The 57,671-nt window shown below is 66.8% G+C and carries 45 protein-coding genes (2 of these 45 only partly in view); 20 read left to right on the top strand and 25 right to left on the bottom strand.

Going from position 1 to position 57,671, the window contains the following annotated elements:
- The 7 genes from asnB to AC5QAB_RS00455 all read left to right on the top strand — a co-directional run.
- On the top strand, positions 1-1,395 hold the 3' portion of the coding sequence (gene asnB / locus AC5QAB_RS00485; protein ID WP_046431608.1) for an asparagine synthase (glutamine-hydrolyzing). The gene continues 549 nt to the left of window position 1, outside the view; the window shows 1,395 of its 1,944 coding nt (coding positions 550-1,944); its start codon lies beyond the left edge, outside the window; the stop codon is at positions 1,393-1,395.
- 66 nt (positions 1,396-1,461) lie between these two features.
- Positions 1,462-2,022: an NADPH-dependent FMN reductase gene (locus AC5QAB_RS00480; protein WP_014647710.1), complete on the top strand. Its 561-nt coding sequence runs from the start codon at positions 1,462-1,464 to the stop codon at positions 2,020-2,022.
- 297 nt (positions 2,023-2,319) lie between these two features.
- Positions 2,320-3,750, top strand: a complete 1,431-nt coding sequence (locus AC5QAB_RS00475; RefSeq protein ID WP_014647708.1) for a replicative DNA helicase — start codon at positions 2,320-2,322, stop codon at positions 3,748-3,750.
- A 173-nt stretch (positions 3,751-3,923) separates the two neighbouring features.
- Positions 3,924-6,167, top strand: coding sequence for a TonB-dependent receptor domain-containing protein (locus AC5QAB_RS00470; RefSeq protein ID WP_197562034.1), 2,244 nt, complete (start codon positions 3,924-3,926; stop codon positions 6,165-6,167).
- Positions 6,167-7,759, top strand: coding sequence for an alkaline phosphatase D family protein (locus AC5QAB_RS00465; RefSeq protein ID WP_197562033.1), 1,593 nt, complete (start codon positions 6,167-6,169; stop codon positions 7,757-7,759). The genes AC5QAB_RS00470 and AC5QAB_RS00465 overlap by 1 nt, the downstream gene beginning before the upstream one ends.
- Before the next feature lie 220 nt (positions 7,760-7,979).
- A complete protein-coding gene (locus AC5QAB_RS00460) occupies positions 7,980-8,192 on the top strand; it encodes a hypothetical protein (RefSeq protein WP_032958903.1) in 213 nt (70 codons plus the stop codon).
- Positions 8,189-8,437 (top strand): hypothetical protein, encoded by a 249-nt coding sequence (locus AC5QAB_RS00455; RefSeq protein ID WP_032958904.1) that lies wholly within the window; start codon positions 8,189-8,191, stop codon positions 8,435-8,437. The genes AC5QAB_RS00460 and AC5QAB_RS00455 overlap by 4 nt, the downstream gene beginning before the upstream one ends.
- A 148-nt stretch (positions 8,438-8,585) precedes the next feature.
- Here the strand turns inward: AC5QAB_RS00455 and lpdA are convergent, their stop codons facing one another.
- From lpdA to purB, 6 genes are all read right to left on the bottom strand, one after another.
- Positions 8,586-10,022: a dihydrolipoyl dehydrogenase gene (lpdA, locus tag AC5QAB_RS00450; RefSeq protein WP_014647703.1), complete on the bottom strand. Its 1,437-nt coding sequence runs from the start codon at positions 10,020-10,022 to the stop codon at positions 8,586-8,588.
- A 63-nt stretch (positions 10,023-10,085) separates the two neighbouring features.
- Entirely contained in the window at positions 10,086-11,300 is a 1,215-nt protein-coding gene (gene sucB / locus AC5QAB_RS00445) for a dihydrolipoyllysine-residue succinyltransferase (protein ID WP_164109493.1), read from the bottom strand.
- A gap of 40 nt (positions 11,301-11,340) precedes the next feature.
- Positions 11,341-14,172 (bottom strand): 2-oxoglutarate dehydrogenase E1 component, encoded by a 2,832-nt coding sequence (locus AC5QAB_RS00440; RefSeq protein ID WP_014647701.1) that lies wholly within the window; start codon positions 14,170-14,172, stop codon positions 11,341-11,343.
- 186 nt (positions 14,173-14,358) lie between these two features.
- Positions 14,359-15,255: a GNAT family N-acetyltransferase gene (locus AC5QAB_RS00435; RefSeq protein ID WP_495233098.1), complete on the bottom strand. Its 897-nt coding sequence runs from the start codon at positions 15,253-15,255 to the stop codon at positions 14,359-14,361.
- Between the two features lie 9 nt (positions 15,256-15,264).
- Complete coding sequence (locus AC5QAB_RS00430) at positions 15,265-16,677, bottom strand: JmjC domain-containing protein (protein ID WP_495233097.1); 1,413 nt, start codon at positions 16,675-16,677, stop codon at positions 15,265-15,267.
- 671 nt (positions 16,678-17,348) lie between these two features.
- Positions 17,349-18,716 (bottom strand): adenylosuccinate lyase, encoded by a 1,368-nt coding sequence (gene purB / locus AC5QAB_RS00425; protein ID WP_495233096.1) that lies wholly within the window; start codon positions 18,714-18,716, stop codon positions 17,349-17,351.
- A gap of 293 nt (positions 18,717-19,009) precedes the next feature.
- On the opposite strand from purB, the gene AC5QAB_RS00420 reads away from it, so the two are divergent.
- On the top strand, positions 19,010-20,449 hold the full coding sequence (locus AC5QAB_RS00420) for an aspartate ammonia-lyase (protein ID WP_197561550.1): 1,440 nt from the start codon (positions 19,010-19,012) through the stop codon (positions 20,447-20,449).
- Between the two features lie 105 nt (positions 20,450-20,554).
- On the opposite strand, the gene AC5QAB_RS00415 is transcribed toward AC5QAB_RS00420, so the two are convergent.
- The 6 genes from AC5QAB_RS00415 to AC5QAB_RS00390 form a co-directional block, all read right to left on the bottom strand.
- Positions 20,555-20,980: a hypothetical protein gene (locus AC5QAB_RS00415; RefSeq protein ID WP_014647695.1), complete on the bottom strand. Its 426-nt coding sequence runs from the start codon at positions 20,978-20,980 to the stop codon at positions 20,555-20,557.
- Between the two features lie 106 nt (positions 20,981-21,086).
- Positions 21,087-21,692, bottom strand: coding sequence for a hypothetical protein (locus AC5QAB_RS00410; protein ID WP_197561551.1), 606 nt, complete (start codon positions 21,690-21,692; stop codon positions 21,087-21,089).
- Between the two features lie 30 nt (positions 21,693-21,722).
- The gene (locus tag AC5QAB_RS00405; RefSeq protein ID WP_197561552.1) at positions 21,723-22,610 is read right to left on the bottom strand and encodes a DUF4097 family beta strand repeat-containing protein; all 888 of its coding nucleotides are present in this window, start codon (positions 22,608-22,610) and stop codon (positions 21,723-21,725) included.
- Positions 22,611-22,635: 25 nt separating this feature from the next.
- The gene (locus tag AC5QAB_RS00400; protein ID WP_197561553.1) at positions 22,636-23,664 is read right to left on the bottom strand and encodes an ABC-2 transporter permease; all 1,029 of its coding nucleotides are present in this window, start codon (positions 23,662-23,664) and stop codon (positions 22,636-22,638) included.
- On the bottom strand, positions 23,661-24,536 hold the full coding sequence (locus AC5QAB_RS00395) for an ABC transporter ATP-binding protein (RefSeq protein ID WP_014647691.1): 876 nt from the start codon (positions 24,534-24,536) through the stop codon (positions 23,661-23,663). Before AC5QAB_RS00395 ends, AC5QAB_RS00400 begins: the two co-directional genes overlap by 4 nt.
- Entirely contained in the window at positions 24,536-24,895 is a 360-nt protein-coding gene (locus AC5QAB_RS00390) for a GntR family transcriptional regulator (RefSeq protein ID WP_005410261.1), read from the bottom strand. Before AC5QAB_RS00390 ends, AC5QAB_RS00395 begins: the two co-directional genes overlap by 1 nt.
- Positions 24,896-25,499: 604 nt before the next feature.
- Between AC5QAB_RS00390 and AC5QAB_RS00385 the strand changes: the two genes are divergently transcribed.
- The 6 genes from AC5QAB_RS00385 (at position 25,500) to AC5QAB_RS00360 (ending at position 31,581) form a co-directional block, all read left to right on the top strand.
- Complete coding sequence (locus AC5QAB_RS00385) at positions 25,500-26,087, top strand: glutathione peroxidase (RefSeq protein ID WP_100450317.1); 588 nt, start codon at positions 25,500-25,502, stop codon at positions 26,085-26,087.
- A gap of 96 nt (positions 26,088-26,183) precedes the next feature.
- Positions 26,184-27,161, top strand: coding sequence for an FKBP-type peptidyl-prolyl cis-trans isomerase (locus AC5QAB_RS00380; protein WP_032962085.1), 978 nt, complete (start codon positions 26,184-26,186; stop codon positions 27,159-27,161).
- A 23-nt stretch (positions 27,162-27,184) separates the two neighbouring features.
- Positions 27,185-28,534, top strand: coding sequence for a UDP-glucose dehydrogenase family protein (locus AC5QAB_RS00375; protein WP_032962083.1), 1,350 nt, complete (start codon positions 27,185-27,187; stop codon positions 28,532-28,534).
- On the top strand, positions 28,527-28,769 hold the full coding sequence (locus tag AC5QAB_RS00370; protein ID WP_005410256.1) for a SlyX family protein: 243 nt from the start codon (positions 28,527-28,529) through the stop codon (positions 28,767-28,769). Before AC5QAB_RS00375 ends, AC5QAB_RS00370 begins: the two co-directional genes overlap by 8 nt.
- Positions 28,770-28,779: 10 nt before the next feature.
- Complete coding sequence (locus AC5QAB_RS00365; protein ID WP_049408561.1) at positions 28,780-29,460, top strand: DUF2058 domain-containing protein; 681 nt, start codon at positions 28,780-28,782, stop codon at positions 29,458-29,460.
- Positions 29,461-29,508: 48 nt separating this feature from the next.
- Positions 29,509-31,581, top strand: coding sequence for an acyltransferase family protein (locus AC5QAB_RS00360; RefSeq protein ID WP_197561554.1), 2,073 nt, complete (start codon positions 29,509-29,511; stop codon positions 31,579-31,581).
- Positions 31,582-31,593: 12 nt separating this feature from the next.
- Here AC5QAB_RS00360 and AC5QAB_RS00355 read toward each other — a convergent pair whose 3' ends face one another.
- From AC5QAB_RS00355 to AC5QAB_RS00340, 4 genes are all read right to left on the bottom strand, one after another.
- Entirely contained in the window at positions 31,594-32,778 is a 1,185-nt protein-coding gene (locus AC5QAB_RS00355) for an MFS transporter (protein WP_495233095.1), read from the bottom strand.
- Between the two features lie 86 nt (positions 32,779-32,864).
- Entirely contained in the window at positions 32,865-35,549 is a 2,685-nt protein-coding gene (gene metH / locus AC5QAB_RS00350; RefSeq protein ID WP_495233094.1) for a methionine synthase, read from the bottom strand.
- A 57-nt stretch (positions 35,550-35,606) separates the two neighbouring features.
- On the bottom strand, positions 35,607-36,698 hold the full coding sequence (locus AC5QAB_RS00345) for a homocysteine S-methyltransferase family protein (protein ID WP_014647681.1): 1,092 nt from the start codon (positions 36,696-36,698) through the stop codon (positions 35,607-35,609).
- 13 nt (positions 36,699-36,711) lie between these two features.
- Positions 36,712-37,641, bottom strand: coding sequence for an ArsR/SmtB family transcription factor (locus AC5QAB_RS00340; RefSeq protein ID WP_014037755.1), 930 nt, complete (start codon positions 37,639-37,641; stop codon positions 36,712-36,714).
- A gap of 153 nt (positions 37,642-37,794) precedes the next feature.
- Between AC5QAB_RS00340 and AC5QAB_RS00335 the strand changes: the two genes are divergently transcribed.
- Both AC5QAB_RS00335 and AC5QAB_RS00330 read left to right on the top strand, forming a co-directional pair.
- Positions 37,795-38,943 (top strand): acyl-CoA dehydrogenase family protein, encoded by a 1,149-nt coding sequence (locus AC5QAB_RS00335; RefSeq protein ID WP_049408570.1) that lies wholly within the window; start codon positions 37,795-37,797, stop codon positions 38,941-38,943.
- A gap of 130 nt (positions 38,944-39,073) precedes the next feature.
- Positions 39,074-39,361, top strand: a complete 288-nt coding sequence (locus AC5QAB_RS00330) for a hypothetical protein (RefSeq protein ID WP_046431564.1) — start codon at positions 39,074-39,076, stop codon at positions 39,359-39,361.
- A 151-nt stretch (positions 39,362-39,512) separates the two neighbouring features.
- Here AC5QAB_RS00330 and AC5QAB_RS00325 read toward each other — a convergent pair whose 3' ends face one another.
- From AC5QAB_RS00325 to AC5QAB_RS00315, 3 genes are read right to left on the bottom strand one after another with little or no spacing between them, the layout of a single operon-like run.
- Positions 39,513-42,686 (bottom strand): multidrug efflux RND transporter permease subunit, encoded by a 3,174-nt coding sequence (locus AC5QAB_RS00325; RefSeq protein ID WP_495233093.1) that lies wholly within the window; start codon positions 42,684-42,686, stop codon positions 39,513-39,515.
- Positions 42,687-42,701: 15 nt separating this feature from the next.
- Positions 42,702-43,970, bottom strand: a complete 1,269-nt coding sequence (locus tag AC5QAB_RS00320; RefSeq protein WP_032962064.1) for an efflux RND transporter periplasmic adaptor subunit — start codon at positions 43,968-43,970, stop codon at positions 42,702-42,704.
- On the bottom strand, positions 43,970-44,626 hold the full coding sequence (locus tag AC5QAB_RS00315; protein WP_046431559.1) for a TetR/AcrR family transcriptional regulator: 657 nt from the start codon (positions 44,624-44,626) through the stop codon (positions 43,970-43,972). The genes AC5QAB_RS00320 and AC5QAB_RS00315 overlap by 1 nt, the downstream gene beginning before the upstream one ends.
- A 250-nt stretch (positions 44,627-44,876) precedes the next feature.
- Here AC5QAB_RS00315 and AC5QAB_RS00310 point away from each other — a divergent pair, with 250 nt between their 5' ends.
- From AC5QAB_RS00310 to AC5QAB_RS00295, 4 genes are all read left to right on the top strand, one after another.
- The gene (locus AC5QAB_RS00310; RefSeq protein WP_495233092.1) at positions 44,877-49,853 is read left to right on the top strand and encodes an NAD-glutamate dehydrogenase; all 4,977 of its coding nucleotides are present in this window, start codon (positions 44,877-44,879) and stop codon (positions 49,851-49,853) included.
- Between the two features lie 281 nt (positions 49,854-50,134).
- Positions 50,135-50,908, top strand: coding sequence for an NAD kinase (locus tag AC5QAB_RS00305; protein ID WP_032962058.1), 774 nt, complete (start codon positions 50,135-50,137; stop codon positions 50,906-50,908).
- Positions 50,909-50,955: 47 nt separating this feature from the next.
- A complete protein-coding gene (locus AC5QAB_RS00300; protein WP_005410242.1) occupies positions 50,956-51,900 on the top strand; it encodes a 5'-nucleotidase in 945 nt (314 codons plus the stop codon).
- A gap of 51 nt (positions 51,901-51,951) precedes the next feature.
- Positions 51,952-52,194, top strand: a complete 243-nt coding sequence (locus AC5QAB_RS00295; protein ID WP_495233091.1) for a hypothetical protein — start codon at positions 51,952-51,954, stop codon at positions 52,192-52,194.
- 42 nt (positions 52,195-52,236) lie between these two features.
- Here the strand turns inward: AC5QAB_RS00295 and AC5QAB_RS00290 are convergent, their stop codons facing one another.
- The 6 genes in view from AC5QAB_RS00290 to kynU are tightly spaced (at most 42 nt apart) and all read right to left on the bottom strand, a layout consistent with a single transcriptional unit that may run on beyond the window.
- Positions 52,237-52,788: a DUF2939 domain-containing protein gene (locus tag AC5QAB_RS00290; protein WP_014647672.1), complete on the bottom strand. Its 552-nt coding sequence runs from the start codon at positions 52,786-52,788 to the stop codon at positions 52,237-52,239.
- A gap of 42 nt (positions 52,789-52,830) precedes the next feature.
- Positions 52,831-53,811: an aldo/keto reductase gene (locus tag AC5QAB_RS00285; protein ID WP_075076593.1), complete on the bottom strand. Its 981-nt coding sequence runs from the start codon at positions 53,809-53,811 to the stop codon at positions 52,831-52,833.
- Entirely contained in the window at positions 53,811-54,497 is a 687-nt protein-coding gene (locus AC5QAB_RS00280; RefSeq protein WP_032962055.1) for a DUF2461 domain-containing protein, read from the bottom strand. The genes AC5QAB_RS00285 and AC5QAB_RS00280 overlap by 1 nt, the downstream gene beginning before the upstream one ends.
- Positions 54,494-55,933, bottom strand: a complete 1,440-nt coding sequence (gene sbcB, locus AC5QAB_RS00275; RefSeq protein WP_197561574.1) for an exodeoxyribonuclease I — start codon at positions 55,931-55,933, stop codon at positions 54,494-54,496. Before sbcB ends, AC5QAB_RS00280 begins: the two co-directional genes overlap by 4 nt.
- Positions 55,933-57,300, bottom strand: a complete 1,368-nt coding sequence (locus tag AC5QAB_RS00270) for an FAD-dependent oxidoreductase (RefSeq protein WP_197561573.1) — start codon at positions 57,298-57,300, stop codon at positions 55,933-55,935. Before AC5QAB_RS00270 ends, sbcB begins: the two co-directional genes overlap by 1 nt.
- Before the next feature lie 31 nt (positions 57,301-57,331).
- On the bottom strand, positions 57,332-57,671 hold the final stretch of the coding sequence (gene kynU, locus AC5QAB_RS00265; protein WP_100450312.1) for a kynureninase. 935 nt of this gene lie beyond the right edge of the window; the window shows 340 of its 1,275 coding nt (coding positions 936-1,275); its start codon lies off the right edge, out of view; the stop codon is at positions 57,332-57,334.

Below are 57,671 nucleotides of genomic sequence, written 5' to 3'. Positions count from 1 at the left end.
GATGCGCTTACCTTGCTGCTGCGGCTGGATTACATCCCGGCGCCGCACAGCATCCACCAGCGCTGCTACAAGCTGATGCCGGGCCGGGTGTTGCGCCTGGACGCGGCGGCCGTCGCTGCCGGCGCATCCGCGCATCGTCCGGAACAGGCACAGCGGCCGTACTGGGATGCGCGCGCGCGCATGCAGGCGGCGCTGGCCGCACCCTTCCAGGGCCGCATCGAGGATGCCGAGGAACAGCTGGACACGCTGCTGCGCGACGCGGTGGCGCTACGCATGGTGGCCGACGTGCCGGTCGGCGTATTCCTGTCTGGTGGCACCGATTCCTCACTGGTGGCGTCGCTGATGCAGGCCCAGAGCGGGCAGCCGGTGCACAGCTTCAGCATCGGCTTCACCGATTCGGGACATGACGAGGCGCCGCTGGCCCGGGAGCTGGCGGCCCACCTGGGCTGTGACCATACCGAGTTGTACGTCAGCGGCGCCGACGCGCTGGCGGTGGTGCCGCAGTTGCCGGCGATGTTCGATGAGCCTTTTGCCGACGCGTCGCAGGTGCCGACCGCGCTGGTCGCCCGGCTGGCGCGGCAGGGCGTGACCGTGGCGCTGTCTGGTGACGGTGGCGATGAGCTGTTCTTCGGCTATACCCGGTATGTACGCGCGCTGCGCAACTGGCAGATGCTCGGCCGCGTGCCGGGGCCGCTGCGGCGCTGGATGGGCGCGCGTGCGCAGCAGCAGGGCGAAGCCTCGCGCACCGGTGGCCTGGCCGCGCTACTGGCCGAGACCGGTGCGCGTGGCATCGGCGACGTCTACCGCAACCGCATCTCGCGCTGGCGCGACCCGGCCGCGGCGGTGACCGGCGCGCGGGCCGCCGGCAGCTTCTACGACCTGGCCGATCCGCTGCACGGCGCGGGTACGCCGGCCGACGCGATGATGCTGGCCGATTTCGTGACCTACCTGCCGGACGATCTGTTGTGCAAGGTCGACCGCACCTCGATGGCGGTCAGCCTGGAGGCGCGCGCACCGCTGCTGGACTGGCGGGTGGCCGAGTTCGCCTGGTCGCTGCCGTTGGGCTTCAAGCGCAGCGAGACCACCAGCAAGGTGCTGCTCAAGCGCGTGCTGGGCCGTTACGTGCCGCATTCGATGGTGCACCGTCCCAAGCGCGGTTTCGGCGCGCCGGTCAGTGACTGGCTGAAAGGCGACCTGCGGCCCTGGGCCGAGGACCTGCTGCAGCCGGCGCGGCTGGAGCGTGAGGGCGTGCTGTCGGCGGCGGCGGTGCAGCCGCTGTGGCAGCAGTTCCTGGGAGGGCAGCGCAAGTGGCATACCCATCTGTGGAACGTGCTGATGTTCCAGGCCTGGCAGGCGCATTGGCGGCAGGTGCGCGCAGGCATTGTGGGCGGCTGATCTTCACCGGCCTGCACGGGCCCGGCGACTAGGCTGGGCCTCCCGCACCATGAGGAGTATGTCCCGATGTCCGTCCCCACCATCGCCGTGTTCGTCGGCAGCCTGCGCAAGGACTCGTGCAACCGCAAGCTGGCCCATGCGCTGGAGAAGATCGCCGGTGATCGCGCACGCTTCCAGTACGTGCAGATCGGCGACCTGCCGTTGTATGACCAGGACTTCGACGCGCAGTACCCGGCGCAGGGTACCCGGCTGAAGGACCAGGTGCGCGCCGCCGACGCGGTGCTGTTCGTCACCCCCGAATACAACCGGTCGGTGCCGGGCGTGCTCAAGAACGCCATCGATATCGGCTCGCGTCCCTACGGTGACAGTGCGTTTGCCGGCAAGCCGGCGGCGGTGATCGGCGCCTCCATCGGGCAGATCGGTACCGCCGTGGCCCAGCAGCACCTGCGCAACACCCTGGCCTTCCTGGACATGCATGTGCTTGGGCAGCCCGAGGCGTTCATCCACTTCAAGGAGGGCCTGATCGATGCCGACGGCACGATCCACAACGAGGGCACGCAGAAGTTCCTGCAGGGCTACGTGGACCGCTTCCTGGCGCTGATCGCGGTGCACGTCAAGGGCGATTGACGCCTGCGGGGTCGGAGTTCCCTGCGTCGCAGAGGGATCCGACCCCAACCACGCCCGGGGTCGGATCCTGACGCGCAGCGACGGGCTCCGACCCGTGGCGCCTGATCTGCGATAATGCTCCGCTCGGGTGCCGCAATGGCGCCTGTCGCAGGCAGTGCGACGCCCCCACGCCAGTCTGGCCAGGCGCCGGCGGATATCCCCCGTTTCTCCACGGCTTATCCACAGGCTTGTCCATGGTCGCCGGGGTCGGCGCATGCCTACACTCGTCTGGCCCACTTTTGCAGGAAACACCGCAGCATGTCCGCTCGTCCCGGCTTCCGTTCCAACCGCAGAGAGCGCGGTGATGGCTTCGATCGCGATCGCGACGAGTCGCGCATCGACCAGTTGCGGGTACCGCCGCATTCGGTGGAAGCCGAGCAGGCGGTGCTGGGGGGGCTGATGCTGGCGCCCGAAGCGTATGACCGGGTCAATGACCAGCTGACCGAAGGCGACTTCTACCGTCGCGACCACCAGATGATCTATCGGGCGATCCGCGAGCTGTCCGAGCGCGAGCGTCCGTTCGATGCGGTGACCCTGGGCGAGTGGTTCGAGTCGCAGGGCAAGATGGAACTGGTGGGCGACGGTGCCTACCTGATCGAACTGGCCAGTACCACGCCGTCGGCTGCCAACATCGTGGCCTACGCCGAGATCGTGCGTGACAAGGCAGTGTTGCGCCAGCTGATCCAAGTGGGCACCGACATCGTCAACGACGGTTTCCAGCCCGAAGGCCGCGACAGCAGCGAGCTGCTGGCCTCGGCGGAAAAGAGCGTGTTCGCCATTGCCGAACAGGGCGCACGTGGTCGCACCGATTTCGTGGCCATGCCCGGTGCGCTGAAGGATGCATTCGAGGAGCTGCGCAACCGCTTCGAGAACGGCGGCAACATCACCGGCCTGCCGACCGGGTACACCGATTTCGATGCGATGACCGCCGGCCTGCAGCCGACCGATCTGATCATCCTCGCGGCGCGCCCGGCCATGGGCAAGACCACCTTCGCGCTGAACATCGCCGAGTACGCGGCGATCAAGTCGAAGAAGGGCGTGGCGGTGTTCTCGATGGAAATGTCGGCATCGCAGCTGGCGATGCGCCTGATTTCCTCCAATGGCCGCATCAACGCGCAGCGCCTGCGTACCGGCCAGCTGGAAGACGAGGACTGGAGCCGCGTCACCAGCGCGATCAAGATGCTGAAGGAAACCAAGATCTTCATCGACGATACGCCGGGCGTGTCGCCGGAAGTGCTGCGCTCCAAGTGCCGCCGCCTCAAGCGCGAGCATGACCTCGGCCTGATCGTGATCGACTACCTGCAGCTGATGAGCGTGCCCGGCAACAGCGAAAACCGCGCGACCGAAATCTCGGAGATCTCGCGTTCGTTGAAGGGCCTGGCCAAGGAATTGAATGTGCCGGTGATCGCGCTGTCACAGCTCAACCGCTCGCTGGAAACGCGTACCGACAAGCGCCCGGTGATGGCCGACCTTCGCGAGTCGGGCGCAATCGAGCAGGACGCGGACATGATCGTGTTCATCTACCGCGACGACTACTACAACAAGGAAAACTCGCCGGACAAGGGCCTGGCCGAGATCATCATCGGCAAGCACCGTGGTGGTCCGACCGGCTCGTGCAAGCTGAAGTTCTTCGGCGAGTACACCCGCTTCGACAACCTGGCCCACGATTCGGTCGGCTCGTTCGAATAACGGCCATGCCGGCCGCTGGCCGGCAATCGCCTTCCGGGCGGTAAACCATTCGGAACGCAAGGATTCCGCATGTGGCGTGTAAATGACATGTAACGCGCCGCTTCTACGATTCCGCCGCTGCTGCCCTTCGACGCCGCCCTTCGGCGTCCAGCGTGCCCAAGGAATCCACCTCCATGTCGTCCCACGCTTCGCATCGCCGCAATCTGCTGGCCCTGCTGGTCTGTGCTTCGCTGCCGTCGCTCGCTGCCGCTGAACCCGCCCCCGCCCCCGACGCGCCGTCGGCGACCACCCTCGATTCGATCTCGGTGATCGGCCGCGGCGAAGCCCGCCAGGTGCAGCGCGTGACCGCCGAGGACATGAAGATCCTGCCGCCCGGTGCGAACCCCCTGAAGCTGCTGGCCAGCAAGCCGGGCGTTCACTTCGAGTCGGCCGATGCCACCGGCGCCTACGAATGGTCCACCACCATCAGCCTGCGTGGCTTCAACCAGAGCCGCCTGGGCTACACGCTCGATGGCATCCCGCTGGGCAACATGGCCTATGGCAACAGCAACGGCCTGCACATCAGCCGTGCCGTGATCAGCGAGAACCTGGGCGGAGCCGAAGTGTCCACCGGCATCGGCGCGCTGGGTACGCCGTCCACCAGCAACCTCGGTGGCGTGTTCCAGTTCTATTCGATCGATCCGTCCACCGAGTACGGCGTGGTGCTGGCGCAGGGCTTCGGCAGCGACAGCGCGCGGCGCAGCTATGCGCGCCTGGAGACCGGTGAGCACCAGGGCTTTGCGGCCTATCTGTCCGGCGTGTACTCCGAAGGCGACAAGTGGAAGGGCAAGGGCTCGCAGGAGCTGAAACAGTTCAACGGCAAGGCCACCTACAATTTCGGAACGGACAGCAGGATCACCGCGCTGTTCAACGCCTCGCGCCGCGTCGAGGCGGACTACCAGGACCTGTCGCTGGAGATGATCGATCGCCTTGGCTGGGACTGGGACAACTACGCGCCGGACTGGGATCGTGCCGTCGCCGCCGCGCGCGGCAGGTTCACGGGCGGCGTCAACAGCCCCTGGGATGCGTACTACTCCGGCCACGGCCTGCGCAACGATGACCTGTCCAGCATCGCCGGCGATTTCGGCCTGAACGAGTCGATGCGGCTGAAGGTCAACGTCTACAACCACAGCAACCGTGGCCAGGGCCACTGGTTCAGCCCGTCCAATCCGTCCAACCCGGGCACCGGTCGCGAGATTCCGATTTCGATCCGCACCACCGAGTACGCGATCGACCGTACCGGCGTGACCTCGGCATTCATCTGGAACGTGGGCGGCCACGACCTGGAAGCCGGCCTCTGGTACGAGGACAACGGCCACAGCGTGCAGCGCAACTTCTACTACATCGACGGCCCGGTCACCGACGACTTCTTCCTGCGCAACCCGGACCAGCGCGTGTGGCACCAGCGCCACACCACCATTACCCGCCAGTTCTACGTGCAGGACCGCTTCCGCCTGTTCGATGACCGCCTGACCATCGACGTCGGCGCCAAGTCACCGCACACCCGCACCCGCGTGCGCACGCCGCTGGGCAGCTATGCCAGCAACAGCAGCCTGACCTCGAAGAAGGGCCTGCTGCCTCAGGCGGGTTTCAACTTCAAGCTCAACGAAGGCAACGAGATCTTCGGTTCGTTCGCAAAGAACGTCGCCGCCTATGCGCTGGGCGTGGGCAGCCCGTTCAACGTGCCGCAGGCGGCGTTCGATGCCAGCGCGCAGGACCTGAAGCCGGAACAGTCGCGCACCCTCGAGCTGGGCTGGCGCGGCTACGGCCAGGGCTATGAAGCCTCGGTTGCGGTGTACGACGTCAAGTTCGACAACCGCCTGCTGGCGATCGCCCAGTGCGTGGGCATCCTCGGCTGCCCGGCGCTGTTCTCCAACGTCGGTTCGGTGACCAGCCGCGGCGCCGAGGCGACCCTGCAGCTGAAGCCGATGCAGGACCTGGCCTGGTCCAACGCGCTGTCCTGGAATGACAGCACCTACGACAACGACTACGTGAACAATGGCGTGGTGCCGACCCGCGGCAAGAAGACCGTCGACACCCCCGAATGGATGTTCGCCAGCACCCTGGCCTGGACCCCGGGCCCGTGGGACATGCGCCTGTCGGCCAACCACGTCGGCAAGCGCTACGTGACCTATACCAACGACGAGTCGGTGCCGAGCTACTGGCTGGTCAATGCCTCCGTGGCCTATGACTTCGGCGCGCTGGGCCCGGCGCAGAACCTGACCGTGGCGCTGAACCTGACCAACCTGACGGACAAGCGCTACCTGTCCTCGATCAACACCAACGGCACCTACGCCGCCGACCCGACCCGCAGCCTGGCGACCATGCAGGTCGGCGCGCCGCGGCAGGTGATGGCCACCGCCACCGTGCGCTTCTGATGCGCGGGCCTGTGGATCCGGAACGCCGTCGTCGCCTGCTGCGCATGGCGTGGCGGGGCACGGGGGCGGCGATCGCGCTGGCGGCGATGCCGGGGCTGGCCACGGCCGGCCCACGGCCGCGGCTGGGGCGTGATCCGTTCACCCTTGGTGTCGCCGCCGGTGATCCGGATCCACAGGGGGCCGTGTTGTGGACGCGGCTGGCGCCGGACCCGCTCAACGGCGGCGGCATGCCGTCGCGGGCGGTGCCGGTGCGCTGGTTCGTGGCCGAAGACGCCGGCATGCGCCGGCTGGTACAGCGGGGCGTCGCTGCTGCGGTGCCGGAGCTGGCCCATTCGGTGCACGTGGAGGTCAATGGCCTGCGCCCGGGCCGCGACTACTACTACCGCTTCGCCTGCGATGGCGATGAGGAAAGCGCGGTCGGCCACTTCCGCACCGCGTCGCTACCGGACACGCAGCTGCAGCAGCTGCGGCTGGCCCTGTGCACCTGCCAGGCCTGGAACAGTGGCTACTACCCGGTGCTGCGTGATATCGCACGGAGCGATGTCGACCTCGTGCTGCATGCCGGCGACTACCTGTACGAATACAGCCCGCTGCAGAACGTGCGTGGCACCATGCTGGACGCGGCGCGTTTCAGTGGCGAGACGGTGAGCCTGGAGCGCTACCGTGACCAGTACGCGCTGTACAAGCTCGACCCGGATCTGCAGGCGGCCCATGCCGCACACGCCTTCGCGGTGATCTGGGACGATCACGAGGTGCAGAACGACTACTCGGGCATCCATCCGGAGAAGCCCGGCGTGTCGATCGAGGACTTCATCGTTCGCCGCGCGGCGGCCTACCGCGCGTTCTACGAACACCTGCCGATGCGCAGCTCGCCTGCGGGCAATGGCGGCCTGCGCGTGCACCGGCGCCTGCGTTACGGCGATCTGGCACAGCTGACCCTGCTCGACTGCCGCCAGTTCCGCCCGGCCAATCCCTGCGGTGTGGGCGAGTCACCGCGCTGCGAAGCGGCGCTGGATCCACGCATGAGCATGCTCGGCACGGGGCAGGAAGCGTGGTTCACGCAGTCGATGGCCGCCGCGCAGGGCACGCGCTGGAACGTGGTGGTGCAGCAGCTGCTGATGTCGCAGCTGCGGCTGGACGGCGGCACGCCACGCGAGCGCTTCTGGAACGACGCGTGGGATGGCTATCCCGCCGCACGCAGGCGTCTGCTGCAGGCGATGCAGGCGGGCGGGCAGGGCAATGCCATCGTGCTGGGCGGCGACTGGCATTCCACCTTCGTCAACGACCTGAAGCTGGATTTCGACGCGGCCAGCGCGCCGGTCGTGGCCACCGAATTCATCGCCCCGGCGATCAGCAGTGGCGGCGACGACACGCCGTACGGGCCGTACTACGGGCCATCGATTCCGCAGAACCCGCATATCCGCTATTTCGACGGCGACCGCCGCGGCTGGTGGAAGCTGCAGCTGAACCGGCAGACCGTGGATGCCGAGCTGCGCTTCGCCGACAGCGTGCTGCGCCCGGATGCCGCAGTGCGTACCGCGGCGCGATTCCAGGTGACCCATGGCCGCCCGGGCGCGGTGCAGCTCCTGTAGAGCCGAGCCCACGCTCGGCTGCTCTCTGCCTCCGGTGGGTGCGGACCGTTGGTCCGCACATTCCCATGAGCAGCCGAGCGTAGGCTCGGCTCTACAACGACGGCCCTGCACCGGATTTCATCGCCCCCAGCCCGGGTTTCGTCGCAAACCGTTTGCCGGCGGCGAGGGCGGGGCGCCAAGGTGTCCGCAGGCGGCAGGGTGCCGCCCCAAGGAGACCGTGATGAAGACCCTGTTCGCGCTCGGTGTGTGGTGCCTGCTGTTCGTGCTGTGCTGGCCGCTGGCGATCCTCGCCCTGATCGCCTGGCCGCTCGTGTGGCTGCTGAGCCTGCCGTTCCGCCTGGTCGGCATCACCTTCTCGGCGTTGTTCGCCTTCCTGCGAGCGCTGTTCATGCTGCCGGCGCGGTTGCTTGGCGGCCGGGCGGTTCCCGCATGAGGAGGGTGCTGCTGGCCGGTCTGGTCCTGTTGCCAGGCCCGGTGCTGGCCGCACCCCCGGCACCCCCGTCGGCGTGGCTGGAGCGCGAGCAGAGCGCTGCGGCTGACGAAGCCAATGCAGCGGCGGTCCCTGCGCCGAAAGCCGAGGCGCGCTGCCGGGTGGTCAAGCAATGGAAGGCCGGCGATACGGTGGTACAGCACAGGGTCTGTGAGGATCCACCGAAGAAGCCGGCTGGAAAGGTGTAGCGCCGAGCCCATGCTCGGCGGCCTTTGCAGGGCAGCCGAGCGTGGGCTCGGCGCTACAGGGAAACGGGCAACAAAAAACCCCGCCGGGGCGGGGTTTTTCGTCTGCAGGTGAGTGCCGACCAACGGTCGGCACCTACCATGATGCCGATCAGTTCGCCTTGTGGATGGCGCGCTTGCTGACCGCCATCGCCGCGTCGTGGACCACTTCCGACAGCGACGGGTGGGCGTGGCAGATGCGGGCCAGGTCATCGGCCGAACCGCTGAACTCCATGGTCAGCACGCCTTCGTGCACCAGCTCGGAGACGTTGGCGCCGACCAGGTGCATGCCGAGGATGCGATCGGTTTCGGCATGGGCCAGGATCTTCACGAAGCCTGCCGGCTCGATCATCGCCACGGCACGGCCGTTGGCGGCGAACGGGAAGCTGCCGGCCTTGTACGGAATGCCTTCGGCCTTCAGCTGCGCTTCGGTCTTGCCGACCCAGGCCAGTTCCGGTTCGGTGTAGATGACCCACGGGATGGTGTCGAAGTTGACGTGGCCCGGCAGGCCGGCGATCAGCTCTGCCACCGCGATGCCTTCCTCGAAGCCCTTGTGCGCCAGCATCGGGCCGCGCACGCAGTCGCCGACTGCCCACACACCGTTGACGCCGGTGTGGCAGTGCGCATCGACTTCGATCTGGCCGCGCTCGTTGATCTTGACGCCGGTGCCTTCGGCCAGCAGGCCCTTGGTGGCGGCGCGACGGCCAACGGCCACCAGCAGCTTGTCCACGGTCAGGGTCTTTTCGCCTTCCGCGTCGGTGTAGGTGACGATGACTTCCTTCTTCTTGCCCTTGCCGGTGATCTCGGTCTTGGAGACCTTGGCATTGAGCTTGATGTCCAGGCCCTGCTTCTTGAATTCCTTGGCAGCCGCCTTGGCCACTTCGGCATCGGCAGCCGCCAGGAACTCCGGCATGGCTTCCAGGATGGTGACTTCAGCGCCCAGGCGCTTCCACACGCTGCCCAGTTCCAGGCCGATCACGCCGGCGCCGATCACGGCCAGGCGGTTCGGCACTTCGGTGAAGTCCAGGCCGCCAACGTTGTCGACGATGGTCTCGCCGTCGAACTTGGCGAACGGCAGTTCGATCGAATCCGAACCGGCCGCGATGATGACGTTGGTGCCCTTCAGCTCGACGATGGAACCGTCATGCTGGGTGACCTTGACCACGTTGCCCGGCTGCAGTTCACCGAAGCCGTAGTAGGCGGCGACCTTGTTGGCCTTGAACAGCATGCCGATGCCGCCGGTGAACTGCTTGACGATCTTGTCCTTGCGGCCAACCATCGCCTCGACGTCGATCTTGGCATCCTTGAAGCTGATGCCGTGGTCGCCAAAGATGTGGCCCATGTTCCAGAACTGGCGCGAGGAATCCAGCAGCGCCTTGGACGGGATGCAGCCCACGCGCAGGCAGGTGCCGCCGAGGGCCGGCTTGCCGTCCTTGCCCAGCGCTGCATCGATGCAGGCGGTCTTCAGGCCCAGCTGGGCCGCGCGGATGGCAGCGTGGTAACCGGCCGGGCCGGCACCGATGACGACGACGTCGAATTGTTCAGCCATTGAATTATTCCTTGATGCATTACCAGAACCCCTCCGCGCAGGCGCGGAGGGGCGGGAGGTGTCTTACAGGCCGAACAGCATGCGGCCCGGGTTTTCCAGCTGGTTCTTGATGTCCACCAGGAACTGCACCGAGTCCTTGCCGTCGATGATGCGGTGGTCGTAGGACAGCGCCAGGTACATCATCGGCGCGATCACGACCTGGCCGTTCTGGGCGATCGGACGCTCCTTGATGGCGTGCATGCCCAGGATGGCGCTCTGCGGCGGGTTGATGATCGGGGTCGACAGCAGCGAACCGAAGGTGCCGCCGTTGGTCACGGTGAAGGTGCCGCCCTGCAGTTCTTCCAGGCCCAGCTTGCCGTCACGGGCCTTCTTGGCGTAGTCGGCGATGGTCTTCTCGATGTCGGCGAACGACATGCGCTCGACGTTGCGCAGCACCGGCGTGACCAGGCCCTTCTCGGTCGAGACGGCGATCGAGATGTCCGAGTAGCCGTGATAGATGATGTCGTCGCCGTCGATCGAGGCGTTGACCAGCGGGAAGCGCTGCAGCGCGTTGGCGGCGGCCTTCACGAAGAAGCTCATGAAGCCCAGCTTGATGCCGTGTGCCTTGACGAACTCGTCCTGCAGTTCCTTGCGCGCCGCCGACACCTTGGACAGGTCGACTTCGTTGAAGGTGGTCAGCATCGCGGTGGAGTTCTTCGACTCCATCAGGCGCTCGGCGATGCGCTTGCGGATGCGGGTCATCGGCACGCGCTCTTCCGGGCGTGCGCCACCGGCCTTGCCGGCGCCGCCGTTGCGGGCGAAGTTGACGATGTCTTCCTTGGTGACCGCGCCGCGACGGCCGGTGCCGTCGACATCGGCCGGGTTCACGCCTTCAGTGATGGCGGTGAAGCGGGCGCCCGGCGGCAGCGCATCGGCGGCCGACTTGGCGGCCGGGGCCGGCGCAGCGGCAGCGGCCGGAGCCGGAGCGGCGGCGGCCGGAGCAGCGGCCGGAGCAGCGGCCGGAGCGGCCTCGGCGGTCGGTGCCGGAGCAGCTGCAACGGCGCCTTCCTCGATGATCGCCACGACCTGGCTGGAGGTCACGGTCGAGCCTTCGGCGAACTTGATTTCCTTCAGCACGCCGTCGACCGGCGACGGCACTTCCAGGACGACCTTGTCGGTTTCCAGGTCAAGCAGGTTTTCGTCGCGCTTGACAGCGTCGCCCACCTTCTTGTGCCAGGTGGCGATGGTGCCGTCGGCGACGGATTCGGGCAGTACCGGGGCTTTGACTTCGGTGGCCATTGCGGGAGCTTCCTGGTTTGTCTTCTAAATAGGGGGAGGATTATTCAGCGAACGTGTCGTTGAACGGGTTGACCAGTGCGTCGGCGATCAGCTGCTGCTGCTCGCGGACGTGGTCAGCCATGTGACCGGCAGCCGGCGAGGCCGAACGTGCGCGACCGGCGTAGTGCAGGTTCTGGCCATCGGCCAGGCAGAACTGCAGGTGGTGGCGGATCTGGTACCACGCGCCCTGGTTCTGCGGTTCTTCCTGCGTCCACACCACGTCGGTGGCCTTGCCGTACTTCTTCAGTTCGGCCGCCAGCAGCGCACGCGGGAACGGATACAGCTGCTCCACGCGGATGATCGCCACGTCGTCCTGGCCACGCTTGATCTGGTCCTCCAGCAGGTCGTAATAGACCTTGCCCGAGCACAGCACCACGCGCTTGACCTTTTTGGCGTCTGCGTTGGCGTCGCCGATCAGGTGCTGGAACTCGCCGTTGGCCAGCTCGTCCAGGGTCGACACGGCCAGCTTGTGGCGCAGCAGCGACTTCGGCGACATCACCACCAGCGGCTTGCGGGTGGTCATGTGCAGCTGGCGACGCAGCATGTGGAAGGCCTGGGCCGGGGTCGACGGCACGACCACCAGCATGTTCTCCAGCGCACACAGCTGCAGGAAGCGCTCCAGGCGCGCCGAGCTGTGTTCCGGGCCTTGCCCTTCATAGCCATGCGGCAGCAGCAGGGTCAGGCCGGAAATGCGGCCCCACTTGGCTTCACCGGCGGCGATGAACTGGTCGATCACCACCTGGGCACCGTTGGCGAAGTCGCCGAACTGGCCTTCCCAGATGCACAGCGTGTTCGGATCGGTGGTGGAGAAGCCGTACTCGTAGGCCATCACCGCTTCTTCGCTCAGCAGCGAATCGATGACGGTGGCCTTCTCCGGCGAATCCACCAGCTGCCGCAGCGGCATGTAGTAGTTGTCGGTCTTCTGGTCGTGCAGGATCGCGTGGCGATGCGTGAACGTACCGCGGCCCACGTCCTGGCCGACCAGGCGCAGTGCATGGCCTTCGTCGAGCAGGGTGGCGTAGGCCAGGTTCTCGGCAAAGCCCCAGTCGCCCGGGATCTCGCCGGCGGCCATCTTGCGGCGGTCGTCATAGACCTTGGCCACGCGCGAGTGCAGCTGCACTTCATCGGGAATGGTGTTGATCAGCTTGGCCAGCTCGACCAGCTTGTTCTTCTCGACCTTGGTCGAGACCGGGTCGGACAGCTTGCCTTCCAGCAGCTTCGGCCAATCGACGAACAGCGGGCTGCTCGGCGGGGTCTTCTCGACCTTGGCCAGCTCGGTGGTCACTTCACCGGCGTCCAGCTTCTCGCGGTAGGCATCGACCATCGCCTTGCCGGCGCCGGCGGCGATCACGCCCGCCTTTTCCAGCTGCTCGGCGTACATCTCGCGGGTGGTCGGGTGCTTGCGGATCACCTGGTACATCAGCGGCTGGGTGATCGCCGGTTCGTCGGCCTCGTTGTGGCCCCAGCGGCGGTAGCACATCAGGTCGATGACCACGTCCTTGGCGAACGTCTGGCGGAATTCGAAGGCCAGCTGTGCGGCGAACACCACTGCTTCCGGGTCATCGCCGTTCACGTGCAGCACCGGGGCGGCAATCATCTTCGCCACGTCGGTGGCATAGCGCGTGGAACGCGTATCCAGCGGGTTGGAGGTGGTGAAGCCGACCTGGTTGTTGACCACGATGTGCACGGTGCCGCCGACGGCGAAGCCGCGGGCCTGCGACATCTGGAACAGTTCCATGACCACGCCCTGGCCGGAGAAGGCCGCGTCGCCGTGGATCAGGATCGGCATGACCTGCTTGCGTGCGGTGTCCTTGCGGCGCTCCTGGCGCGAACGCACGGAACCGGCCACGACCGGGTCGGCGATTTCCAGGTGCGACGGGTTGAACGCCAGCGCCAGGTGCACCGGGCCGCCATCGGTGGCGACGTCGGCGGAGAAGCCCATGTGGTACTTCACGTCGCCGGCCGAAGCGTGCTCGTCGTGCTCGAACTTGCCTTCGAACTCGTCGAACAGCTTGCGCGGGTTCTTGCCCAGGGTGTTGACCAGCACGTTCAGGCGGCCACGGTGGGCCATGCCGATCACCACGTCCTTGACGCCATCCTTGCCGGCGTTGCGGATGATGGTGTCCATCATCGGGATCAGCGAATCGCCGCCTTCCAGCGAGAACCGCTTCTGGCCGACGTACTTGGTGTGCAGGTAGCGCTCCAGGCCTTCGGCCGCAGTCAGGCGCTCCAGGGTGCGGCGCTGGGTGTCAGCGTCCAGCTGGTAGTTGCCACCGGCGGCTTCCAGCTTCTTGTAGATCCACTGGCGCTGCTCGACCTCGGAGATGTGCATGAACTCCGCACCGATCGAGCCGGTGTAGGTCGCCTTCAGGCGTGCCAGCAGGTCGCGCAGCTTCATGCGCGGCTGGCCGCCGACGCCGCCAGTGCTGAACTCGCTGTTGAGGTCGGCATCGGACAGGCTGTGGAACGGCAGGCCCAGATCCGGGGTGTTGACCGGTGCGGCCAGGCCCAGCGGATCGAGGCGGGCGTCCAGGTGGCCGCGCGAACGGTAGGCGGTGATCAGACGACCGACATTGCGCTCGCGCTCGTCGCCTGCACCGTTACCGGTACCGGCCTTCAGCGCATCCTTGGCCGCGTCCGCAATGTGGGAGATGACGGCCGAGTGCGGAATGTCACCTGCTTCGCGGCCCTTGAAGCCGTCGAAGTAGGTTTTCCATTTGGGATCGACACTATCCGGGGAGACCAGGTACTGCTCGTACAGGTCCTCGACATAGGAGGCGTTGCCGCCGGCGAGTTGCGAAGATTGCGCAAACTGCTTCAGTTGATTGTCCACGATGGAGGGTGTTGATTCGCTTTGTGGGGTATGGCTTCAGAAGGACCCGGCAGGAAGATGAATAGCCCTGCGCGGGCGCGTTCAAACAGCCAAATTGTACCCCCAACCGGACACGAAGGGGCACCACCACAGGTATCCCGCGTCCGCCGGTGCCGGTTCCAGACAGGTTCGGTCGGCTGTGCCGACTCAGATGCCGAGCGCACGCAGTTCGCTGCAGACGCGCGAACGGTCCCAGACACGCTGCAATTGCTGCTCGAACGGCTGCGAACGTGCTGGCACCGCGATGCCGGCCTCGCCGTCGAGGCGATGGCCGATCAGACGAAAGTAGAAGTCGCCCGCATCGTTGAGCAGGCAGGCCGAGGCCAGCGCGCGGTCGACCGGATCGCTGACCTCGCGGAACTGGATCACGCTGGGCAGGCGCTGGGCCAGCGCCAGCAGCGGCGACCCGGCAGACGCGATCGCGGCGGCGTCGTGCACGATCACCCGCAGCTGCTTGTCGTGGCGGGCGGTGACGAAGCGGCGCAGGGCGGACTGTACCGGGGGCGCATCGAGCAGCCCCGGGTCCAGTTGGCGGCTGTGCAGCCACAGCTGGCGACGGGCGCGGTGGATGATGGCCGTGGTGATCGCCACCGCTTCGGCGCGGCTGTCGATGGCGCTGGCCACGCCCAGCCGGCGGCGCATCTGCTGGTGTCCGATGCCGGCTTCCTCGAACACCTCGCCCTCGGGCAGGAAGCCCTGGCGTGCATAGAAATCGCGCGCGGGCAGCTGGGCGTGCAGGTGAAGTTCGGCCAGGCCGAGCCGGCGCCCGGCCTCGACCAGGGCCGCCAGCAGGGCCTCGCCGACCCCGTTGCTGCGATGGGTGGCCAGCACGGCCATGCGGCCGATGCGGCCGTCCGGAGCCAGCCTGCCGGTGCCGACCGGCTGGTCGTCACTGTCCAGCGCCAGCACATGGGCACTGACCGGGTCCAGCGCATCGCGTTCCAGCTCGGCGGCGATGCCCTGTTCCTGCACGAACACGCGTTGGCGCACGTCGTGGATGGCAACGTGGGCGTCGGCGTGGCTGACCTGCTGGACCCGGATCATGACGATGGCTCAGGCCCGGCCGGTGCTGTCGTCTTCGTCGTCGTACTCGAAGTTGACGATGACCTCGATACCGTCGTCGTGCACGGTCACGGAGTGGACATCGTCGGACACCGCGTCGGCGTCGATCGCCTCGACGCGGTCGCGGCCTTCGACGACCTCGCCGAGCACCACGGCATCCTCGCTGTCTTCCTCGTCTTCGGCCTCGTACACCTCATTCGGGTCGATCAGCTGGAACACACCACCGACCAGCAGCTGCTGGACCACGGCACGGCCCTTGTCGGACAGGCCGCGATAGGCGGCGGCGGCGAGCTGCTCGGCGCCGGCCAGGCGCTGCGCGTCCTTCACCGGCAGCGCGAAGTCCTGGCCGCTGACATACAGGCTGGCGCCACGCTTGGCCCGGCGCCAGGCCAGGCGGGCCCACGGGTGGCGCTGCAGCAGCATGCCCGAGGCCAGGGCCTGGACCACTTCCTCCGGGGCCGGCGCGGCCTGGTGGGCCATCACTTCGCCCGCTGCACGGTAGGTGGTGATGAAACGGCCGAACCAGTCGCCCAGCTTGTCCGGGTCGTTCATGCGGATGGCGTTGAGGGCGGTGATCACCCGCGCCATCGCCACCGTGTCGATTTCGTTCGGGTCGGCCGGCACTTTCAGGTCGGCATCCTGGTAGCGGATGTTCTCATCGGCATCGGCGATCAGGGTGTCCAGATAGTCGCTGATCAGCTCGGCAGAAGACGGCGCACGCATGCCGAACGAGAAGGTCAGGCAGGGGTCTTCGGCGACGCCGTGGTGCGGCACGTTCGGCGGCAGGTACAGCATGTCGCCCGGCGCCAGCACCCAGTCGTGGGTGGGCTTGAACACCTTCAGCAGCTTCAGCTCCACGTCCGGGCGGAAGCCCAGCGGCGGCTGCCTGCCCTTGATCGATTCGCTCGCATCGATCTGCCAGCGGCGGTGGCCGTGGGCCTGCAGCAGGAACACGTCGTACTGGTCGACATGGGCGCCGACCGAGCCGCCGGTGGCGGCGAAGCTGATCATCACGTCATCCATGCGCCAGCGCGGCAGGAAGCTGAAGTGCTCGATCAGGGCGCGCACGTCCGGGTCCCACTTGTCCACGTCCTGCACCAGCAGGGTCCAGTCGTGGTCGGGCAGGGCGGGGAACACGTCTTCCTGGAACGGGCCGGTGCGCACGCGCCAGCCGTCCTGGGCCTTGTCGTGCTCGATCAGGCGCGCCAGCACACCTTCCTCGCAGGCCAGCCCGGCCAGGTCTTCCGGCTGTACCGGGGTCTGGAAATCCGGGAAGGCATTGCGGATCAGCAGCGGGCGCTTCTGCCAGAAGTCGCGCAGGAAGGTGGCCGGCGCCATGCCGAGCGGCTGGCCAGGGCGGGCGGTGACTTCGATCAGGGGGGCGGAGGACTTGCGGGCGGCCATGGGGGAATCCTTGCAGCGGAAAGCGGGAGGGGCGGCGTGGCGAGCCGCCAAGGGTTCCATTGTCCGCCGTTCGTCGGGATTGCGCACGTGCGGTGGTTTGTCGCGGGGTGTCCGGCCAACGGCGGAGCCCCTCGTGGCGGGGTGGTTGGTCGCGCAAAGCGCTGGCTTCATGGGCTGGGCCGGGCGGGGTGGGTTCGCGGGACACGCCGTGAACCCGTCCCTGGGGGCTCGATGGCGCCATCCATGGCGCCAACGGTCCCGCGAACCCACCCCGCCCGGCCCCTGACAGTTTCCTGCGCGGCCCGCCACGGAATGGAAAGAAGAAGATCAAAGGCAACAGCGGGTCGCGCGCTGCGCTTGCTCATCCCAAAACAAAAGAGGGACGCGGCGAAGCCGCGTCCCTCTTTCAAATTCCGTCCCGACAACCCCACGCTCTTCGATCCGTCACCGGAAATCTGTCAGAGGTGGGGCGGGAGGGGCCAGCGGGACCGTTGGCGCCATGGATGGCGCCATCGAGCCCCCATGGATGGGTTCACGGCGTGTCCCGCTGGCCCCTCCCGCCCCGCCCAGCTAGCAGCAATCCAGAGCCGCTCTGGACGTTGATGTTGCTGTCGCCGTTGCCGTTGCCTGCCGCAGGCAGCGCCCGCGGCCGCCGCCGCAAAGGAAACCCCTTAAATCTTCTTCGCCAGCGACTCAGCCAGGCCGGTGTAGCTGCCCGGGGTCATCTCCAGCAGGCGCTGCTTCGCATCCGCCGGCAGCTCCAGCCCCTGCACGAACGCACGCATCGACTCGGCGGTGATGCCCTGGCCGCGGGTCAGCGCCTTCAGCTGCTCGTACGGGTTCGGCAGGCCGTGGCGGCGCATCACCGTCTGCACGGCCTCGGCCAGCACTTCCCAGGCTGCGTCCAGATCGGCGTCCAGGCGCTGCGGGTTCACTTCCAGCTTGCCCAGGCCCTTGGCCAGCGAATCCAGTGCCACCTGGCTGTGGCCGAACGCGGTGCCCAGCGCACGCAGCACGGTGGAATCGGTCAGGTCACGCTGCCAGCGGCTGATCGGCAGCTTCGCGCTGAAGTGCTCGAACAGCGCGTTGGCGATGCCGAAGTTGCCTTCCGCATTCTCGAAATCGATCGGATTGACCTTGTGCGGCATCGTCGACGAGCCGACTTCGCCTTCCTTCAGGCGCTGCTTGAAGTAACCCAGCGAAACGTAGCCCCAGATGTCACGGGCCAGGTCGATCAGGATGATGTTGGCGCGGCGTGCGGCATCGCCGATCTCGGCGATGTTGTCGTGCGGCTCGATCTGCGTGGTGTACGGATTGAACACCAGGCCCAGGCCGGTCACGAAGCGCTCGGCGAAGGCCGGCCAGTCCACGTCCGGGTAGCTGGCGATGTGGGCGTTGTAGTTGCCCACTGCGCCGTTGATCTTGCCGGTCAGTTCGACCGCGGCGACCTGCCTGCGCTGGCGCTCCAGGCGGGCGACCACGTTGGCCAGCTCCTTGCCCAGGGTGGTCGGCGAAGCGGTCTGGCCGTGGGTGCGCGACAGCATCGGCTGGCCGGCCTGGGCGTGGGCCAGGCTGCGCAGGGTGCTGGCGATGCCGTCCAGGGTCGGCAGCAGCACCTCGCGGCGCGCCTGTTCCAGCATCAGGCCGTAGCTGAGGTTGTTGATGTCTTCGCTGGTGCAGGCGAAATGCACGAATTCCAGCGCCGGGGCCAGCTCGGTGTCGTCCTTCAGCTGTTCCTTGATGAAGTACTCCACCGCCTTGACGTCATGGTTGGTGGTGCGCTCGATCTCCTTCACGCGCGCGGCCTGGGCCGGGCTGAAGCTGGTGGCCAGCGTGCGCAGGCGGGCGATGGCAGCGTCGGAGAACGGCGCCAGCTCGACGATGCCCGGCTCAGCGGCCAGGGCCAGCAGCCACTCCACTTCGACCGTGATGCGGGCCTTGATCAGGCCGTACTCGGAGAAGATCGGGCGCAGGGCGTCGACCTTGCCGGCATAGCGGCCATCGAGCGGGGACAGGGCGAGCAGGGCGGAATCGGACATGTCGGCAGGGCTGGGACGAGCGGCGGGGGCCATATTCTACGACGTGCCGGTGAGGTAGTGCCGGGCGCTGGCCGGCGACCACGCCCGGCCACGCCTCCATGGCGTGCCGGCCAGCGGCCGGCACTACTCCCTGCGCGCGCAGAACGGCCCTGCGGATGAAACGTTCTGGCCCGTCCTCGTCATCCCACGCTGCGGGCAAGGGAGTATCGTTGGCGCAGCCGCCAGCCCGGGAAGCGACATCCTGCCAGCCGCCGCTTCCCTTTCCCCAACTGAAGTAGTGCGGAGTAGATGCAATGAGCAAAGCTGCAAGCAAGGGTGCCACCCCGGGATTCCGGATCGAACATGACAGCATGGGCGAGCTGCAGGTGCCTGCCGACGCCCTGTGGGGCGCGCAGACCCAGCGTGCCGTGCAGAATTTCCCAGTGTCGGGCCAGCGCATGCCGCGCGGTTTCATCCGTGCCCTGGGCCTGGTCAAGGGCGCTGCCGCCGGCGTCAACGCCGAGCTGGGCCATCTGCCCAAGAACGTGGCCAAGGCCATCCAGACCGCTGCCGCCGAAGTGGCCGCCGGCACCTGGGACGCGCAGTTCCCGATCGACGTCTACCAGACCGGTTCTGGCACGTCCTCGAACATGAATGCCAACGAGGTCATCGCCACCCTGGCCAACCGTGCCGGCAAGGCGGGCAAGACCGCGGTGCACCCCAATGACCACGTCAACCAGGGGCAGAGCTCCAATGACGTGATCCCGACCGCGTTGCGCGTATCGGCGGTACTGGCGACACATGAGCAGCTGCTGCCGGCGCTGGTGCACCTGCGCAAGACCCTCGACAAGAAGGGCCGCAGCCTGCGCAAGGTGGTCAAGACCGGCCGCACGCACCTGATGGATGCGATGCCGCTGACCTTCGAGCAGGAATTCGGCGCATGGTCGGCACAGCTGGCCTCGGCACAGGAACGCATCGAAGACAGCCTCAAGCGTGTGCGCCGGCTGCCGCTGGGCGGCACCGCCATCGGTACCGGCATCAACGCCGACCCGCGCTTCGGCGCGCAGGTGGCCAAGGCGTTGAAGCAGCAGACCGGGTTCAAGTTCGACAGCGCCGAGAACAAGTTCGAGGGCCTGGCCGCGCAGGATGACGCCGTGGAACTGTCGGGCCAGCTCAATGCACTGGCGGTGGCGCTGATCAAGATCGCCAACGATCTTCGCTGGATGAACGCCGGTCCGCTGGCCGGGCTGGGCGAGATCGAACTGCCGGCGCTGCAGCCGGGCAGCTCGATCATGCCGGGCAAGGTCAACCCGGTGATTCCGGAAGCGACGGTGATGGCCTGCGCGCAGGTGATCGGCCACCACACCGCGATCACCGTGGCCGGGCAGACCGGCAACTTCCAGCTCAATGTCACCCTGCCGCTGATCGCGGTGAACCTGCTGGATGGCATTGGCCTGCTGGCCAATGTGTCGCGCCTGCTGGCCGACAGCGCGATTGCCGGGCTGAAGGTGCGTGAGGATCGCGTTGCCGAAGCATTGGCGCGCAACCCGATCCTGGTCACCGCGCTGAACCCGATCATCGGCTACGAGAAGGCGGCGGCGATTGCCAAGCGTGCCTACAAGGAGCAGCGTCCGGTGCTGGATGTCGCGCTGGAGGACAGCGGCCTGGATGAAGCCGAGCTGCGCCGCCTGCTGGACCCGGCCGCACTGACTGCCGGTGGCATCCACGCGGGGGGCGGTGGCGGCGGCGGTTGATCTGCCGGTCGTAGGGCCGAGCCCATGCTCGGTTGCTTCCTGGACCTGGGCCGAGCATGGGCTCGGTTCTACAAGAGGAAACGCCGCCCAGGGGGCGGCGTTTTTTCAGCGACGGTCGGCGACGATGTTGCCGAAGGTGTCGGTGTAGTCCTTGAACTCGGGGATGCGCTGGACCAGGTCGGCCGGGATCACTTCCATGCCTTCCGGCGGCTGGATCTTCACCGGCTGCATGTTGGGATCGGCCGGGGCGGCGACCAGGGTGTTCTGGCGCAGCACCTGCAGCTTGCCGAACATGGTCTGCAGCATCTGCTTCTGTGCCTCGTCCAGCGGAATCTGGATCTCGTCCACCTTCATCGAACCATCGCCGAGGATGATGATGTTCGGCGCCGGCGGGCGACGCACAGTGACCATGCCTTCGCTGACGGAGATCTTTGGCTTGCCGCGCTCGGCGCGGTGGTTGCGGTAATCCTTGTCACAGCCGACCAGGCCCAGGCAGAGCAGGGCGGCCAGCAGCAGGAACAACTTCTTCATGGCATTCGGTTCGGGGGCCTCCGGGGCCGCCATTGTAAGCCGGCCGGCGCACGACGGCCGGCAGCGGGACGCCGCTGCCGGCCGGGTGCGCTGATCTGTCACAGGCCTAGCGCTGGACCACGGTGTCCTTGCCGCAGTCGTCGACGTCACTCTGGTCCATCGTTGCGTAAGGCTTGAACGCCGGCAGCTCGCGCGCCAGTGCCTGCTGGCTGGCCAGCATCGCCGGCAAGCGGTTGCAGATGCGCTTGGCCTGCACCTCGATCTTCTCGGCCTCGGTGTTGATCCGCTTCTCGATGCCTTCGCTGTCGCCGCTGAAGATGCCCTTCAGTGCCTCTCCGGCAGCGCTGGCGCCGAGCTTGGCGCCGGCCAGGCCGACATCCATCCCGTCCATCGCAATGGCGACGACGTGGCTGCGGTACTCCAGCAACCGCTGGCGCTGGGCTTCGTTGGCAGGTACGTCCTTGCCGTCGATCAGCAGGTGGCCATCCGGCGTGATCTCCGCGCGCGGCTGCTTGTCGGCGGAGATGTTGATGTTGCCCTGGGTGATGTCCTTGCGGGCATCATTCATGGCCTCCTTGACGGTCTGGCCGACGCCGCTGGTGGCCTCGGCGACGCTCTTGCCGACGGTCTTGTCGGGCGCGGAAGAAGTGCCGCCGCAGGCGATCAGCGGCAGGCACAGCAGGGTGGCAGGCAGCACGCGCAGCAGGTTCATGGCAATTCCCTCGAATCGGTCGGGTGGCGGTTACTTGTTGCGGGGCAGGGTGACCGTGCCGCTGACGTTGCGGTGGCCGACATCGCCGCTGCCGCTGTGGTCGACGGTCAGGCTGCCGCGCACGCCATCGACCTGGATGTCGCCCGAGCCGTGGCTGCGCACGTGCACGTTGCCGCCGATCTCGGACAGATCAACATCGCCCGAGCCGATCACGCCGACCTCGATGTTGCCCTGCACGCGCTTGAATCCGATGTCGCCGGAACCGACCGTGTCCAGCCGCGCGTTGCCGCGGACATCGCTGATCTTCAGGTCACCGGAGCCGACGGTGCCGGTGACCGCATCGCCACCGATGTTGCGCGCCTTGACGTCGCCGGAACCCAGCGACAGCAGGTTCAGCGAACTGCCACCATCGATGTCCAGGTCGCCCGAACCCACCGCTGCGTGGATGCTGCCGCGGGTGCCGCGCACAATGGCATCGCCGGAGCCGACGTCCACGCTCAGCGATTGCGCATTGTCCACGCTGGCATCGCCGGAGCCGACCTTGAGCTGCAGGGGCAGGTTGTCGGGCACGCTGCCGCGGATGTCCAGCCAGGCATAGCTGTTGCCAAGGCTGATGCCGCTGTGGCGGCCGTCGCGGCGCAGGCTGACGACCAGCTTGTCGCCTTCCCTGCGCTGGTCCAGTACCAGCTGGTCCAGCCATTCCTGGCTGGAGGCGCAGGCGCGGCCATCGAGCTGGCCACCGCCCTTGCTGGCGACGACCTTCAGGTCATGCTGGTTCACCTCCAGCACCACCGCCTTGGCGCCGGACACATCCAGCTTCAGCGTGCGGGCGGCGGTGAACTTGCAGTTCGGAGCATCGGCGGCAAGCGCCGACAGCGGCAACAGCAACAACGCAGAACAGGCGAGCAGGGAACGCATGGGTGGTGCCTCCGGGTGGATGGGATCAGATCTCGCCGGCGCGCTTGCGCAGGCGGATGGCAAGGACGATGAACACGGCACCGACGATGGCACCGATCCACAGTTCCGGCATCGCCAGCGACTTCAGCTGCGAGGCCGGCGACATCAGGCTGACCACCGATTCGAGATCGCGGCGCGAGCCTTCGTCTGCGCTGAGGCGATATACCAGGTCCGTGCCCGGTACGCCGCCCAGCAGCAGTCGGCCAACGATGTTCTGCCAGAACCAGCCGGTGGTCAGGCCGATCAGCGGCATCACCTTGGTGGTGCTGACAATGACGCCGGCGAACAGCGGCAGCATCACTGCCCACAGGAACGGCTTGGTACGGGCCCAGGCCGAGCACAGCAGCAGCCAGCCGGCGGTGGGCAGGGCCCACAGGGCGTAGACCGGGATCCAGGCCAGGTGACCGGCAGCCAGGGTCAGTGGGCTGGCCGGGCCCCAGATCAGGGTCATCGGGCTGCCGCCATGCATCAGCGCGACGATGCTGATCACCAGCATGAAGCCGAACATGGTGATGATGCCGGCGATCACCGCGATCAGCGGGGCCACGATCAGCGCGCTGATCACCTTGGACAGCACGGTCTGGGTATCCGACAGCGGCAGTGACTTCCAGAACAGGATGCTGCGGTCGCGGCGGTCGTCGTACAGGGCGCCCAGGCAGTAGAAGAACACCACGAAGGCCAGGACCAGGAACGGCCAGGCCGAGCTGAGCACCAGGGTCAGATCGAGGCCGTTGCCGAGGTCGGCCAGGTCCTTGGTGCTGATGTCGCGGGTCAGCAGGGCCAGGTCCAGACCGTTGATGTTCACGTCTTCGCCATCGATGTGCAGGCCGCCATCACGCGCGGCCCGGTGCAGGGCGAACAGGCCGAAGGCGATGCCGACGGTGCTCATCACCAGCGAGATCAGGCCGGCGATCAGCGGCGCATACAGGAAACCGCCACGGTTCTCCCAGTACTCGCGCTTGAGCAGCCAGCGCAGGGTGCCCATCGGGCTGACGGGGTGGTTGACGGCAGTCATGCGTAGGTCCCCTTCATGATGGCGACGAACAGATCGGCCAGGCCCGGGCTGCGGGTCTCGCCAAGGGTGGAGAGCTGGGTGCGCGGCACACCGTCGAACAGCATTACGGTCTTGCCGAACGTCAGGCTGCGCTCGTCGATCGGCTTCAGCGCACGCGCGGTCTCCAGCTGGTCGGCGTTGACCAGAAGCTCGGTGTAGCGCTGGCCGACATCGTCCATTTCTGCATCGAGCACGATGCGACCATCACGGATGAACATGACGTCGCTGAGGATGTGCTCGATCTCCTCCACCTGGTGGGTGGTGACGATGATGGTCTTCTGTTCGTCGAAATAATCTTCCAGCAGGCGCTGGTAGAACTCCTTGCGGTACAGGATGTCCAGGCCCAGGGTGGGCTCGTCCAGCACCAGGATGCGCGCATCGATGGCCATCACCAGCGCCAGGTGCAGCTGCACGATCATGCCCTTGGACAGTTCGCGCACGCGCTGCTTCGGCTGCAGCTTGGTGTTGGCCAGGAAACGCTCGCAGCGGGCACGGTCGAAGCGCGGATGGACACCGGCGACGAAATCGATCGCTTCACGGACCTTCAGCCAGCGCGGCAGCACGGCGACGTCGGCAATGAAGCAGATGTCGTTCATCAGCGCGTCGCGGTGCTGCCGCGGGTCGCGGCCGAGCACGCTCAACTCACCTTCCACCGAGGTCAGGCCGAGGATGGCCTTCAGCGCGGTGGTCTTGCCGGCGCCGTTGGGCCCGATCAGGCCGACGATGCGCCCGCTCGGAATGCTGAAGCTGGCATTGTCGAGGGCCACGGTGGTCTTGTAGGCCTTGCGCAGGCCTCGGGCGGTGATGACCGGTTCACTTGCAGTGCTATTCATCAGACTTTCCCCTGGGGCAGCAATTCGTCGAGGCTCAGGCCCAGGCGCTGGATGCGCTCCAGCACCGCCGGCCATTCTTCATTGAGAAAGCGCTCGCGCTCGCTGCTGCGCAGCTGCGTGGCCGCCTGCTCGGTCATGAACATGCCCAGGCCGCGGCGCTTCTCGACCAGGCCTTCATCGGCCAGTTCCTGGTAAGCGCGCGAAACGGTGATGGGGTTGAGCTGGTAGTCGGCGGCCACCTGGCGCACCGAAGGCAGGGCATCGCCCGGCTTGAGGATTCCGTCGAGCATCATGGCGATCACGCGCTCCTTCAACTGACGGTAGATGGGAGCGCCGTCGCTCCACTGGATGTCGCTCATATTCAGCTCCGTGGGGTCAGCGGCTGTGCGAACGAGAAATACGGCATGGACAGGGAGCTGTGCAGCCGACGCGGGGGAGGGGGGGAGGAATCGGCGTTCCCGGCCGGCGAAACGGATGCATCCTGCGCACTGTCGGCGGAGGCGGGGGCGGTTGGCATGGCCAGCCAGGCCAGCACGATCAGGGTCGAAACGGCAGCGGCCGCGGGTGCGGTGAGGTTGCGACGGATCCGGGCGTTCATGGCTCCCCCTGTCTCAGGTGACTGGTGTTGTATGCAACTATAACACCGGCACGCCTACGTGCAACCCCTTGCCGTGCCCAACTGATGGCAGGGGTGGTCAAGCCGCTGAAATATCCCCTTATCCCCTTGATTGAAAAGGGAAATGGAATTGTCGCGCGGGGCGATCACGTCCTGCCTTCCATTCAGCGTTGTCCATGCTATGTCATCCCTGCGCCGTTGAGGGTGGGTCCTCCCGGGAAAGGCCACGCCACGCAAAGCCGCCGGCACCCGCCGCAACAAGGGGCAACGGAGCCCGGTGCTATAGTTCGGCCGATTCCCGGCCGCTATCGGCCGGCCCTGTGAATGGCTACCGCGGACTGCTCTCGATGCCCCTGCCGACCGTTGTCCCGCGCCGACTGCGCGGCCTGTCCCTGTTGACCCTGCTGGTGGCCGGCCTGGCCGGTTCCGCCCATGTGCTGGCGGCCGATCTGCTGGACCTGGACTATCGCCCGCTGGCCAGCAAGCAGCAGGTCAACCTGCAGCAGCGCTACCACGGGCAGGTGCTGCTGGTGGTCAATACCGCAAGCAAGTGCGGCTATACCCCCCAGTACGAAGGCCTGGAGGCGCTGCAGAAGCGTTATGCCGGCCGCGGCTTTGCCGTGCTGGGTTTCCCGTCCAACGATTTCAAGGGCCAGGAACCGGGTGACGAGAAGCAGATCCAGGATTTCTGCACGCTTACCTATGGCGTCAAGTTCCCGATGTTCGAGAAGGTGCACGTCGTCGGTGCGGAGGCCACGCCGCTGTATCAGCGGTTGACCGCAGCCACCGGCGTGGCGCCGGGCTGGAACTTCCACAAATATCTGGTCGGCCGCGATGGCAAGGTCATCGCCCAGTTCGCCAGCAAGGTGACGCCGGACGATCCACAGCTGACCGCCGCCATCGACAAGGCGCTGGCCGTCGCTCCTAAGCATTGATATCCGGCACGGATGCCTCGACATCGACGGCATGCGTGCGACAATGCTTCTTTTCGCGCCGACGTCGGCGCCCAGACACTTCCAGGAATGCAGCGAATGAAGATGGGAATGCGCGGCGCCGCGGCGTCGGTTCTGATTCTGGCGATGGGCACTTCGGGTGTCGCTCTGTCGCAACAACCGGCTGCCCCCGCAGCCGCCAAGGAGACCGCAACCTTGAATTCCCCCAAGCAGAAGCTGGGCTACGCCATCGGCCTGGACGTCGCCAAGTCGTTCACCCCGATCGCCGATGAGATCGATGTGGCCGCGCTGCGCACCGCCGTGGAACGTTCGTTCGAAGGCCTGCAGCCGCAGATTACCCAGGAACAGGCCAAGGCCACCGATGCCGCGCTGCGCCAGGTCGTGATGGCCCGCAGTGGGCAGCAGGTGCCGGGCATGGCGCCGGGTTCGCAGCCGCCGAAGGTCGACCGCGTCAAGGTGTCGCAGATGATCGGTTCCTACTCGGTCGGCCCGTCGCTGGCACAGCTGAAGGACGACATCGACGTCGCCTCGCTGTTTGACGCGATCAGCACCGGCCTGAGCAAGGGTCAGCCGAAGATGACGGAAGCTGACGCGACCGCCACCATCCAGGCGTTCATGGGCAGCAAGCAGGCCGAAATGCAGGCCAAGGCCGCCGCTGCCGCGCAGACCAACCGCGAGGAAGGCAATGCGTTCCTGGCCAAGAACAAGACCCAGCCGGGCGTGGTAACCACCCCGTCGGGCCTGCAGTACCAGGTCATCCGCCCGGGCAGCGGCGAGCGTCCGCTGCCGAGCAGCAAGGTGCGCGTGAACTACGAAGGCAAGCTGCTCAACGGCACCGTGTTCGACAGCTCCTATGGTCGTCAGCCGGCCGAGTTCGGCCTGGACCAGGTGATCAAGGGCTGGACCGAAGGCGTCGCGCTGATGCCGGTCGGTTCGAAGTACCGCTTCTGGATCCCGGGCGAGCTCGCCTACGGTGAGAACGGCACCCCGGGTGGCCCGATCGGCCCGAACGCGACTCTGACGTTCGACGTCGAGCTGCTGGGCGTCCTGCCGTAAGCGACCACGGAGCCAGCACGGACATGCGCGTTGCGATTTTCGGTACCGGTTACGTAGGGCTGGTGACCGGTACCTGCCTGGCCGATGTCGGCCACCAGGTGGTCTGCGTCGATATCGACCAGGCCAAGGTCGATGGCCTCAACCAGGGCATCATCCCGATCTATGAGCCGGGCCTGGAACCGATGGTGAAGGCCAATCACGCCGCGTCGCGGCTGACGTTCACCACCGATGCCGCAGCCGCGATCGGCCACGGCCAGGTCGTGTTCATCGCTGTCGGCACGCCGCCGGACGAGGATGGCAGCGCTGATCTGCAGTACGTGCTGGCCGTGGCCCGCACCATCGGCCAGCACATGAGCGTGCCGACCGTGGTGGTCAACAAGTCGACGGTGCCGGTGGGCACCGCCGACAAGGTCCGTGCCGCCATTGCCGCAGAGCTGGCGGCACGTGGCGCCGACATCGCCTTCGACGTGGTGTCCAACCCGGAATTCCTGAAGGAAGGCGACGCCGTTGCCGACTGCATGCGTCCGGATCGCATCATCATCGGTGCGACCAGCGCCGAGTCGGTGGCGGTGATGCGGCGCCTGTATGCACCGTTCAACCGCAACCACGACCGCGTGGTGGAAATGGACGTGCGCTCGGCCGAGCTGACCAAGTACGCCGCCAACGCGATGCTGGCGACCAAGATCTCGTTCATGAACGAAATCGCCAACATCGCCGAACGTGTCGGCGCCGATGTGGAGCAGGTCCGCCAGGGCATCGGCTCGGATCCGCGCATCGGCTGGCATTTCATCTACCCGGGCGCCGGCTATGGTGGCTCATGCTTCCCCAAGGATGTGCAGGCGCTGGCCCGCACCGCGCAGCAGGCCGGCCTGGAGCCTAAACTGCTGAACGCCGTGGAAGCGGTCAACGATGCGCAGAAGGGCCATCTGTTCGCCCTGGTCCAGCGCCATTACGACAAGGGCGAGGATGAAGGCGTGCGTGGCAAGACCTTTGCCGTGTGGGGCCTGGCATTCAAGCCAAACACCGACGACATGCGCGAAGCCTCCAGCCGACGCCTGCTGGCGCAACTGTGGGAAGGCGGTGCGACGGTGCGTGCCTACGATCCGGAAGCGATGCATGAGGCGCAGCGCATCTTCGGTGAACGCGATGACCTGGTGTTCTGCAGCAATGCCAACGAGGCGCTGCAGGGCGCCGATGCACTGGTCGTGGTGACCGAGTGGAAGCAGTTCCGCAGCCCCGATTTCCAGACGCTGCGCGAGCAGTTGAAGGACGCGGTGGTGTTCGACGGCCGCAACCTGTACGAGCCGGCGGACGTGGAAGCAGCGGGCCTGGCGTATTACGGCATTGGCCGGGGGCGCTCGCTGCATGTCTGATCTGCTGCCAACCGAACGCGAGCAGGCGCTGGAAGCGCGCCTGGTCGAACTGGAAATGCGCGTGTCCTTCCAGGAACAGGCGCTGGCCGAACTGAGCGATGCGCTGGCCGATGCCCGCATGCAGGGCATGCGCAACGCCGACGTGCTGCGTGTGCTGCTGGAAGATCTGGGCAAGGTCCGCAACGCGCTGAATTCTTCCGATCCGGCGAGCGAACCGCCGCCGCCGCACTACTGATCCGAATCCTATGAGCGATACCCTCCGCGACCAGCTGATGGGCCTGGGCTTCAAGCCTGCGCCCAAGCCAGAGCGCAAGAATGATGGCCCCCGCCGTGACGGCCGCCCGCAGGGCAAGGGTGGCAACGGCAATGGAAAGCCGCAGGGCGCTGGCAAGGGCGAGCACAAGCCCGGCCAGCGTCGTGGTCCTGGCCATGGCGGCCCGGGCAAGCCCGGCCAGTCGCGTGGCCCGGGCCAGCAGGGCCCGCGCAAGCCGCGCAGCGCAGAAGAGATGGACCTGGCCAAGGCCTACGCCATCCGCGCGCAGAAGGAAAAGGAAGAGCGCATCGAAACCGAGCGCCTGAAGCAGGAAGAGGCGCGTGTGCGCCGCGAGGCCAAGGCCAAGCTGGAAGAACTGCTGAAGGACAAGGGCCTGAATGCCGAAGCGGCGGACATTGCCCGCCACTTCCCCTACGGCGGCAAGATCAAGCGCATCTATGTAACCGCCGAACAGCTGACCGCGCTCAACGCCGGTGAGCTGGGTGTGGTCCAGCTCAATGGCCGCTACCTGCTGGTGACCGCCGAGGTGCTGGCGCAGTGCGAGGCGGTGTTCGCCGCATCGGTGGCGCTGAAGGTCGATCCGAATGCGCCGGCCGAGGAAGATCCGTACGCGGACCCGCAGTACCAGGTGCCGGACGACCTGGTCTGGTAAACGCGTGACCGCCGCGGGCGCGCTGCCGTCGCGGCCGTGGGGGAAGGGATGACCGCTGATCCAAGCCGTGGCTACGTGCCGCACATTGACGGCCTGCGCGCGATCGCCGTGCTGGCCGTCATCGTGTTCCACCTGGACCCGGCCTGGTTGCCAGGCGGGTTCACCGGCGTGGATGTGTTCTTCGTCATCTCCGGTTTCGTGGTCAGCGCGTCGGTACACCGGCTGCCGCCGCTGTCGCTGGGGCAGTCGATGCTGCGCTTCTATGCGCGCCGCATCCGTCGCATCGCGCCGGCGCTGTTGGCTTGCCTGTTGCTGACTGCCGTGGCAAGCGTGCTGTTCATTCCCGAGTCCTGGCTCAGCGAAGCCAGTGACAGGACCGGACTGATGGCGTTCTTCGGCTTCAGCAACTGGGTGCTGGCAGCGATCGGCAACGACTATTTCGCACCCAGGGCCGAATTCAATCCCTACACCCATACCTGGTCGCTGGGCGTGGAAGAGCAGTTCTACCTGCTGTTCCCGCTGCTGTTCCTGGCTTGGGCGCGCGGTGCACGCGGGCGCTGGATCAGCCTGGGCCTGTTCGCCCTGGTCAGCATGGCGTCGCTGCTGCATGCGGCGGTGCTGGGTCTGCGCGAGGCGCCGCCATCGTGGGCGTTCTATGCCACCAGCACCCGCCTCTGGCAACTGGGGGTGGGCGTGCTGCTGTTCCAGCTGCTGCATGTGCGCGAATCGCTGGACCCGGCAACCGGCCAGGCACCGAAGCGCGCCGCGCCGGTGTTCTCCCTGCTGGCCATGGTGGCGCTGGGCCTGTTGGGGTGGGCGTTGTGGTCCGCGCGTGCCGGGCGGTCGCCGTGGCCTGACGGCCTGCTGCCGGCCTTCGCCACCGCGGGCCTGCTGTGGGCGCTGCATCATCATCCGCAGGCATGGGTGGCGCGCCTGTTGGCCAGCGCCCCGATGCGCCGTATCGGCCTGCTGTCGTACTCGCTGTACCTGTGGCACTGGCCGGTGTTCGTGCTGATGCGCTGGACCGTGGGCTTGCAGACACCCTTGCAGATGACCGCCGCGATGGCGTTGGTGCTGCTGCTGTCATGGCTGTCGTGGCGCTGGGTGGAACAGCCGTTCCGCGGCACGTTGGCGCAGCGCCTGCGTCCCGGGCGTTGGGTGCTGGCCGGCGCGGTCGTATTGCTGTGCGCCGCCGGCATCCAGACAGTGCTCTACCTGCAGGCGCCGCGGCTGTCGTTGAGTACGGTCAGCCGGCATCCGACCGATTGGTACCCCAATGGCAAGAGCGTGGCCGGTGACTATCCCGAGTGCGCACTGGTGGTCGCCAAGCATCGTTTCGAAGGCGGTAGTGCGCGCACCTTTGCCCGTGGAGACTGCGACCGCCCGCTACCGGTTGGCGCGCCGAAGCGGGTGTTCGTTGCTGGTGATTCGCATGCGATGGCCTACATCGAGCTGCTGCAGCGACTGGCCCTGGAAACCGGCTCGGCGGTCTCCCTCTATGGCCGCGGCGGATGCCCGCAGGTGAGCCTGCAGAAGTGGCGCGGTGCCGGTGCCGGTTGCGCTGATTTCGACGCCGCGGTGTTCGCCGATATCGCGCGGCGCGCGCAGCCGGGGGATGCCGTGGTGCTGGTGTCGTTGCGCGTGCCACGCCTTTCCGATCAGTTCGTGCTGTTCGATGCGCAGGCGCAGCTGGCGGGCGAACTGACGGCAGAGGCCGCGGCAGGACGCGACGCCGAAGTGGCCGAGGCGGTCGCGCAGTGGAGACCCCTGGCCGAGCGTGGCGTGCGCATCGTGCTGGAGGCGCCCAAGCCAGTGCTGCCAGCGCCTCCTTATCGCTGCTCGGACCGCTTCAATGCCCGCAACGAGGTCTGCCGCAACGGCCTGGACAGCACGCGCGTCGCGATGGAAACGTTGCGGGCACCCATGCTGGGCAGCCTGCAGCAGGTGGTCGATGGACTGCCAGGTGGCGTGCTGTGGGACCCGATGCCGGTGCTGTGCGACGACGCGTTATGTCCAGCCCAGCGCGATGGGCGGCCGCTGTTCTTCGATGGCGATCATCTCAGTGCGCATGGCAACCGGGTGCTGCTGCCCTCGCTGCAACAGGTTCTGTTGCAGCGCTGAGCCGGGCAGGGGTCAGCGCGCGCGGCTGTTCCGTCGCGCACGTATGAGCGGCAGGCTCAGTGCGAAGAAACAGAGCAGGGCGCCAATCAGGGCGAAGCCGCTGCCGGCCAGGAACGCGGTGCGACCATCGTCGATCTTCCACAGTTGGCCGGCAATGAGTGCGCCGAGCACACCGCCGACACCGGACGAAAATCCGTACAGCAGCCCCTGGCCATGCCCATTGAGGCGACCGGGGAAGTAGGTCGCCAGCATCTGCATCGCTGCTGCGAAGAATGCCGCAAAGCCCAGCGCGTGCGCGCTCTGCGCCAGCAGCATCACCGGCAGGTTTTCCGGGAACAGTGCGGTCACGGCCCAGCGCAGGCAGGAACTGACCAGCGCGATCAACAGCATCCAGCTGGCGTCATAGCGGCGGAAGAAGCGGCCGATGGTGAAGAACACGCCCACTTCGAAGACCACACCGATGGTCCACAACAGGCCCAGGGTGGAGGTGCGGTAGCCGTGATGGTCCATGTAGACCGAAAAGAACGTGTAGTACGGGCCGAAAGACAGTTGCTCCATGAAGGCGGCCAGGAAGAACGCCAGCACCGGCGGTCGGCGCACGATCTGCCAGAAGCCGCTGGCGTCGCCGCCGGTCTTGCCGACGCCGCGCGCGTAGTGGTTGCTGAAGGCCGAGGCGACCAGCAGCGCGAACAGTGGCAGCATCATCCACGGCAGCAGCCCGGCGTGGCTGGCCGTACCGTCACCTTCGATCAGCCAGCCGAACAGGGTCACGACGGCGATGAAACCGAGCGAGCCCCAGACCCGGATCAACCCGTAGCGATGGCTGTCGTTACCCAGATGGGTGAGGGTGATCGACTCGAACTGCGGCATCACCGCGTTGTAGAAGAAGCAGAACACCACCATCGCGGGGTACATCCACGGCTGTGGCAGCGGCAGCAGGAATACCGCGAAGCTGAGCAGGGTCAGCACGCAGCCCGCGCGCAGCAGGCGGATCGGTCGTGGCGATGCGGCCGCCAGCGAGGTCCAGGTGCTGGGCGCGATCACGCGGGTGGCGTACCACAGGCCCATCATCACGCTGATGGCCGTCACGCTCATGCCGCGCGCGCTCAGGAACAGGCTCCAGTACGGCGTGAACGCGCCCAGCGCCGCGTAGTAGAACAGGTAGAAGCTGGAGAGGCGTGCAACGGGAACGGTCATCGCGGAATGATGAGGCAAAAAAGGGGACGGAGGGAATTAAGTCGTTTGTGCATAAGCGACTTAATCCCCTCCGTCCCCTTTTTGTGTCATTCGGGGTCGTAGTCGAGGTTGGAGGCCAGCCAGCGTTCGGCCTGGGCGCGGTCCACGCCCTTGCGGCGGGCGTAGTCGCTGACCTGTTCGCGGCTGAGCCGGCCGACCACGAAGTACTGGCTCTGCGGATGGCTGAAGTAGTAGCCCGAGACAGCGGCCGTGGGCAGCATCGCGAAGCTCTCGGTCAATTCCATGCCGGCGTTTGCTTCGGCCTGCAGCAGGTCGAACAGGCGCCGTTTCTCGCTGTGTTCCGGGCAGGCCGGATAGCCAGGCGCCGGCCGGATGCCGCGATACTGCTCGTCGATCAGGGCGTCGTTGTCCAGCGCCTCGGCGCGCTCATGGCCCCAGAATTCGGTACGCACGCGCTGGTGCAGGCGCTCGGCCAGCGCCTCGGCGAGGCGGTCGGCCAGTGCTTTCAGCAGGATCGCGTTGTAGTCGTCATGCTCGGCCTCGAAGCGCGCGACGTGCGCGTCGATGCCGATACCGGCAGTGACTGCGAACGCGCCGATCCAGTCCTGCTTGCCACTGTCGAGGGGCGCGATGAAATCGGCCAGGCAGAAGTCCGGGCGCTCGGCAGGCTTGTCTACCTGCTGGCGCAGGAAGTGCAGGGTGGTTTCGCCCTGCGGGTGCTGCACGCGGACGTCGTCGCCGATGCTGTTGGCCGGCCACAGGCCGAACACGGCCTTGGCCGTCAGCCACTTCTCGCCGACGATGCGCTCGAGCATCGCGCGCGCATCGCGGTACAGCTCGCTGGCCTGGGTGCCGACGATCTCGTCGGTGAGGATGGCCGGGAACTTGCCGGCCAGCTCCCAGGCCTGGAAGAACGGCGTCCAGTCGATGTAGTCGACCAGTTCGTCCAGCGGGTAGTCATCGAACACGTACAGGCCGGGTTGTTCCGGTGCCGGTGGCGTGTAGCTGTCCCAGCCGCCCTGGAATTTCTGCGCGCGCGCATGTTCCAGCGTCACCAGGCGCTTGGCGTCGCCACGGTTGCGGTGGCGGGCGCGGATCTCGGCATAGTCGGCCTCGTTGGCCGCAACGAAGGCTTCGCGCAGGTCGCGTGAGATCAGCGACTGGGCCACGCCCACCGCGCGCGAGGCGTCCTTCACCCACACCGTAGGCGCTTTGTAGTGCGGGTCGATCTTCAGCGCGGTGTGCGCGCGCGAGGTGGTGGCGCCGCCGATCAGCAGCGGCAGGTCGAAGCCCTGGCGCTCCATCTCGCGGGCGACGTGGCTCATCTCCTCCAGCGACGGGGTGATCAGTCCGGACAGGCCGACCAGGTCGGCGTTGTGCTCGCGGGCGGCATCGAGGATCTTCTGCGCCGGCACCATCACGCCCAGGTCGACCACCTCGAAGTTGTTGCAGGCCAGGACCACGCCGACGATGTTCTTGCCGATGTCATGCACATCGCCCTTCACCGTGGCCATGATGATCTTGCCATTGCTCTTGGCGGTATCACCGCTGCGTGCCTTCTCCGCCTCGATGTACGGCAGCAGGTAGGCCACCGCCTTCTTCATCACGCGTGCGGATTTCACCACCTGCGGCAGGAACATCTTGCCGGCACCGAACAGGTCGCCCACGATGTTCATGCCGTCCATCAGCGGGCCCTCGATCACGTCCAGCGGGCGGCTGGAGGCCTGCCGGGCCAGCTCGGTGTCTTCCTCGACAAAGGCATCCAGGCCGTGCACCAGCGCATGTGCCAGGCGCTGCGCCACCGGCTTCCCGCGCCAGGCCAGGTCCTCGGTCTTCGCCGCGCCCTTGCTGCCCTTGTAGCGCTCGGCGATCTCCAGCAGGCGCTCGGTGGCATCGCTGCGGCGGTTGAGGATCACGTCCTCGACGCGCTCGCGCAGCTCAGGCTCCAGCTCGTCGTAGATCGGCATGGCGCCGGCGTTGACGATGCCCATGTCCATGCCGGCGGCGATGGCGTGGTAGAGGAACACCGAGTGGATGGCCTGGCGCACCGTTTCGTTGCCGCGGAACGAGAACGAGACGTTGGAGACGCCGCCGGAGACGTGGCAGTACGGCAGGGTCTGCTTGATGATGCGGGTGGCTTCGATGAAGTCCACCGCATAGTTGTCGTGCTCTTCGATGCCGGTGGCGACAGCGAAGATGTTCGGGTCGAAGATGATGTCCTGCGGCGGGAAGCCGATCTCGTCGACCAGGATGCGGTAGGCGCGGGTGCAGATCTCGACCTTGCGCGCGCAGGTATCGGCCTGCCCGCTTTCATCGAAGGCCATGACCACCGCGGCGGCGCCATAGCGCAGGACCTTGCGCGCGTGTTCGCGGAACAGCGCCTCGCCTTCCTTCAGCGAGATCGAATTGACCACGCTCTTGCCCTGCAGGCACTTCAGCCCGGCCTCGATCACGCTCCACTTGGAGGAGTCGACCATGACCGGGATGCGGGCGATGTCCGGCTCGGACATGATCAGGTTAAGGTAACGGGTCATCGCCGCTTCCGAATCGATCAGGCCCTCGTCCATGTTGACGTCGAGGATCTGCGCGCCGCTGGCGACCTGCTGGCGGGCCACGTCCACCGCTTCTTCGTAGCGGCCTTCCTTGATGAGCTTGCGGAACTGCGCACTGCCGGTGACGTTGGTGCGTTCGCCGACGTTGATGAACAGCAGGTCCGGAGTGATGACCAGGGGTTCCAGGCCGGACAGGCGGGTAGGGCGGACAGGCGTCATGGCGGGCGTCGGCTCAACAGCAGGAGGGCGGGAAGTGTGGAACGGTGGCGGCGACATTCATGCGGCCTGCTCCTGGACACCGGGCAGGGCGCGCGGCGGCAGCCCGGCCACGGCGCGGGCGATCGCACGGATGTGGTCGGGGGTGGAGCCGCAGCAGCCGCCGACCAGGTTCAACAGGCCATCCTCGGCGAAGCCGCGCAGGGTGGTGGCCATCTCTTCAGGCGTTTCGTCGTACTCGCCGAAGGCGTTGGGCAGGCCCGCGTTGGGATGTGCGCTGACGTAACAGTCGGCGACCTGCGAGAGGGTTTCCACGTGCGGGCGCATCGCCTCGGCGCCCAACGCGCAGTTCAAGCCGATCGACAGCGGGCGCGCATGCGCCAGTGACGCATGGAAGGCCTCGGCGGTCTGCCCGGACAGGGTGCGCCCGGAGGCGTCGGTAATGGTGCCGGAGATCATCACCGGCAGGCGTGCACCACGCGCGTCGAAGGCCTCCTCCAGCGCATACAGCGCGGCCTTGGCATTGAGCGTGTCGAAGATGGTCTCGACCATGAGGGTGTCGGCGCCGCCATCGATCAGGCCCTCGATGGCTTCGCGATAGGTGTCGCGCAACTCGTCGAAGCTGGTGTTGCGGAAGCCCGGATCGTTGACGTCGGGACTGATCGAAGCGGTGCGGCTGGTGGGACCGATCACCCCGATCACGAAGCGCGGCTTGCCCGGCGTGGCCGCAGCCACCGCATCGCAGCAGGCGCGTGCAACGGCGGCGCCGGCCTTGTTCAGCTCGTACACCAGGTGTTCGAGGTGGTAGTCGGCCTGGCTGACCGAAGTGGCGTTGAAGGTGTTGGTCTCGACCAGATCCGCCCCGGCGTCCAGGTATGCGGTATGGATGTCGGCGATGACCTGCGGCCGGGTCAGCAGCAGCAGGTCGTTGTTGCCCTTCAGGTCATGGCCTTCAGGCGTGCCGTGGTCGCAGCCGGGACCGTGCGCATGGTCATAGCCACCGGCGAATCGCTCGCCGCGGTAGTCGTCTTCCTGCAGGCCATGGCGCTGGATCATCGTGCCCATCGCGCCGTCGATGATCAGGATCCGCTCGCGCAGGGCGTCGAGCAGGGCGTTTGCACGATCAGGATGCAACCAGGGCAGGGCAGGCATGGTGGTCTCGGGCTCAGGGCTTGTTGGCGATCAGCGAAATCACTTCGAAGTGCGGCGGACGCTTCTCGCGGGTGACCGTTTCCAGGCTGGACACCTGCAGGCCGGCCTTGTCGACGAACTTGCGCAGCTCCTTGTCGCTGAAGCCGAGGTTGACGTGGCCATAGGCCTCCACCGCTGCCTTGTGCTCGTGACGGGCCAGGCTGCACAACAGCAGGCGGCCGCCCGGGCGCAGCACGCGTGCGGCTTCGGTTACGGCCTGCGCCGGCTTGCTGGCATAGGTCAGCGCGTGCATCAGCACCACCAGGTCGAAGCTGCCGTCCTTGAACGGCAGGGCATGCATGTCACCCTCGCGGACTTCCACATTGGGCAGCCGGCGCAGGCGCTCGCTGGCAGCGGCGACCACGCGCGCGCTGGTATCGATGCAGATGTAGCGCTTGGCGTGGGGGGCGACCAGTTCGGCCAGCACGCCGTCACCGGAGGCGATGTCCAGCACGTCGCCGGTCTCCAGCAACGGCAAGGCGGTGCGCGCCAGCGCCTCCCAGGTACGGCCCGGAGAGTAGTGGCGCTCCATGTCGCCGGCCACGCTGTCGGCCCAGTTCTGGTCCGAGGCGCGGTGGGCCAGCACTGCAGCCACGCGCTCGGCATCCTGGCGCAGCAACGGGTCGTCGCTTCCGTTGCTCAAGGCATGCCACAATGCACGCTGCGCCGGGTCCAGCTGGGCTTCGTCGAAACGGTAGTAGGCCGACACGCCGGCACGGCGGTCGCGGACCAGGCCGGCTTCCTTCAGGCGCGCCAGGTGGGTGGACACGCGCGGCTGCGCCAGCCGGGTGATTGCCGACAGTTCGGCCACGGTCAGCTCCTCCTGCTCCAGCAGCGCCAGCAGGCGCACGCGGGTGGCATCGGCGAACACCTTCAGGCGGGTCGACCAGTCTTCCAGATCCATAAATATCTACCTATCGCGATATAGAGATATATTCGCCGAGAAGGCCTGCCGCGGTCAAGTCGCCAGCGTACGGAAACAGCCGGCCCCCGGTACAATCGGAGCACCTGGGCGCGCCGTATGCGGCCCATAACTTCATGTACCCGGGAGGGTGTTGTGGATTTCAGCTTTACCGAAGAGCAGTTGATGCTGCAGGACGTTGCGCGGCGCATCGCGCAGGAGAAGATCGCCCCGAGCGCGGAGCACCATGACCGTACCGGCGAGTTCCCGCTCGACAACATCCGCCTGCTGGGCGAGAACGGCCTGATGGGCATCGAAGTGCCGACCGAATACGGTGGCGCGGGCATGGACCCGGTTGCGTACGTGCTGGCGATGGTGGAGGTCGCCGCCGCCGACGCAGCCCATTCGACCATCATGTCGGTCAACAACTCGCTGTTCTGCAACGGCATCCTCACCCACGGTACCGAGCAGCAGAAGCAGACCTACGTGCGTGCCATCGCCGAGGGCGAGGCCATTGGCGCGTTCGCGCTGACCGAGCCGCAGTCCGGCTCCGATGCCACCGCCATGCGCTGCCGCGCGGTGAAGCAGGCCGACGGCACCTTCGTCATCAACGGCAAGAAGAGCTGGATCACCTCCGGCCCGGTGGCCAAGTACATCGTGCTGTTCGCGATGAGCGAGCCGGACAAGGGCGCGCGCGGCATCACCGCCTTCCTCATCGATACCGACAAGGCCGGTTTCGGTCGTGGCAAGACCGAGCCCAAGCTGGGCATCCGCGCCTCGGCCACCTGCGAGATCGAGTTCAATGATTACGTGGCGCAGGCCGAGGACGTTCTGGGCCAGGAAGGCGAGGGCTTCAAGATCGCCATGAGCGTGCTCGATGCCGGCCGCATCGGTATCGCCTCGCAGGCCATCGGCATCGCCCGTGCCGCCTATGAAGCGACCCTGGAGTACGTGAAGGAGCGCAAGGCCTTCGGTGCCGCCATCGGCACCTTCCAGATGACCCAGGCCAAGATTGCAGACATGAAGTGCAAGCTGGATGCAGCGCTGCTGCTGACGTTGCGCGCGGCTTGGGTGAAGGGCCAGGGCAAGCGCTTCAGCAACGAAGCCGCCATCGCCAAGCTCACCGCCTCGGAAGCGGCGATGTGGATCACCCACCAGGCGGTGCAGATCCACGGCGGCATGGGGTACTCGAAGGAGATGCCGCTGGAGCGTTACTTCCGTGATGCCAAGATCACCGAGATCTATGAAGGCACCTCGGAAATCCAGCGCCTGGTGATCGCCCGCAACGAAACCGGGCTGCGCTGAGACGCAACGGCCGCGCCGCTGCAAGGGCGGCGCGGCCGGTCGATCCGCGCCACGCGTGGATGCGCTGTGCTCTTGGCCGAACGATGCCGGATCTGTTCCAATGCAGGCCGTTTCCATACGGTCTGCACAGATGATCTATCGTGGTTGGGGAATCCTGACACTGATCACGCCGATCGCAGCGATCCTGCTGCTGGCGTATTTCTTCCCGCACGCAGGCCCCAAGGGCAACACCCCACTCTCGCAGGTGTTGCTGGGTGCCAGCATTGGCGCGGCGGTGAACGTGCTGCTGGGCCTGTGGCTCAACCGGGCACCCCGGCAGAAGGGCGAAGTGGCGCCCCATCATTTCTTTTTCGTGCCGATGCAGTGGGCTGCACTGGTAATCGTGGCAGTGTGCGTGGTGGTCGCGCTGTTGCGCTGAGACGTGACTCGAACGGAGCCCACCAAGGTTGGCGGCTACCGGGCATGCCGTTGCCCTGGTAGATGCCAACCTTGGTTGGCATGAATTCAAAGGCGGCAAGAAAAAGGCCCCGGATCGCTCCGGGGCCTTTTCGTTTCAGCGCACTGCCGGATCAACGATCCGGGCGGTGTGCAGCATCCGCGTCGCGCTGGCGTTCCATGAACTCTTTGGACGGTTCATCCAGCTTGTCGCCCAGCATGCGGCGCACGACCACGAAGAACACCGGGATCATCAGCAGGCCGAGCAGGGTGGCGAACAGCATGCCGCCGATCACGCCGGTACCGATGGCGTGGCGGGAGTTGGCGCCGGCGCCGGTGGAGATCGCCATCGGGATCACGCCCATGATGAACGCGAACGAGGTCATCAGGATCGGGCGGAAGCGCAGGCGGGCCGCTTCGATGGTGGCATCGCGCAGGTTCTTGCCGGCTGCGCGCTGCTCCACCGCGAACTCCACGATCAGGATCGCGTTCTTCGCGGCCAGGCCGATCACGGTGATCAGGCCGATCTTGAAGAACAGATCGTTGGGCAGGCCGCGCAGCATCGACAGGCCCAGTGCGCCCAGCACGCCCAGCGGCACCACCAGCAGCACTGCCACCGGGATCGACCAGCTTTCATACAGGGCGGCCAGGCACAGGAACACCACCACGATGGACAGCACCAGCAGCAGCGTGGCGGCATTGCCGGCCAGGATTTCCTGGTAGGACATGCCGGACCAGTCGTAGCCGAAGCCGGCCGGCAGGTCGTCGTTGACGATGCTCTCCATGGTCTGCATCGCTTCGCCCGAGCTGGTGCCCGGGGCCTGCGAGCCGACGATGTTGATCGCCGAGTAGCCGTTGTAGCGGCTCAGCGACGGCGGTGCCGACACCCATTCGGACTTGACCACCGTGTTGAGCGGGATCATCGCGTTGGTGCCATCGGCGTTCTGGGTCAGGGTGGAGGGGCTGTAGAAGCTCTTCAGCGACTCCTGGCCGGTGCGGTACGGGCCATCGGCCTGCATGGTCACGCGCTTGATGCGGCCTTCGTAGAAGAAGTCGTTGACATAGACCGGGGCCAGCATCAGCTGGATGGTGCTGTACACGTCCGACACCGACATGCCCATCGACTGCGCCTGCACGCGGTCCACGTGCAGCTGCAGCTGCGGGGCGTTCTCCAGCCCGTTCGGACGCACGCCGACCAGGGCTTCGGGCTTCTGCGCGGCCTTGCCCAGCAAGATGTTGCGCGCCTGGGTCAGCTGTTCGTAGCCGGCACCACTGCGGTCCTGCAGCCACATGTCGAAGCCGCCGAACTGGCCGAGGCCCTGCACGGTGGGCAGGTTGACCACGAAGATCTGCGCTTCCTTGATGCCGTAGAACGCGCCGTTCATGTTCTGGATGAACTCGGGCGCGGTGAACTTGCGTTCCTCCCACGGCTTCAGGCGGATGAAGCCCATGCCCACGTTCTCGCCGGAACCGACGAAGCTGAAGCCGGCCACCTGCAGCATGCCTTCATAGCCATCCTGCTTTTCCAGGATGCCACGCATCTGCGCGAACACTTCGTTGGTCTGGCCCTTGGTCGAGCCCGGCGGCAGCTGCACGATCGCCAGCGCATAGCCCTGGTCTTCTTCCGGCAGGAAGCTGCCCGGCATGCGGGTGAACAGGAAGCCGCACAGCGCGGTCAGCACCACGAACAGGATCATCCAGCGCGGCGCATGGCGCACCGCCGAGGTGATGTGGCCCACGTAGGTGTGGCTGATCTTGTCGTAGTACTTGTTGAAGGTGCGGTAGACGATGTTCGGGTTGTCGTTGTGCGTCGGCTTGAGGAAGGTCGCGCACAGCGCCGGGGTGAAGCCCAGTGCCAGGAACGCCGAGAACGCCATCGAGATGGCGATGGTCAGGGCGAACTGCTTGTAGATCTCACCGGCGGCGCCGCCCTGCAGGGCGGACGGGATGAACACCGCCGCCAGCACGACGGTGATCGCCACCACCGCGCCGGTGATCTGGGTCATCGCCTTCTGCGTGGCCGGCTTCGGCGCCAGGCCTTCCTCGCTCATGATGCGTTCGACGTTCTCGATCACCACGATCGCATCGTCGACCACGATGCCGATCGCCAGCACCATCGCGAACAGGGTCAGCTGGTTGATCGTGAAGCCGATCATCCACATGCCCAGGAAGGTACCGAGCAGGGCGACGGGGATGACCAGGGTCGGGATCAGTGTGGCGCGGAAGTTCTGCAGGAAGATCAGCATCACCAGGAACACCAGGAACACTGCTTCGAACAGGGTCTTGACCACTTCCTGGATCGAGATCTTGACGAAGGTGGTGCTGTCGTACGGCGAGAACCAGGTCACCCCGGACGGGAAACTGGGCTGCAGCTCGTCCATCTTGGCGCGCACCGCTTCGGCCACGTTCAGGGCGTTGGCGCCCGGCAGCAGCTGGATGGCGAAGGCGCCGGTCGGCTTGCCGTTGTACTGGGTGTCGAAGCCGTAGTTGTTGGCACCGAAGGCGACGCGGGCGATGTCCTTGAGCAGCACGCGCGAGCCATCGGCGTTGGCGCGCAGGATGATGTTCTCGAATTCCTGCGGCGAGCTGAAGCGGCCTTCGGCCGAGACCGTGGCGGTGAAGTGCTGGCCTTCCGGCGACGGGTCCGAACCCAGCGCACCGGCGGCGAACTGCACGTTCTGCGCACGTACCGCGGCCAGTACCTGGCTGGCCGACAGGCCATAGCCCTGCATCTTCTCCGGGTTCAGCCAGATGTTCATGGCGTACTCGGAACCGAACTGCTGGGTGCTGCCGACGCCGGGGATACGCGAGACCTGGTCGAGCACGCGCGAGCCGACGATGTCGTTCAGTGCGTCACGGTTGATGGTCGGGGTATCGGACTGCAGCGCCACCACCATCAGGAAGCCGGCATTGGCCTTGGCCACCACCACGCCCTGCTGGGTCACTTCCGAAGGCAGTCGTGGCGTGGCCAGCGACACCTTGTTCTGCACCTGCACCTGGGCGATGTCCGGATCGGTACCGGTCTCGAAGGTCAGGGTGATCTGCGCGCGGCCGTTGGAGGCCGACGAGGAGCTGAAGTACAGCAGGTGATCGATACCGGTCAGCTGCTGCTCGATCACCTGGGTGACCGATTTCTCGGTGGTGTCCGCGCTGGCGCCCGGGTAGGTCGCCGAGACGGTGACCTGCGGCGGGGCGATGTTGGGATAGGACTCCACGCCCAGGTTGAGGATCGCGATCACGCCGCTGAGCGAGATCAGGATCGCAACCACCCAGGCGAAGACTGGATGTTCGATGAAAAATTTAGGCATGACGGAAGGTTCCCGTTACTGCTTGTTCGAATCGGTGGCGGCCGGCTTGGCCGCATCGGCCTGTTCCGGCTTGGCCGCGTCGGCCGGTGCCTTGCCTGCCGCCGGTGCTGCGCCCGCCGGAGCGGCGCCGCCTGCGGCAGGCTTGCCGTTGGCGTCCTGCCCCGGGGTCCACGGCTTGGCCACCGCCGGTGCACCTTCCTTGACCTTCTGCACGCCGGCCACGATCACCTTGTCACCGGCGGCCAGACCGTCGCTGACCAGCCAGTTGCCGTTCTGCGCGCCATCGGTCTTCACGTTCTTGCGCACCACCTTGCCGTCGGCACCGACCACCATCACGTAGCCGCCGGTGGTGTCACGCAGCAGCGCCTGCTGCGGCACCAGGTAGGCATTGTTGCGCTCGCCCAGGTTGGCCTGGAAGCTGACGAAGGCGCCCGGCAGCAGGATCTGCTGGGGGTTCGGCAGCAGCGCACGCAGCGACACCGCACCGGTGGCCGGGTCGACCGTGGTCGAGGAGAAGTCCAGCGTGCCCGGCTCACCATAGGTGCTGCCGTCGGCCAGCTTGACGTTGACCGTGGCCTTGCCGTCGCCGGACAGCGCCAGCGAGCCCTTGGCCTGCTGCGCGCGCAGCTGGGTCAGCTCATCCACGCTCAGCGAGAAGTTCACATACAGCGGGTCGAGCTGGTCAACGGTGGTCAGCAGGGTCACATCGCCCTGGCCGACCAGCGCGCCCTCGGTGACCTGCTGCTTGTTGGCCACGCCACTGATCGGCGCGGTCACTTCGGCGTAGCCCAGGTTGATCCGCGAAGAGGTCACTGCCGCTTCGGCCTGCTTGACGGCGGCCAGGGCGGTGCGCTCGGCCGATTCGGCGTTGTCCAGGTCGGACTTGGAGACGAACTGCTGCGGCGCCAGCGAGCGCGCGCGATCGGCGGCGACCTTGGCATTGGCGTAGGTGGCGCGGGCCGAAGCGAGCTGGGCCTCGGAGGCGTTGAGCGAGGCACGCAACGGCGCCGGGTCGATCAGGAACAGGGTCTGGCCCTGCTTGACCTGCGAGCCTTCCTGGTAAACGCGCTTGAGCAGCACGCCGGGTACGCGTGCGCGGACGTCGGCGCTGCGGAACGGCGACAGGCGGCCGACCAGCTCGCGCTGCAGCGGCAGGGTCTGCGGCTTGGCGTCGATCACGCCCACCTCCGGCGGCGGGGGCGTCTGCTGTTCCGGCTTCTTGCAGGCAGCCAGCGCGACAGCAACGGCGCACGTCAAGGCAAGGGTGCGGAGTGGGGCGGTCATCAGGAGGAACTCCGGGGTTGGTTTGTAGACGGGGCCGGCGACGGCTGTGGCGCGAACGCGCGCAGGAAGCTGTCGACGGAGAACTCTGCCCAGCGCCGACGCAGGAGCGCGTCATCACGATGGGGGGTATGGAAGCGCTGTTTGTCGAAATCCTGACCGGCGATCATGCTCAGCAGCAGTTCGGCCATGAAGTGCGGGTCGTCATGCCGGAGCTGGCCTTGCATGCAAACGGTTTCAATCCATTCAGCAAGATGAAGCGTCAGCGCGCCGGCACCGTGCCGGTACAGCGTACGCGCCTCTTCGGGAAACTGGGCTGCCTCGGCTGCAATCAGCCGGCAGGCCTGTCCTACGTGCGGTTGGTTGAAATGCTCCAGGAAGTCGGTGGCGAACTGGAGAAGGCTGGCACGCAGGTCGTCACCGCGGAGTGCACGCAGCATGGCCCCGGTGGCGTGGCCGACGTGGCGCTGCATCACCCGGCGCAGCAGTTCCTGCTTGCTGCCGTAGCGCGAGTACAGGGTCTGCTTGGAGCAGCCGGCATGCTGGGCCACCGCGTCCATGCTCATCTGCATGCCCTGCTCGGCCAGCAGTCTGCGCACGGCATCGAACACGCGCTCATCGCGCGCGTCGAGGGCAACGGGGAGGTAGGCCGGGTTCACGCGGTGGACTATACCGTCCAGTTCAGGATTGTGGAATCGAATCGGCGTCGCCGCGTGTGTCTTCCGGTAACACGCTTTGCCGATCCTGTCGGCAGTGCTGAAGCAGGCGCCAGCTCCATACCAGAGCGAACTGAATAGGCGTCTAAACCGCAGCAAACCCGAATCTGCTTATTCCGTCCTGCAGCAAGGCCTTTTCGTGCGGTAGGGCTACAATTTCATTTTCCCAACTGAGCAAGCGCATCGCTCTGCCATGAAACCGCAAAAAACCGCAGCCAAGACCGTGAAAAACAAGACGAAACCAGCAGAGTCGGAGGTCGCAGTGACCGCTGGTTTCTCCCTGGAGCCGGTGTACACGGCCTTGCGCAAGCGCTACCCCGCGGCCGCACAGGCCGAAGCGGTGGCCTTCGCCACTGACTTCTACAAGCGCATGGAATCGGACGAGTTCCCGCACCACAGCGCTGAAGAGTGGGCCGCGCTCGCGGCTGAGACGCTGGAATTCGCCCGTGCCCGCAAGGCCGGCAAGGCCAACGTCCGCGTGTTCAATCCGACTGCGAAGGCCAACGGTTGGGAATCGCCGCACACCGTGCTGCAGATCGTCAACGACGACATGCCGTTCCTGGTCGATACCGTCACCATGTCGCTGGCCGAGCAGGGCGTGGGTGTCCACGTGCTGGGCCACCCGGTGCTGCGCTTCACCCGCGACAAGGCCGGCAAGCTGGTCAAGGTCGGCGAGGGCGATGCCGAGTCGGTGATGCTGCTGGAGATCGACCGCCAGCCGGCCGACGCCATGGCGGCCATCGAACAGGCCATCAACAAGGCGCTGGACGAAGTGCGTGCGATCGTGCGCGACTGGCAGCCGATGAAGGACAAGGCGCTGGCACTGGCCGACGACCTGGGCAGCCGCCAGCTGCCGGTCGACGCAGCCTCGCGCAAGGAAGCACAGGAGTTCCTGCGCTGGGCCGCCGACAACCACTTCACCTTCTTCGGCTACCGCGAATACCGCGTCGAGAAGCAGGGCAAGGAAGAGGTGCTGGCGCCGCTGAACGATACCGGCCTGGGCCTGATGCGCGGCAAGGACAAGTCCGCCGCCCGTCCGGTCAAGACCCTGGCCGCGCAGGGCCTGAACACCACGTCCGGTCTGAAGGATGCGCTGATCCTGACCAAGACCAATGCCCGTTCGCGCGTGCATCGCGCTGGCTACATGGATTACATCGGCGTGCTGGAATTCGACGCCAAGGGCAAGATCATCGGCGAGCAGCGCTTCCTCGGCCTGTTCACCTCCAGCGCCTACAACCGCCGCCCGTGGGAAATCCCGCTGGTGCGCCAGCGCCACGAGCACGTGATGAAGCAGTCGGGCCTGGCCCCGGCCAGCCACAGTGGCAAGGCCCTGCGCCACATCCTGGAAACCCTGCCGCGCGAAGAACTGTTCCAGTCCAGCGAGGACGAACTGTTCCGCACCGCGATGGGCGTGCTGGGCCTGCAGGAGCGCGTGCGCAGCCGCCTGTTCCTGCGCCGCGACAAATACAGCCGTTTCATCTCCGCGCTGGTCTACCTGCCGCGTGAGCGCTTCAACACGGACGTGCGCCTGCGCATCGAAGCGATGCTGAAGGACGCGCTGCACGGCGAGTACGTCGACAGCTCGGTGGTGCTGGGCGAATCGCCGCTGGCCCAGGTGCACCTGATCGTGCGCCCGAAGCCGGGTGAGATGCTCGACGTCGATACCGCCGAACTGGAGCAGAAGCTGGCCCAGGTGCTGCGCAACTGGCAGGACGACCTGCGCGAAGCGCTGGTGGCCCGCCACGGCGAGACCGAAGGCCTGCGCATCGCCGCCCGTATCGGCAAGGCGCTGCCGGCCGGCTACATCGAAGACAACAGCACCGCGGTTGCCGCCAACGATGTCAGCCAGCTCGACGCCCTGACCGGCCCGGACGACCTGCGCCTGAGCCTGCAGGCCGTGCCGCGCGAAAGCGGTGATGGCCTGCGCCTGAAGCTGTATCGCCAGCTGGACGACATTCCGCTGTCGGACGCGCTGCCGATGATGGAAAACATGGGCCTGCGCGTGATCGCCGAGCGTCCGTACCGCCTGTCGGTCGACAACGCCCCGGTGTACGTGCAGGACTTCGAGGTCGAGTCGACCGCCGGCGCGATCGATGCCGCCAGTGTCGATGAAGCCTTCGGCGAGACCTTCGCCCGCGTCTGGCACGGCGATGCCGAGAACGACGGCTTCAACCGCCTGGTGCTGGCTGCCGGCCTGCACTGGCGCCAGGTCGCCATGCTGCGCGGCTACTGCAAGTACCTGCTGCAGACCGGCGTGCCGTTCTCCCAGGCCTACGTGGAAGGCACCTTCGCGCGCTACCCGCTGCTGGCCCGCCTGCTGGTCGAGCTGTTCGAAGCCCGCTTCGATCCGGCCACCGGCCACGAAAGCAAGGACGACATCGCCGCCGGCCAGGCCCAGCTGAAGGCCCACTTCGACGTGCTGGCTGCCGGTGACGATGCCACCCTGAAGGTGCTCAAGACCGTGGTCGACGCCCGCAAGGGTGACCGCGACGCGCAGATGCAGGCCGCGCGCGATGCGCTGCTGAAGCTGATGGACCGCGTGTCCAGCCTGGACGAGGACCGCATCCTGCGCTCGTTCATGGGCGTGATCGACGCGACCCTGCGTACCAGCTACTACCAGACCGATGCCAACGGCCAGCACGGCCATGTCATCAGCTTCAAGTTCGATTCGGCGCTGGTGCCGGACCTGCCGAAGCCGCGCCCGTACCGCGAGATCTTCGTCTACGGCCCGCGCGTGGAAGGTACCCACCTGCGCTTCGGCGCGGTCGCCCGTGGGGGCCTGCGCTGGTCGGACCGTCGCGAAGACTTCCGTACCGAAGTGCTGGGCCTGGTCAAGGCACAGATGGTCAAGAACACCGTCATCGTGCCGGTCGGCGCGAAGGGCGGCTTCTTCGCCAAGACCCCGCCGGTGAACGGCGACCGTGATGCGATCTTCGCCAACGGCGTGGCCTGCTACAAGCTGTTCATCCAGGGCCTGCTGGACATCACCGACAACATCGTCAACAACAAGATCGTGCCGCCGGTGGATGTCGTGCGCCACGACATGGACGATCCGTACCTGGTGGTGGCCGCCGACAAGGGCACTGCGACCTTCTCCGACATCGCCAACGGCCTGGCCATCGCGCACGGCTTCTGGATGGGCGATGCGTTCGCCTCCGGTGGTTCGGTCGGTTACGACCACAAGGGCATGGGCATCACCGCACGCGGTGCGTGGGAGTCGGTCAAGCGCCACTTCCGTGCGCTGGGCCGTGACAGCCAGAGCCAGGACTTCACTGCGGTCGGCGTCGGCGACATGTCCGGCGACGTGTTCGGCAACGGCATGCTGCTGTCGCGCCACATCCGCCTGGTGGCTGCGTTCGATCACCGCCACATCTTCCTGGACCCGAACCCGGATGCGGCCACCACGTTCGTCGAACGTGAGCGCCTGTTCACGGTCCCGCGTTCGAGCTGGGCGGACTACGATGCCAAGCTGATCAGCAAGGGCGGCGGCGTGTACCCGCGCAGCCTGAAGTCGATCGAGATCACCCCGCAGGTGCGTGAAGCGCTGGGCCTGGACGAGAACGTCAAGGCGCTGTCGCCCAACGAACTGATGAGCGCGATCCTGAAGGCACCGGTCGACCTGCTGTGGAACGGCGGCATCGGTACCTACGTCAAGGCCGCCAGCGAGCAGCACAGCGATGTCGGCGACCGTGCCAACAACGCGCTGCGCGTGAATGGTGGCGAGCTGCGCTGCAAGGTCGTGGGCGAGGGCGGCAACCTGGGCATGACCCAGCTGGGCCGCATCGAAGCCGCGCAGGCCGGCGTGCTGCTCAACACCGACTTCATCGACAACTCGGCCGGTGTCGACACCTCCGACCATGAAGTCAACATCAAGATCCTGCTCAACGATGTGGTGCGGGCCAAGAAGCTGACCGTCGAGCAGCGCAACAAGCTGCTGGCCTCGATGACCGATGAAGTCGCCGAGCTGGTGCTCAACGACAACTACCGCCAGAACCAGGCGCTGAGCCTGATGGAGCGGATGGCGGTCAAGCGCCTGGGTTCCAAGCAGCACTTCATCCGTACCCTGGAACAGCAGGGCCTGCTTGATCGCCAGATCGAGTTCCTGCCGTCCGATGCCGAGCTCTCGCAGCGCAAGGCGCGCGGCCAGGGCCTGACCCGTCCGGAGCTGTCGGTGCTGCTGTCCTACTCCAAGCTGGTGGCGTTCGCCCAGCTGCTGGATTCGGACATCCCGGAAGATCCGTACCTGTCCAAGGAGCTGCAGCGCTACTTCCCGACCCCGCTGCAGAAGAAGTACGCCGACGCAATGGAGCGTCACCGCCTGAAGCGCGAAATCATCGCCACGGCCGTGACCAACCAGACCATCAACCGCATGGGCGCTACTTTCCTGATGCGCATGCAGGAAGACACCGGCCGTTCCATCGCCGAGGTCGCCAAGGCCTACACCATCAGCCGTGAAACGCTGGATGCACGCGCGCTGTGGGCGCAGATCGATGCCCTCGACGGCAAGGTGCCGGAGTCGGTGCAGATCGACGCCCTGGAAGTGATCTGGAAGCTGCAGCGCTCGTTCGTGCGCTGGCTGCTGTCGCGCCCCGGCGCGATGCCCGGCATCACCGAAGCGGTCAACCGCTACCAGGGCCCGTTCAACGACATCCGCGTTGCCTCGGGTGTGCTGCCGGATTCGCAGCGTCCGACCTACGAAGCCCTGGTGGCCGAGTGGAAGGAAAAGGGCCTGCCGTCCGCGCTGGCGCAGCAGCTGGCCGAACTGCACTTCCTGGAGCCGGCGTTCGACATCATCGAGCTGGCCCGTACCCGCAAGCTGAAGCCGGTGGACGTGTCCAAGGTCCACTTCCGCCTGGGCGATGCCCTGCAGCTGCCGTGGCTGTTCGAGCAGGTCGATGCGCTGGAGGTCAATGGCCGTTGGCACGCGGTGGCACGTGGCGTGCTGCGTGACGAGCTGGCCGCCAACCACCGCAACCTGGCGGGCCAGGTGCTGGGTACCAAGGGCAGCAGTGCTGAAGCAAAGGTGGCGGCCTGGATGGGTCGCGACGACAGCAGCCTGCGCTTCACCCTGGCGATGCTGGCCGAACTGGCCGAGCAGAAGACCCTGGACTACCCGACCGTTTCGGTCGCGGTGCAGCGCCTGGGTCAGCTCGCTGCGCATGGTGCGTAAGCGCATTCGCGCTGACGCCCCACGGTTTGCTCTGCAAACCGTGGGCCCCATGCCAACCATGCTCCCAGACCCCCGCGCCGTTGGCGCGCCCCCCTGACTCAGGGGGGGCTCCTGATCTGCAGCAGTTGGAGGAACGGCCCCGCGAAAGCGGGGCCGTTCTGCATTGCCGGGTAGTGCCGGCCGCTGGCCGGCAACCGCATGGACCGCAATCGGTGCAGCTGCCGGCCAGCGGCCGGCACCACCGGGTATGCTCTTGCTGGCATACCCACCCGGATCCACCGATGAGCGACACCCCCCGCATCGCTTTCCTGGCCAGCGCCACCGAACCTGCACAGATGGCCCGCGCCGCGATGGTCTCGCGTTATGGCGATCACGCGCCGGAGCAGGCCGACGTGCTGTGTCCGCTGGGGGGCGACGGCTTCATGCTGCAGACCCTGCACCGGCATGGGCACCTGGGCAAGCCGGTGTTCGGCATGAAGCTGGGCACCGTCGGCTTCCTGATGAACCAGTACCGTGGCGACGACGACGTGCAGGCCCGCATTGCGCGTGCCGAACCGGCCAACCTGCGCCCGCTGGAAATGGTGGCGCTGACCGAGTCGGGCACCAGTACCGGTTCGCTGGCCTACAACGATGTCTCGCTGCTGCGCCAGACCCGGCAGGCCGCGCATATCGGCATCGACCTCAACGGCCAGGAACGCGTGGCCGAGCTGATCGGTGACGGCGTGCTGGTGGCCACCCCGGCGGGCAGCACCGCCTACAACTATTCCGCGCATGGACCGGTGCTGCCGCTGGGCTCGCACACCATCGCGCTGACGCCGTTGGCCCCGTACCGGCCGCGTCGCTGGCGCGGGGCGATCCTCAAGGCCGATACCGAGGTGCGCTTCCGCGTGCTCGATCCGTACAAGCGCCCGGTCAGCGTCACGGCGGATTCGCACGAGACCCGCGACGTGGTCGAGGTGACCATCCGCGAGTCGAAGGACCGCCGCGTGACCCTGCTGTTCGACCCGGAGCACAACCTGGAAGACCGGATCCTGAGCGAACAGTTCGTTTTTTGAGGACAATGGGCGGCCGGCCCCGCCGACCGCTTGAAGGACCCCCACCGATGGGCGACAACTCCCCCCGTTTGCTGACCGTCGCGGTGACCTCGCGCGCGCTGTTCGACCTCGAGGAAAGCCATGCGCTGTTCGAAAGTGATGGCGTGGCGGCCTACGCCGAATTCCAGCGCCAGCACGAGGACGATATCCTCGGCCCCGGCGTGGCCTTCCCGGTGGTGCGCAAGCTGCTGGCGCTGAACCAGGGCGCCAGCCCGGAGAACCCGCGGGTCGAGGTGATCCTGCTGTCGCGCAACTCGGCCGATACCGGCCTGCGCATCTTCAATTCGATCCAGCACTATGGGCTGGGCATCATCCGCGCGACCTTCACCGCCGGCGAGCCGACCTGGCCGTACGTGAAGCCGTTCGGTACCGACCTGTTCCTGTCGGCCAACCCCGAATCGGTGCGCAGCGCGCTGCGTCATGGCATCGCGGCGGCAACCATCCTGCCCAAGCCGCCGGGCGAGACCGCTGCGGCAGCCGCCGACCAGATCGATACTGGTCGCCCGGCCGGCCAGCTGCGCATCGCCTTCGATGGTGACGCGGTGATCTTCGGTGACGAGAGCGAGCGCATCTCGCGCGAGCAGGGCGTGGAAGCGTTTGGCCGCCACGAGCGCGAGCGCGCCCGCGAGCCGCTCAGCGGCGGACCCTTCCGTGGCTTCCTGTCGGCCCTGCATACGCTGCAGGAAGTGTTCCCGGCCGGCGAGAGCGCGCCGATCCGTACCGCGCTCGTTACCGCGCGTTCGGCACCGGCGCATGAGCGGGTGATCCGCACCCTGCGCGAGTGGGGCGTGCGCCTGGACGAGGCACTGTTCCTGGGCGGCCGTCACAAGGGCCCGTTCCTGCAGGCCTTCGGTGCCGACATCTTCTTCGACGATTCGCAGCACAACATCGACAGCGCCCGCGAGCATGTGGCCGCCGGCCACGTGCCGCACGGCGTCGCCAACGAGGGGTAGGGCGGACTCGACCGGTAGGTGCCAACCGTTGGTTGGCACTGCCTAGGACCCATGCCCACCAAGGTGGGCATCTACCACAGCCACATGCCCACCAAGGTGGGCATCTACCAGAGCCACATGCCCACCAAGGTGGGCATCTACCACAGCGACATGCCCACCAAGGTGGGCATCTACCACAGCGACATGCCCACCAAGGTGGGCATCTACCACAGCGACATGCCCACCAAGGTGGGCATCTACCACAGCGACATGCCCACCAAGGTGGGCATCTACCACAGCCACATGCCCCGGTAGTTGCCAACCTTGGTTGGCGCTGCCGTCAGGCCACGGGTCCGATCAAGGGCTGCCCGACATTCCCAGCTGCAGGTCCACCACCTTCCAGCGCAGGCCCTGCGGCTCCAGCACCACCTTCAACGGTGGCTGGCCGGGGCCGCGATCGACGTCGATCACGAATCGGTCCAGTGCTTCGAAATGATGCTCGGCATGCTTCAGCGGCCGCGCCGGTTCGGTCGCACCGAAGGCATCGCCGCCCTGCAGTTCATTGCGGCCACGCTTCCACAGCACGTGGCCCTGCAGCATCGCGCCGATCCCGGTCGGGGTCACCATGGTCTCCACTGCGGCACCGCCAAGCTGGTCGCCCAGCCCATAGAGCAGGGCGCCGAACGGGCTGGATGCCACGTCGGGGCCGGCCTGGCGCACCAGGTAGTCGTTGAGCTGCGCACGCAGGCTGCTGCGCACGCGCGGGAAGTCGACGTAACGCTCCAGGCGGGCGGTGTCGCGCTGCTCGATGGCCTTGGACAGGCCATTGACGGTCATGTAGGGGCCGCCGAACCACCAGGCCGCGACGGCCAGGACCAGCAGCACAATGAGTGCGGTGAGTTTCTTCATGCCGACCAGACTGCCGCAATGGCGGCAGTGCCGGGTGAAGACTCAATGACTGGGCGAACCACGGCCGTCACCGAAGGCATCGACCAGCTGTTGCCGTTCGGCCGGGGTCAGCGCTTCCAGCCGCGTCGCCAGCACCTCGTCGAGGCTGCGGGTACGGGTGGTGCCAAGGATGCCGCTGGCCACGCCGGGATGGCCCAGCGCATAGGCGAAGGCGGTCTGGGCCGGGCGTTGGCTGCGGATCGCGGCCACTGCCCGGCGCATCTGGCGGGCACTGCGCATCAGCTGCCGGCTGCTGGGCTTCAGCCAGGCGCGCGCCAGGTACCAGCCATCGGCCAGCCGTGGCAGGCGCGGGCGCGCGGGCAGCAGGTGGCCCTGCGCCAGCACGGTCCCGGCCAGCACGCCGATGCCCACCGCCTGCAACTGGTCGATCAGCGGTTCGCGGTCCTGCTGCAGGGCGTTGTAGTCCAGCAGCACCACATCGAAGGCGTCGGGATGGGCGATCATCCAGCGCAGGGTCGAGGCCGAGTGGGTGTTGATGCCGGTGTGCCGGATCAACCCGCGTTCGCGCAGGCGCTGCAGCGCGGCCAGCAGGTCGTCGTTGATGTCGTGCTGGCTGGCGCCATGCAACTGGTAGATATCCAGGTGATCCAGGCCGAGATTGCGCAGCGAAGCCTCGCAGCTGGCGATGATGGCTGCCGGCGAGAAGTTGCGTTGCTCGGCGCCGCTGACGCCGGCCTGGCCGGTCAGCGTGCCGCCCTTGCTGGAAATCACCAGTGCGTCGCGCGGGTATTGTTTCAGCAACGGGCGCAGGATGCGGCCCAGCCGCGGCTCGGCGTGGAAACCGGAGTAGTTGTGACCGGTGTCCAACAGGTTCACGCCCTGTGCCAGTGCATGCTCGACCACGTTCGCGGCCGATTGTTCCGGGAATCGGCGATGCCCCCAGAAGCCGGAACAGCCCAGGCCCACCGGCGAAACCGCCAGGCCGGTGCGGCCCAGCGTTCGGCGTTGCTGTGCCAATGGCATCAGAATTCCAGGTCCAGCGCCGCGCACAGGTAGTCGACGAACGGGCCGAGCGCGGCCAGATCCTTGCCCAGCGTGGACAGCAGGCGCGGACCGGTCATGGTGGCGTCGTCCAGCGAGCGCCACATCACCCAGTTGCGGTGCTTGAGGTCGTCGATGAACTCGAAGTCGGCGGGGAAGCCACGCGGCGGACGCACCAGCTTTTCGCTCTCCTCGAAATCGAAGCGCTTGCGCAGGCCCGGTGCGTGCGCGGCGGCCTTCCAGCTGCCCGGGTTGTCGAGGATGAAGTGGCGCACGCGACGCTGGGTTTCCGGTTCCGGATGCCACAGGCCGGCACCGACGAAGCTCTCGCCCGGCTGCAGGTGCACGTAGAACGAAGGCGCGGCTACTTCACGGCGGCGCTCATGGAACAGGCGCGCGCCCTGCCAGGTCTTGTACGGTGACTTGTCGTTGGAGAAGCGCGCGTCGCGGTGGATGCGGAACAGCGAGCCGCCGACGCCGCGCGTATCGGCACGGAAGTGTTCGCTGACCTCGGCCAGGGCCGGTTGCAGGTCGCCCAGCAGGCGCAGGAACGGCTGCCGTACGTGGTCTTCATACTGCTGGCGGTGGTCGTTGAACCAGGCCTTGTCGTTGTGCCGCGCCAGGCTGCGCAGGAACCTGAAACTGGCGTCCGAGAAGTAGGTGCTCACAGCGTCTCCTGCAGGTGCTGGCCCCAGTCGCGCAGCGATTGCAGCAGGGCCTGGCGCCGCGCGTCGTCGGGCGCTTCGGCGGCCAGTGCATCGAGCTGCTGCTGGTACTGGGGCAGGTTGAGTTCGCCCAGCCCGCCGTCGCCGAGCAGGCGCTGGCGGCGGTAATCCTGCCAGCGCTGGCGTTCCGCCGGCGCGAGGCTGTCGGGGTGGTTGCGCGCGCGGTAGCGGAACAGCAGCTCCGGCAGGCGCGGGTCGCGGAAACGGCCTTCCAGCGCGGCCAGCTGCTCGGGCGCGGTGGTGCGTGCCAGCGCAAGCAGCGGTTTGTCGCCGTTGCCGAGGAAACCGTCGTACAGCGAGGCATCGACGTCGGCCACGGTGGCGACGCGGGGCTGGTTGTAGACCTGGCGCGCCTTCTCGGCCAGCTGCGGGGCGAACGCGCGCAGCCGTTCCACCTTGGCCTCGATCGCGGCCACGTCCAGGCCGAGGCGCGCGTGGTCATCGGCGCGCAGGTGGTTCCAGGCGATCAGCGCTGGCACCTTGTTCAGATGCACTTCCTTCAGCGGCACCCGCGCCACGCCTTCGGGCAGCTCGCTGGCGCGCAGGTAAAGGCGCTGTGCGATCACCTCGGCCGGCAGTTCCAGCAGGTCGTCGATCTCGCCTTCCAGGTCGAACACGATCACCCGGTTGTTGATGGTGGGGTGCACGGCCAGCGGCAGTACTGGCGCCGCGCACAGGCGACTGGCCGGGTAGCGCATGGAAATGTGCAGTACCGGCTTCATCGCGGCCACGTCCAGCAGGCCGCCGACGAAGCGCTTGTCACGCAGCTTCAGCGCGTACTCCCACAGGCGCGGCTGCGACTGCTTGAACAGGCGTGCCATGCCGATGGTGGCACGTACGTCGGACAGCGCTTCGTGCGCATCGCCCTCGCGCACGTTGTTGGCCTCGGCCAGGTGCTCGAGCTTGAACGAGGTGGCGCCGTCCTCGCGCAGCGGCCACTGGATGCCGTCCGGACGCATCGCGCGCATCAGGCGCAGCATGTCCAGCAGGTCCCAGCGCGAATTGCCGTTGCGCCACTCGCGCTCGTACGGGTCGTGGAAATTGCGGAACAGCCCGTAGCGGACGAATTCATCGTCGAAGCGCAGCGTGTTGTAGCCCAGCGCGCAGGTGCCGGGGCGCGACAGCTGTTCGTTGATGCGGTCGAAGGCCTCGGCCTCGCTGATGCCCTCGGCCAGGGCCTGCTGCGGGGTGATGCCGGTAACCAGGGTGGCCATCGGCGAGGGCAGCAGGTCATCGGCCGGGCGCACGAAGAAGCTGACCGGCGTATCGATCTCGTTGAGGTCGGCATCGGTACGGATCGCGGCGTACTGCGAGATGCGCGTGCGCCGCGGGTCCTGGCCGAAGGTTTCCAGGTCGTAGAACAGGAAGCTGTCGGCCATCAGTGCGCGCCCTCCAGGACCGGCAGCTGCGCGTGGATCTGCGCTTCCAGCGCGGCCCAGTCGATGTTGTCCAGTGAATCGTGACCGGTGGTGGCGGCCACCAGCATGTCGCGTTGCAGTTCGGTGCGGCGCAGCGCCTCGGCGTACGGTGTGTGCAGGAAGGTGACCATCGTGTAGTGCGGCACGAAGCGGGTCGGCCAGCGCCGCTGCAGTTCCTGCTCCAGTTCGCGCTGCAGCAGGAACGCAGGATCGGCGACACGGTCGCGCATCTCCAGGTAGTTCTCCAGCGCCATCTGCTGGATGGCACGTGCATTCGGCTTGCGCTCGGCTTCGAACGCGGCGAACGCGCCTTCCAGATCATCCGCTTCCATCAGGTGCCGGGCCAGCGCAACGCAGTCCTCGAACGCGCAGTTCATGCCCTGGCCGTGGAACGGCACCATCGCATGCGCGGCATCGCCGATCAGTACGGCGCGACCGTGCTGGTGCCAGCGCTCCAGGGTGAGCGTGCCGAGCAGCCCCGGCGGGTGCTGTTCCCAGTCCGCGCGCAGGTTCGGGATCAGCGGCAGGGTGTCGGCGAACTCCCGCGCGAACAGCGCCTCGGCCTGCGCGCCGGTGTTGACCGTGGCGAAGCTGGGATCGCCCTGGTTGGGCAGGAACAGGGTGACGGTGAAGGTGCCTTCGTGGTTGGGCAGGGCGATGCACATGTAATGGCCGCGTGGCCAGATGTGCAGCGCGTTGCGCTCGATTCGGAAGCTGCCGTCGGCGGCCGGAGGGATCTCCAGCTCCTTGTAGGAGTGGTCGAGGAAGGCGATGTCCTCGCCCAGCGGGGCACGGCGGTTCATCGCCGCGCGCAGGGCCGAACCGGCGCCGTCGGCACCGATCAGGGTGTCGAAGCGGATGTCGTGCGGGCTGTCGTCGCGGTCATCGATGAAACGCGCGTAACCGGCGTCGAAATCAACGGTGTGCAGGCGCCGATGGAAGTGCACGGTGGCGCCGGCCTGCTCGGCCAGTTCCAGCAACGTGGTGTTCAGATCGCTGCGGTGGATCGACCAGATCACTTCGCTGTCATCACGGCCATAGCGCTGCAGCTGCGGTTCGCCGTCGCGGGGGTGCACCATGCGGCCGCGCATCATCACCGCGCGTGCCATCACTTCGTGCTCCACACCCGCCTGGCGCAGCGCATTGCGCCCACGCTCGGCCAATGCCAGGTTGATCGAGCGGCCACTCTCGTAATCAGCCACGCGCGGATCACCGCGGCGTTCGTACAGGGTGATGCGCCAGCCTTGCCGCGACAGCAGGATGGCCAGCAGGGACCCGGCCAGGCCGGCACCGATAATGCTCAACGAGCGGGAAGCATGTGCGATCAACGAACTGTCCAGCAGCAGGGGAGGGACCGGCTCAAAGGCCGGCCCAGGCTTCCACTTCCTCGACGAAGTGGTGCACGTCCAGGTAGCGGTTGTAGAGCGGGGTGGGCGAGATGCGGATCACGTCGGGTTCGCGCCAGTCGCCGAGCACACCGATGCCACGCAGGTGCTCGAACAGTGCGCGGCCACGCTCGCGGCCACCGATCACGCGCAGCGACAACTGGCAGCCGCGGCGCTGCGGATCGGCCGGGGTGATGATGTCCAGCACCTGTGGCAGGCGCGCACGTACCAGTGCTTCGAGCATCCCGGTCAACGCCAGCGATTTGCTGCGCAGCGCCTCCATGCCGGCACGTTCGAACAGGTCCAGCGAGGCG

Source organism: Stenotrophomonas sp. YJH_SMC_127 (assembly GCF_059372445.1).
The sequence above is the reverse complement of the archived record's forward strand: the minus strand, read 5'-3'. Positions and strand labels throughout refer to the sequence as shown.

Bases quoted from the DNA above. Each gene is read 5' to 3' on its own strand.
- AC5QAB_RS00480 (WP_014647710.1), top strand. From the start codon at position 1,462: ATGTCCGTCCCCACCATCGCCGTGTTCGTCGGCAGCCTGCGCAAGGAC.
- AC5QAB_RS00475 (WP_014647708.1), top strand. From the start codon at position 2,320: ATGTCCGCTCGTCCCGGCTTCCGTTCCAACCGCAGAGAGCGCGGTGAT.
- AC5QAB_RS00470 (WP_197562034.1), top strand. From the start codon at position 3,924: ATGTCGTCCCACGCTTCGCATCGCCGCAATCTGCTGGCCCTGCTGGTC.
- AC5QAB_RS00465 (WP_197562033.1), top strand. From the start codon at position 6,167: ATGCGCGGGCCTGTGGATCCGGAACGCCGTCGTCGCCTGCTGCGCATG.
- AC5QAB_RS00460 (WP_032958903.1), top strand. From the start codon at position 7,980: ATGAAGACCCTGTTCGCGCTCGGTGTGTGGTGCCTGCTGTTCGTGCTG.
- AC5QAB_RS00455 (WP_032958904.1), top strand. From the start codon at position 8,189: ATGAGGAGGGTGCTGCTGGCCGGTCTGGTCCTGTTGCCAGGCCCGGTG.
- lpdA (WP_014647703.1), bottom strand. From the start codon at position 10,022: ATGGCTGAACAATTCGACGTCGTCGTCATCGGTGCCGGCCCGGCCGGT.
- sucB (WP_164109493.1), bottom strand. From the start codon at position 11,300: ATGGCCACCGAAGTCAAAGCCCCGGTACTGCCCGAATCCGTCGCCGAC.
- AC5QAB_RS00435 (WP_495233098.1), bottom strand. From the start codon at position 15,255: ATGATCCGGGTCCAGCAGGTCAGCCACGCCGACGCCCACGTTGCCATC.
- AC5QAB_RS00430 (WP_495233097.1), bottom strand. From the start codon at position 16,677: ATGGCCGCCCGCAAGTCCTCCGCCCCCCTGATCGAAGTCACCGCCCGC.
- purB (WP_495233096.1), bottom strand. From the start codon at position 18,716: ATGTCCGATTCCGCCCTGCTCGCCCTGTCCCCGCTCGATGGCCGCTAT.
- AC5QAB_RS00420 (WP_197561550.1), top strand. From the start codon at position 19,010: ATGAGCAAAGCTGCAAGCAAGGGTGCCACCCCGGGATTCCGGATCGAA.
- AC5QAB_RS00415 (WP_014647695.1), bottom strand. From the start codon at position 20,980: ATGAAGAAGTTGTTCCTGCTGCTGGCCGCCCTGCTCTGCCTGGGCCTG.
- AC5QAB_RS00410 (WP_197561551.1), bottom strand. From the start codon at position 21,692: ATGAACCTGCTGCGCGTGCTGCCTGCCACCCTGCTGTGCCTGCCGCTG.
- AC5QAB_RS00405 (WP_197561552.1), bottom strand. From the start codon at position 22,610: ATGCGTTCCCTGCTCGCCTGTTCTGCGTTGTTGCTGTTGCCGCTGTCG.
- AC5QAB_RS00400 (WP_197561553.1), bottom strand. From the start codon at position 23,664: ATGACTGCCGTCAACCACCCCGTCAGCCCGATGGGCACCCTGCGCTGG.
- AC5QAB_RS00395 (WP_014647691.1), bottom strand. From the start codon at position 24,536: ATGAATAGCACTGCAAGTGAACCGGTCATCACCGCCCGAGGCCTGCGC.
- AC5QAB_RS00390 (WP_005410261.1), bottom strand. From the start codon at position 24,895: ATGAGCGACATCCAGTGGAGCGACGGCGCTCCCATCTACCGTCAGTTG.
- AC5QAB_RS00385 (WP_100450317.1), top strand. From the start codon at position 25,500: ATGCCCCTGCCGACCGTTGTCCCGCGCCGACTGCGCGGCCTGTCCCTG.
- AC5QAB_RS00380 (WP_032962085.1), top strand. From the start codon at position 26,184: ATGAAGATGGGAATGCGCGGCGCCGCGGCGTCGGTTCTGATTCTGGCG.
- AC5QAB_RS00375 (WP_032962083.1), top strand. From the start codon at position 27,185: ATGCGCGTTGCGATTTTCGGTACCGGTTACGTAGGGCTGGTGACCGGT.
- AC5QAB_RS00370 (WP_005410256.1), top strand. From the start codon at position 28,527: ATGTCTGATCTGCTGCCAACCGAACGCGAGCAGGCGCTGGAAGCGCGC.
- AC5QAB_RS00365 (WP_049408561.1), top strand. From the start codon at position 28,780: ATGAGCGATACCCTCCGCGACCAGCTGATGGGCCTGGGCTTCAAGCCT.
- AC5QAB_RS00360 (WP_197561554.1), top strand. From the start codon at position 29,509: ATGACCGCTGATCCAAGCCGTGGCTACGTGCCGCACATTGACGGCCTG.
- AC5QAB_RS00355 (WP_495233095.1), bottom strand. From the start codon at position 32,778: ATGACCGTTCCCGTTGCACGCCTCTCCAGCTTCTACCTGTTCTACTAC.
- metH (WP_495233094.1), bottom strand. From the start codon at position 35,549: ATGACGCCTGTCCGCCCTACCCGCCTGTCCGGCCTGGAACCCCTGGTC.
- AC5QAB_RS00345 (WP_014647681.1), bottom strand. From the start codon at position 36,698: ATGCCTGCCCTGCCCTGGTTGCATCCTGATCGTGCAAACGCCCTGCTC.
- AC5QAB_RS00340 (WP_014037755.1), bottom strand. From the start codon at position 37,641: ATGGATCTGGAAGACTGGTCGACCCGCCTGAAGGTGTTCGCCGATGCC.
- AC5QAB_RS00330 (WP_046431564.1), top strand. From the start codon at position 39,074: ATGATCTATCGTGGTTGGGGAATCCTGACACTGATCACGCCGATCGCA.
- AC5QAB_RS00325 (WP_495233093.1), bottom strand. From the start codon at position 42,686: ATGCCTAAATTTTTCATCGAACATCCAGTCTTCGCCTGGGTGGTTGCG.
- AC5QAB_RS00320 (WP_032962064.1), bottom strand. From the start codon at position 43,970: ATGACCGCCCCACTCCGCACCCTTGCCTTGACGTGCGCCGTTGCTGTC.
- AC5QAB_RS00310 (WP_495233092.1), top strand. From the start codon at position 44,877: ATGAAACCGCAAAAAACCGCAGCCAAGACCGTGAAAAACAAGACGAAA.
- AC5QAB_RS00305 (WP_032962058.1), top strand. From the start codon at position 50,135: ATGAGCGACACCCCCCGCATCGCTTTCCTGGCCAGCGCCACCGAACCT.
- AC5QAB_RS00300 (WP_005410242.1), top strand. From the start codon at position 50,956: ATGGGCGACAACTCCCCCCGTTTGCTGACCGTCGCGGTGACCTCGCGC.
- AC5QAB_RS00295 (WP_495233091.1), top strand. From the start codon at position 51,952: ATGCCCACCAAGGTGGGCATCTACCACAGCCACATGCCCACCAAGGTG.
- AC5QAB_RS00290 (WP_014647672.1), bottom strand. From the start codon at position 52,788: ATGAAGAAACTCACCGCACTCATTGTGCTGCTGGTCCTGGCCGTCGCG.
- AC5QAB_RS00285 (WP_075076593.1), bottom strand. From the start codon at position 53,811: ATGCCATTGGCACAGCAACGCCGAACGCTGGGCCGCACCGGCCTGGCG.
- sbcB (WP_197561574.1), bottom strand. From the start codon at position 55,933: ATGGCCGACAGCTTCCTGTTCTACGACCTGGAAACCTTCGGCCAGGAC.